This window comes from Luteibacter sp. P1_D3 (genome assembly GCF_056406135.1).
Map to the genome: position 1 here is coordinate 57,672 of NZ_JBFUAT010000004.1, position 55,672 is coordinate 113,343.

Genomic DNA, 55,672 nt, shown 5'->3' on the forward strand with positions numbered 1-55,672 from the left:
GTCGGGCTGGTCCTGATTGGTCTGATCGTGCTCAACGTGTTCCTGATCCGCTTCGTGCCGTCGACGTTCTTCCCGGAACAGGACAACGGCATCCTGCAGGGGCAGATCATCGCGGACCAGAGCATCTCCTTCCAGGCGATGGAGAAGAAACTCGCCCAGCTGCAGGCGATCGTGCAGAAGGATCCGGCGGTGGCATCCGTCGCCGGTTTCACCGGTGGCCGTGCGCTGAATACCGCCAACGTCTTCATCGAACTGAAACCGTTGGCGGAGCGCAAGATATCCGCGGCGCAGGTCGTCGACCGGTTACGGCCGAAGCTCAATGCGGTATCGGGCGCCAGGCTGCTGCTGCAGGCCGCGCAGGACCTGCGCATCGGTGGCCGTCAGTCGGCCGCGGAATACCAGTACACGCTCACCAGCGACGATCCCGATACCTTGTTCACCTGGGTGCCCAAGTTGGTCGCTGCCCTGAGCAAGGAGCGGCTTTCCGACGTCAATTCGGACCTGCAACAGCATGGCCTGCAGATCTACGTGAACTTCGACCGTGCGACGGCGGCACGCTACGGCTTCGCCCCCAACCAGATCGATACCGGGTTGTACGACGCCTTCGGGCAACGCACCGTGTCGACGGTCTATAACGAGCTCAACCAGTACTACGTCGTGATGGAAGTCGCGCCGTCGTACTGGCAATACCCGCAGATGCTCGAGCGCATGCGTTTCAGCACGTCGGCAGGCAATGCCAGCGGAACACAGCAGACGCAGATGTCGAGCTCGCTGGTGAAGGGTGTCACGGCGACGACCGTGTCCAGTACGACATCAGGCACCTCGACGTCGACCAATGCGAAGAACGCCGATGCCGAGGCGAACCTGCTGACCAACGCGATTTCCAACGCCAAGGGCGGCGGTTCCAGCGGCAGCGCGGACAGCACGGCGGCCGAGACCCTGGTGCCATTCCCCGCGATCGCCAGTTACGTAAGCAACCACACGGCCACCCAGGTCAGCCACCAGGACGGGCTGGTCGCCGCGACGATCTCGTTCAACCTGCCGCCGGGCGGTTCGCTCAGCCAGGCGTCGGGCATCATCGCCCAGGTATCGCAGCAGATCGGCCTGCCAGCGTCCGTGCACGGCAGCTTCGCCGGCGCGGCACAGGTCTACGGCCAGTCGATGTCGACGATGCCCTTGCTGATCATTGCCGCGCTGGTCGCGGTGTATATCGTGCTGGGCATCCTCTACGAAAACACCGTGCACCCGCTGACGATCCTGTCGACCCTGCCATCGGCGGGCATCGGCGCGACGCTCGCGCTGCTGATCTTCGGCACGCCGTTCTCGGTCATCGCCATGATCGGCATCATCCTGCTGATCGGCATCGTGAAGAAGAACGCGATCATGATGATCGATGTGGCGATCCATCTGCAGCGCGACGAAGGGCTCGATGCGCGTGAAGCGATCCACAACGCGGCGGTGATACGCCTGCGCCCGATCATGATGACCACGGCGGCTGCCGTGCTCGGCGCCGTGCCCCTGGCCATCGGTATCGGGCAGGGCGCGTCGTTGCGCCAGCCACTCGGCATCACCGTGATGGGCGGGCTGATCCTCAGCCAGGTCGTCACGCTGTACACCACGCCGGTGATCTATCTCTACCTGGACGGTTTCCGCGCCAGGCTGGCACGGTGGAACGACCGCCTGCCATGGAACCACATCGACGCGAGCACTCCCCTATGAAGACTACCCGAACCTTACTCGTCGCCTCGATCGCGTGGTTGCTGCACGGTTGCATGGTCGGCCCCGATTACAAGAAGCCGGAGGTGACGTTGCCGGTCGCCTATAAGGAAACGCCGGGCTGGCTCAAGGCGCAACCGGACGATGCGGCGCCGAAGGGCGACTGGTGGGCCGTGTTCCACGATCCGCTGCTCGACCAGCTCGAACCGATGGTGTCGGTCTCCAACCAGACTGTGCGCCAGAGCTACGCGAATTACCAGGAAGCCCTGGCCGAGGTGCAGATCGCGCGTAGCGCCTTGTTCCCGACCATCGGCATCACCGGGTCCGCGACCAAGCAGCGTAGTGCGAGCAACGGGACTGGCAATACCGTGTCGGTCAACCCAGGCATACGTACCGCGGGTTCGCTCGAAGGCAGCGTGAGCTGGGCGCCGGACTTCTGGGGCAAGACGCGCCGTACCGTCGAAGAGAACAAGGCCACCGCCGAGGCCAGTGCGGCCACACTCGCCAACGCGACATTGACCGAACAGGTAGCCCTGGCCACGGCGGTGATTGACCTGCGCGTGACCGATGCCAATATCGATCTGCTCTCTCGCACGGTCGATGCGTACAAGGAATTCCTGCGCGTGGTCGGCAACCAGGGCAAGGCCGGGATCACACCGCCGTCGGACGTCATCACGGCGCGCACGCAGCTGGAGAACGCGCAGTCGAGCCTGATCGCGCTGGGCGTGTCGCGGGCCCGGTATGCGCATGCGATCGCTGTCCTGGTTGGCAAGACACCGGAGGAACTGGATATCCCGCATAGCACTGCTTTGCCGACCTTGCCGTCCGTCCCGGCCGGCATGCCCGCTACGCTGTTGCAGCGGCGTCCGGACATCGCCGTGGCCGAGCGCGAGATGGCTGCGCAGAACGCCGCGATCGGCGTCGCGATAGCGGCCTACTATCCGGACATCACGCTGTCCGGTGCGGACGGGTTTTCGCAGTCACCGCTTGCCGGGCTGCTGCACGTGGCCAACCACGTCTGGTCGCTGGGTGCCGACGTGAGTGAGACGATCTTCGATGCCGGCGCGCGCCATGGCCAGGTGGCAGCGGCACAGGCTTCCTACGAATCCGCCGTGGCGAACTACCGCGGCACGGTGCTCACCGCGCTGCAGAACGTCGAGGACGACCTCGCCGGCATCCGGATCCTCGCCCAGCAGGCCGAGGTCCTGGACGCCGCCGTGAGCGACGCGACGCGGGGTTCGGAGATCGCGTTCAATGAGTACAAGGCCGGCACGGTCGACTACACCACGGCCGTTACGGCGCAGACCACGCTGTACAGCACCCAGCAGAACGCGCTCGATGTTCGCGAGCAGCGCCTGCTCGATGCCGTGTCGCTGATCGGCGACACGGGTGGCCCTATCGCAGGCAGCACGCCGGCAGCACGCTGAGGCTCGTCACCGGTTCAGCGAGGTTTCGGTGTCACGTCGATCGCGACGGCTTCCACATACGTGATACGGACCAGGTCGCCGACCCGTAGCTTCGTCATGCGGGCCTGGCGTTCCGGGTCCTTCACTTCGATCAGGCGCTGCTTGCCGTCGGGACCCTGCAACGTCACCGTGTGCTTTTTCAGGTCGATCGCAGTGAGCTTGCTGGTGATCGAGATCGATTGTTGCGCGGCAGCGCCCGGCAGCGTGCCCTTGGGTGCCCGGGCCGCGTCGCTGCTCGTCACGACGCCGGTCGAGGCGCTTCCCGCCGGGAGCAGCTCCAGCGCGGCGGCCGCCTGGTAAGTGGCGATCACCACGTCGCCGACCTTCAGCTGGTCGAAGTTACGTACTTCAGGGCCTGCCTCGATGGTGAACTCGTGCTTGTCGCCCTTGCCCTCACGCAGGGTGACGAAGCGGCTCTGCTTGTCGATGGCGACCACGGTGGCGGTCTGGACTTCCTGCTCGCGCACCAGCTCGAGTGCTCCCGCCGGGGCGCTGGACGCGCGTGCCGGTGTCTGTGGCTGCGCATGGACAGCAAGCGGCATGGCCAGTGCGAGGCCGAGGGCCGGGATCAGGAAGAAGGTCGGCTTGCGCATGGGAAGGCTCCTGTCGGAGCTAGCATCGTCGTCCAGACGGCGTGCGCCCGGCGAGCGTAGGACCACTATCCGCGGCTAGGTAGTTCTACTGGGCGTGCTTGCCAACCGGCGCGACGTCGGGCACGGTTAGGGCAGGGTCCGCCTGCCGTCCTTCGTGGAGCATGCATGAGCACACCAGTCGCGTTTGCGCGAAAGGAGTGGTTCCTGGTCGTCACCGTGGCGACCTGCGCCGTGTTCCTCGGCATGCACGACACGCTCCTCGCCGGTCTCGAGTCACGATCCTGGCTGATCGTGGTCTTCATCTGGCTGTTCGTCGTCATCCTGGGCTCCGCGCTCGCCGTGCTGAGGCATGCGGAGCGTCTCGCCCACTATCTGGGTGAACCGATCGGCACGCTCGTGCTGACCATCGCGGTGACGTCGATCGAGATCATGAGCATCTCGGCGGTCATGCTGCACGGCGCGAACAATCCGACGCTGGCCCGAGACACCTTGTTCTCGGTGACCATGATCGTGCTTAACGGTATGGTCGGCCTGTCACTGCTATGGGGTGGCTGGAAGCACCGCGAGCAGGCTTACAACCTGCAGGGCGCGAACGCCTATCTTGGGCTGATCATCCCGCTGGGTGTGCTCGGCCTCGTGCTGCCGAGGTTCACCCATGTGGCGGAGGGTGCGCCGTTACCGTTCGCCCACCAGATGTTTCTCGTGGTAGTCATGCTCACCCTGTACGCCACCTTCCTTGGCCTGCAGACGAAGCGCCTGAAGGGCTACTTCACCACGGATGCGTCCACGGCCCGTCATGGCGACCCGGCAAAGCCGGCTCGCCATGGGCCCGTTGCCTCCGCGGTGCTGCTGATCGCGTACATGATTCCCGTGGTGTTTCTTGTCGACCAGCTCGCCATCCCTGTCGATTACGTGGTCGAGACGCTGAATGCGCCGGCCGCCATGGGCGGTCTCGCGATGGCGATCCTGGTTGCCCTGCCCGAAGGCATGGGCGCGATTCGCGCGGCAAGCCGTAACGACCTGCAGCGCGCGGTGAACATCTTCCTCGGTTCGGTGCTTTCCACGATCGGGCTGACCATCCCGGCCATCCTGTTGATCGGCCAGATGACCCATCATCCGGTCATCCTCGGGCTCGAACACACCGACCTGATCCTCTTTGTGCTGACGCTGGTGCTTTCCCTGTTGACGTTTTCGAGCGCCAGGACGCACCTGTTGCAAGGTGCGGTGCATCTGACGGTCTTCGTCTGCTTCGTCTACTTCCTGTTCTCGCCCTGAGTGGCGACCATCGTCGGCAACGATGACGCCACGCGCGTGGGGTCGATGCCCTTGCGTGCCAGGGCGTCGAATTCGTCGACGGTGCATTCGCCGATGGTCCGGCAGCCCTGTACGCGAACGGGCTTCGCGATGACCTTATCGAAGCGATTGGTGCGGAGAGACGCCATCGACGGCATCAGGCTGCGAATACGGATGACATAGGTGTCGCCACGCTGCACCAGGCTGAAGACGAGCGCTCCGCCGGGCGGATAATCGTCGGGGACTTGCGAATCATGCCAGTCCAGGCCGAGCACGCCGGCCACGTTGGCGAGATTGGTGTCGTGCCCGACCAGCACGACGGCGCCGCGAGGGGAGGTCGAGAGTGGCGCAACGTCCGGTGTCGCACCGCGCGCGGCGTCCAGGCTGGCAACGATGTGCGCGACGAGGTTGGAACCGGCGTTGGCCGCCGCGGGCATGGCTTTCTTCGTCGCCGCGAACTGCGCGTTGTGCAGCGTGATCAGGCGACCAAGCACGCCGGCATCCGCGCGACCGAAGGCGACGGCCTTCATCGGCATGCCTTCCACGTAGGCAAGCATGAGGTTCTCGCTGAAGGTGCCGGCGAGCTTCATGGCTTTCGCCACGTGGGCAGGATCATCGAGAAGCAGCTTCTTTTGCTCCCGGCCTGCCATCCCTTCGCACGTCGTGGGCGTGCATCCGAGCAAGACCTCCTGCAGCTCGGCCAGCGCCGCGGGCGCCGGCGGGGCCGGGGCGCTGCTGTCGTTGTCCTCGTCGTCCGGCTTGCCAGTGACGGCATCCTTCATGAAATGGAACAGCGGATTGTTCGCGTCGCCCTCGGTGGAAAGGAACGACCCGGCACAGCCCGGGGTGACCCCCTCGAGTAGTGCGCCTGCGCTTTCGCGATTCCGTGGCGTGGTGTCCCCGATCACCACGAGTGTGTCGGACCCGGGGCAGGCCGTGGTCACCACGCCATCGTCGAGCAGCAGGCGTCGGAGACGGCCGCCCATGGCCGTCATGCCCGCATGACCATGCGTTGTGAGCATCCCCGGTTCGACCGGCCACGTCGGCCAGTCGCCGATGGCGTAGGCGGCGTACGCGGTCGCGGGTTTGGTCGGCGAGCGCACGCCGTGACGCATCAGCACGATGTCGAGTGTCGTCACGGTCGGGGCGGCCGTCGCGCTCGGCGCGGCAACCGCTGGGAACGGTGCTGCCGCTGTCGCGACCAGCGAGGCGAGCAGGGCGATCGCGGTTTTCATAGCTTCACCGAGAGGTCGAGGAAGATGCCGCGGCCGGGCAGGCCGAAGTAGAGCGGATCGCCGCTCACCGCCTGGGTGCCCGCGTAGCCGGTGAACTTGTGCACGTTGAAGACGTTGTTCACGTCGACGCTGATCGAGTAGCCCTTCGTTCCCGCCGGGCCTTTGTCGGTACGGTAGCCGGCGGCGGCGTCGACGCTCATGTAGCCGGCGATGCGCTGGTCGTTGAGGAACTGGACGTTGCCGGCGGCGTCGGTCGTGTTGTCGAGGCCGTACTGGTGGCCGAGGAACTTGCCCATCAGCGAGCCGAAGTAGCCGTTGGTATTGCTATACAGCAAGCCCAGGGCTGCCGTGACCTTGGGCGTACCCGCCACCTGCACGCTGCTGTTCTTGTAGGTCGCCTTGTTGTAGCTGGCATTGCCGTACACGCTCAACGCGCGTGTCAGGGCGAACGTCGCCTCGACTTCGGCACCCTTGTAGATGGCACCGCCGCCGTTGACGAAGGTGTCCTCGTTACCGTTGTCCGTGGCGACCTGGGTCTCGGTGATGAAGTTCGAGAAGTCGATGTAGTAGACGTCGGCGCCGAAGGTGAGCTTGCTCGAGGCGAACGCCGTGCCCAACTGGAAGTTCCTGGTCTTTTCCGGCTGCAGGCTGTGCGAACCATTGACCTGGATCACGTCGATGGGCGGGGCGAGGAATCCCTCAGCCGCCTGGGCATAGGCGCTCCACGTGTCACTGAGACGGTCGTGCACGCTGATCGAGGGCAGGGCGGCATGGTAGGTGGCCTCGGCGCTGAGCGGCACCGGCGGCGAGACCTTGTTGAGCGGCGCGTCGATGCTGCGCGTGACTTCCGAATAGCGCACACCCGGGCTCACGGTGATGGCGTCCGTGACCTTCCAGTCGTACTGCAGGTAGGGCTGTACCGTGTCGGTGCGATCGTCGAGCTGGTAGTTGTCGACCGGTCCGTACTTCGTGCCCGTCTTCGCCCCGGTCGTCAGGTCGACCGGATACTGGTAGCGCGCATCCAGGCTGCGCTCGAGCCAGATGCCGGTAAGCAGGGTACCATCGCCGAGATCGCGACCGAGCCGAAGCACATTGCCGAAGGCGTGGAAGCCGGAGTCCGAGAGCTTGCCCGGCAGGTCGGTCTTCGCGGTCGAGACCTTCTTGCCCTTGTCGTTGTAGAACGTGACGCCGTTATCGGCCGGGTCGATGTCCGAGGCGTCCGAGGTCTTGCGCGCCCAATGGTCGAACGTATTGAGGTAGACCTTGTCGTCGACGTCCCAGCCGGCGACCTGGCTGGTCAATCCGACATACGTGAAGCTGGAATAGTAGGCCGCGTTGTTGGCGCCCTTGTAGTTCTGCAGGGTCGGATCGTCGCCCAGCCCGAAACGCCAGCCGTAGCGATCGATCTCGTCCTTGGTCGCGCCCTGCACGGTGTTCTGGTGTTCCCGGTTGTAGCTGGTCACGAAGGTGAGGCTGGTGACGTCGCCCAGCTGGCTGATCGTCTTGATGAAGACGTGATCGCGTTTGTCGTCGGTACCCTGCAGGTAGGTATCGCTCGACTCCTTGGAGACATCGGCGAAGATGCGCGTGTTGCCGACCGTCTCATCGGCGGTCACGCCGCCGGCGCGCGTGTTCCAGCTACCCAGCGTGAGGTAGGGCGTGATGCCGGGCTCGTCCGAAGGCTCGCGCGAACGCAGCGCCACCGTACCGCCGAACGTGGCATTACCCAGCGTGCTGCCGCCGCCCGGGCCGCGATCGATTTCCGCCTGGCCGAGCACGTGGTTGTTGAAGTACGCCGAGGTCGTGTGGTGTAAGTCGCTGGCGTCGCCGAACGGAATACCGTCGAAGGTGATGTTGAACTGACCATCCTGGAAGCCGCGGATGCTGATGCCTTCGTTCTTGCCCAGGCCGGGACCTTCGGGCGAGGTCACCGTCACGCTGGGTGCGTATTTGATGATGTCGTCGAAGTTGGCGTTGAAGCGCAGGCCGTCGCGAATGAAACGCTCATCGATCACCGAGGTGGGCTGGGTCGCGTCGAGCGGCGCGGCGCTCGGTGCCAGCGTATCCACGGCATTCGCATGGACGCTCACCGGAGCCAGTTTCTGTGCCTCGTCACGGGTGTCGATCGACGGGAGTGGCGCGGCTGCCGGCGTCGGGCCGGCCCCGACGTTTCCCGGCACGATCGTCACCGTGGTGGGCGTCACGAAGCGGTAGGTCATGCCCGTGCCGGCCAGCAAGGCGGTCAGCTGCGCGGCCGCCGGCATGCCGCCGGGCGCGGCGTGGCTACGCAGGCCGTCAGGCACGTCGGTGCCGTAGACCACCTGCCAGCCGGCATCGTGCGCGAAGCGGTCGAGCGCCTGTGCCAGCGGCATGGCCTCGATGGGCTGTGTAGTGGCGTGGGCATCCGTGGGCACGACGGTGATGCCCGCGATGGCGAGGGCGATGCAGAGGGCGAGCGAAGATCGCATGGCGTCACATACCTTGGAGGGGGGATCACGGAGGACAGTCATCGCTGTCCGACCCCATCTAAGAGTCCCGGCGCGGCCGGTCGGGTACCGCTCATTCGATGAATTTTTTCTTACAGCCGGGACGCGTTGCCCGTGGTGACAAAACGAACGTGATCGGCACGACGGTCGATGCGCACATGGGGCAGGCTGCCGATATAGGCGATGAAGGCCTCCGAATCGCGCGCATGGAACACGCCGCTGATACGCTTGCTCGCGAGTTCCGGATCGTCGACGACCAGCGGTCGCGTCGCATACGCATTGAAGCGACGAGCCACCTCGGCCACCGTAGCGTCGTGGAAGCGGATATCGGCAGGGAGCCACTGCGTCGCGGCCGCAACGCTCGCCTGGCCGCGGGCGGTGAGACGGCCGTCCTCGTCCACGCGGGCCGATTCGCCGCCGCGAAGATCGACGATGCGGTCACGTGGTGCGGTCGTGCCGGTGAGGCGTGCACGGGCTTTCGCAAGCCATGGCGAGGGTAGGTTCCATACCGACACCTGCCCGCTGACGACGGTGACCTGTGCGGCCTCGTCGCTGCGTTCCACGTCGAACACGGTGCCGATGTCGTCGATCTGCTGACGACCCACCGTGACCTTCATGGGGCGCGCAGGGTCCTTGCCGATATCGAAGGAGGCATGGCCTTGCAGCAGCTCGATATGACGTGCATCGGCGTCGAAACGAACGAGCATGGCGCTCTGCGGTGAAAGCTGCACCACGGTGTCGTCGTCGAGCGTGACCTCGCGGACATCGATGCCGGCGGCGTAGCGGATGCCCGGAGCTTCCGGGGATGGCCAGGCTGCAGTGATGCCACCGGATACCAGGAGGACCATCGCCGCGGCGGCTGCCCAGCGCCAGGTGCTGGCCCGGGGGTGTCGCGGCCTGGGATCGCCGATGAATCGGCTCCTACCGAAAGCCTCCGCCTCCATGGGCCACGATGCTTCCATTGGCGAGGGATCGCCGATACATCGGCTCCTGCCGGAGCTGGCTGCGGCTGCCGTCGCTGCTTCTGGCAGGAGCCGATTCATCGGCGATGCCCCTCGTGGGAGCCGATTAATCGGCGAAGGGTGCTCGCCACCCACTCCCCCCCGCAGCAGCACCACCGAACTCTCACTCGCCGCAAGCGCCTGCAACTCCCCCAGCGACATCGTCTCCGCCACCGTCGCTGCGCGCAGGTCGCCATGCATCTGGGCCATCGCCATGTATTCGGCCACGTGCTGCGGCGAATGCCGGAGCCAGTCCAGGAACCGTGCCCGCGTGCGATCGTCGGGCGACTCCTGCATGTCGAGATACCAGCTCGCCGCTTCTTCGATGAGGCGCAGGTCATTCATAACGTGCCATTCCTTGCCGACACGCGGCCAATCCCTTGACGATGTATTTCTTGACCATGTTCGGCGAGATCGAAAGCTGTTCGCCGATCTCCTTGTAGGAGAGGTCGTCGCGATAGTGCATCACCAGCACGGCGCGGCACTTGGGTGAAAGGCGGCCGATCAGCGTGGCCAGCCGCTGGCGGCGCAGCGCGCGATCGACATCGGCACCGGCATGGCACGGCGTGGCAAGCCGCTCGATGACTTCCTCGAGGCCCTCGCTGCTGATCGGAGCGCGCTGCTGCATCTGCGCGTGCTCCTTGACCAGGTTGGCGGCCACGGTGAACAGGTACGCCTCGGGGTTGCGCACCGCGCCGGCGCCTGCATTGCCGGATCGTAGCAGGCGAAGGTAGACCTCCTGCACGAGGTCCTGCGCATCCCAGCGATGGGCGACGCGGCGGAGGAAATAGTTGGCGAGGGTAGGCCCCTTGTCGGCCAGCAGCCGCGCCCAGCTCGGTGGGGTCTCGGCAGACACGTCGGCTCCTGGGTGATGCCGGGAGCCTAGGGGCCGAATGTTGCAACTTCAGGTCAGGGCCGCCCGATGGCCGGGCGGTCCTGCCGAACGTGCGGGGTGGAAGCGATCAGCTATCGGCCGCGCACTTGTCGTTCTCGCAGGCGAAGTCGATCTCCGCGCCCTTGCCGACCGTCAGCGGAATGTTCTTGCGGGTATCGAGGACCTTGCCGTCTTTCTCGAGGGTGACGGTATAGGTGCCCACGGGGACCGGGTTGATCCTGTAACGGCCGTTGTCGCCAATGGTGGCGTGGCGCTGTGCGCCCGTGGTGCTCTTGGCGGTCACCAGGCCACCGGCCGGACCCTGGCCGAACATGCTCGCCGTGGTGCCTTGAGCGTGCGCAGGCGTGACGGCATTGCCGAACAGGGTTGCGGCGGCGGAGACGGCGATGCCGAACAGGAATGTGCGATACCCGATGCTCTTCATGGAACTCCCTTCTGCGGACGGTGGATGACCTTCGACGTTTTATTTCAAGCGACGCGCGCAAGAAAGTGCCGCTGACGGAATGACTGTGTTGCCTGCCTGGAATCAATGGATGAAACCTGGGTGGTCGGCGCCGGCCGAATGAATCTATGCGAGACTCCCGGCACTAGCCCGGCCCCGGCCAGGCGCGTTCGTCCACCTGCCTCGAGGAACGATACGTGAAGAAACTCATCAACGATCCGCTCCAGGTCGTCAGCGAGATGGTCGAAGGCCTCGTGCTCGCCGACGACCGTCTCACTCGCATCGCCGGTCATAACGTCGTGCTGCGCCGCGACCATGCGCAGCATGCGGCCTCGGGCAAGGTGGCCCTCATCTCCGGCGGCGGCGCCGGTCATGAGCCCGCGCATGCGGGCTACATCGGACAGGGCATGCTCACCGCCGCCGTGGTGGGTGAAGTCTTCACCTCGCCCAGCGTCGACGCCGTCCTCGCGACCATCCTCGCCGTGGCCGGTCCGGGCGGCGTCCTGCTCATCGTCAAGAACTACACCGGCGACCGGCTCAACTTCGGCCTGGCCGCGGAACTCGCGCGCGCCGCCGGCGTGACCGTGGACCTGGTGGTGGTGGGCGACGATGTCGCGCTGGATACCGACGATGGCGCGGTCGGCCGGCGCGGTATCGCCGGTACGGTGCTCGTGCACAAAGTGGCCGGCGCCGCCGCCGAGGCGGGCCTTTCGCTGGCCGAGGTCAAGCGGGAAGCGCAGGGCGCCATCGATGCCGTCTTCAGCATGGGCCTGGGACTGGGCGCGTGCATCGTGCCCGCCGCCGGCACACCCGGCTTCGAACTCTCCGACACCGAAGTCGAGTACGGCCTGGGCATCCACGGCGAGCGCGGCGCAAAGCGCGGTCCGATCGCCACGGCCGATGCGATGCTCGATACCTTGCTCGATCGGTTGCTGGAACGCGGCAAGCTCCAGGCCGGCGAACGCGTCGCGCTGCTGGTCAACAACCTCGGCGGCACCGCCGTGCAGGAACTGGCCATCGTCGCCCGTCACGCGCTCATGCGGCTGGCCGCGGCGAAGGTCGAGGTGGCGATGGTGCAGGTTGGCACCTTCCTCACCGCGCTGGAAATGCCGGGCTGTTCGCTGAGCGTGATGCGCCTGGACGCCGGCCGCAGCGAGCGGCTGCTCGCGCCCGCGACTGCCGGTGCCTGGAGCGCTCCGACGCATCCGGTCACGACGGCACCGAGCGTCGAGGCACGCACGGCCACGCAGGCCGCGTTGCCGGCGGGGCCGGCCTGGAAGCTGTCCGAGCGCCCGGCGCGCTTCATCGCGTCGCTCCGCGCCGTGTCCGCTGCGTTGCAGAAGGCGGAACACACCTTGACCGAACTGGATTCCGTCGTCGGCGATGGCGACATCGGCCTGAGCCTGACGCGTGGTGCGCGAGCGGTCGACGCGGCGCTTCCCGACCTCGACACCGCGCATCCCGCCGCTGCGTTGCATGCGCTCGCCTCGATCCTGCGTCGTGAACTCGGGGGCACGTCGGGGCCGCTGTACGCCGCCTTCGTGGTGCGTGGCGCAAGCCATCTCGCCGAGCGCGACGAGGTCGACTCGCCGGCCGCCTGGGCGGCGGCCTTCCGCGCGGGCATCGAAGGCGTGCAGACCCTGGGTGGCGGCAAGGCGGGTGACCGCACCATGCTCGATGCCATGATCCCCGCGGCCGACGCGATGGATGCCGCGATCGCGCGCGGCGACGCAGCGCCTGCCATCCTTCGGGCGGCGATCGACGCGGCGCAGGCCGGCGTCGAAGCGACCCGGCAGATGCGGCCACGACTGGGCCGCTCGTCCTATCTCGGCGATCGCACGCTGGGTCACGCGGATCCCGGCGCTTTCGCCGTGGCGCTGTGGCTCGAAGCGATCGGCTCGGCATCGTAAAGGAGTGGCATCCATGACATCGCAGCCCGTCATCGTCCAGCCCACCGGGCAGGGTGACTTCCAGGTGCGGGTGAACGCACAGGGTCCTTCGTTCTTCGTCGACGAGCCGCTGGCGATGGGCGGCCTTGCCTCGGGGCCGACACCGTATGACCTGCTCAGTGCCGCCCTGGGCGCCTGCACGGCGATGACCCTGGGCCTGTATGCGCGGCGCAAGGGTCTTGCCCTGACCGATGTCCAGGTGTCGGTGACGCATCGACGGGACGCGATCACCGGGCGCGATACCTTCGAGCGCGCGCTTTACATCGAAGGCTCGCTCGACGAGGCACAAGCGGCGCGCCTGCTCGACATGGCGGACCGCTGTCCCGTCGGCAAGACCTTGAGTGCCGGCGCGGACATCGTCACCCGCCTGGCACCGAAGACCGAGCCGGTGATTCCCAACCGGCCCTGCGACCAGACGCATCCTGGTGCCATGCTCCAGGCGTGCGAGGAAATGGATGGCTGACTCGGCTTACTTACCGCCTTCCTTGACCAGGCGCGTAAGCAGGTCGATCTGGGCCTGCTGCTGGGCCAGTAGCTGCATGACCTGCTCGTTGCGCAACGCATCGAGCTTTTCGTGCAGGGCCAGGATCTCTACCTCGGCCTTGAGGTTCACTTCGTAATCGTAAGCGGCCATCTCGCGGTCCTTCGAGGACTGGCGGTTCTGGCTCATCATGATCACGGGGGCCTGGAAGGCGGCGAGCATGGACAGCATCAGGTTGAGGAAGATGTATGGGTAGGGGTCGACGGCCGAGCGACCGAGCAGCAGGCTGTTCAAGACCACCCACGCCACCAGGATGGCGACGAAGACGATGATGAAGGTCCACGAGCCGCCGAAGGCCGCGACCTTGTCCGCCAGGCGTTGACCGTACGTGGTCTTGGCATCGATGCGCTGGTTGATGTCTTCGGTGACAGCGGTCCGCCGGGTCGCGTGTTCGAGCACGCGTCGTGCGGTCTGGTTGAGCTTCGCGCCTTCCGTGCCGAACCAGCGTGCGGACGAGGTCAGGTAATCGAAGGGCGGCAGGTGACTCATGGGTATGCTCCGGGGAAGAAGGAAGTGACGGACTTTGGTCGAAACTACCCTGCTGCCGGCGCAAAGTCTTGTCTGTCGGTACGAGCTAGGACGAGAATGACGGCCTTATGCCCTTCCGTGGAAAGGAGCCCTTCGTGGCTACCGTCGTTGCGCAACCCGTCGTCGCCACGCTTACGCGCTCGGCCATCTTCCTCGTCCTCAAGGTCAATCCGGGCAGTAGCGCCGAAGAAGCCGTCCGCTCGCTCTGCGGCGACCTGGCCGGGCTGCTTCGCGCGGTCGGTTTTCGCGACCTCGACGGCCGGCTGAGCTGCGTCCTGGGCTTCGGCTCGGAAGCCTGGGATCGCCTGTTTGCCGGTCCACGTCCCGTGGAACTGCACACCTTCAGGGAAATCAACGGCGTGCACCGTGCGGTGTCGACGCCGGGCGACATCCTGCTGCACATCCGTGCCACCCGTGAGGATCTCTGCTTCGAGTTCGCCACGCAGGTGATGTCGCGTCTTGGCGATGCAGTTATCGCGCTCGACGAGGTGCACGGGTTCAAGTATTTCGACGACCGCGACCTGATCGGCTTCGTCGACGGCACGGAGAATCCACAGGATGCCGACGCCATCGAGGCGGCCGTCATCGGTGACGAAGATGCCGACTTCATCGGCGGTAGCTACGTGATCGTGCAGAAGTACCTGCACGACCTCAAGCGCTGGAACGCCGTGCCCGTCGAGGCGCAGGAACGCATCATCGGCCGGCAGAAGCAGACCAACATCGAGCTGGACGATGCGGTCAAGCCGTCCTACGCGCACAACGTGCTCACCTCCATCGTCGAAGACGGTGTCGAACTGGACATCGTGCGCGACAATATGCCGTTCGGCGAAGTGGGCAAGGGCGAGTTCGGTACCTATTTCATCGGTTACGCACGATCGCCGGCGCGCACGGAACAGATGCTCACCAACATGTTCGTCGGCAAGCCGCCCGGCAACTACGATCGCCTGCTCGACTTCAGCACGGCAGTCACCGGCAGCCTGTTCTTCGTACCCTCGGCGACCTTCCTCGACGGTATCCCGGATGCACCGGTCGCGCAGGCCGCCGGACAACGCGACGCGAACGGACAAGACAACAAGCCACGCGCATCGGATGGTTCACTCGGTATCGGTTCGCTAAAGACGGAGAACACGCATGAATAATCTTTTTCGCGAACTCGCACCCATCAGCGGCGGCGCCTGGGAGCAGATCGAAGACGAAGCGACACGTACGCTGAAGGAATACATGGCGGCGCGACGCATCGTCGATGTCGTCGGTCCCCGGGGCTACGACTATGCCGGCGTCGGCACGGGTCACACGCGCACGATCGACACGCCCCACGACGGCATCCAGGCGCGGCAGCGCCAGGTCGCCGCGATGGTCGAACTGCGTGTGCCGTTTGCACTGTCGCGCCAGGATCTGGACGACGTGGCACGCGGCTCGAACGATCCGGATCTTCAGCCGTTGAAGGATGCCGCCAGGCAGCTGGCCTTCGCCGAAGATCGCGCTGTCTTCGATGGCTATGCCGCCGCCGGCATCGCCGGTATCCGCAACACCTCCAGCAACGCGTCGATTGCCCTGCCAGCGGACCTGACGGCCTATCCGGTGGCGGTCGCGCAGGCCCTCAATGCACTGCGCCTCGCCGGCGTGAACGGCCCCTACCGGCTGGCGATCGGCGCCAAGGCGTACGCCGACCTCAACGGGGCCACCGATGAAGGCTACCCCGTTTTCCGCGAGCTGCACGCGATGCTCGACGGCGGCATCGTCTGGGCACCTGCGATCGAGGGTGGCGTGCTGACCACGACGCGCGGTGGCGACTTCGAGATGCACCTCGGCCAGGACGTTTCCATCGGCTACGACTCGCACGACGCGAAGGAAGTCCGCCTGTACCTGCAGGAGACCTTTACCTTCCTGTCGCTGACGACGGAAGCGTCCGTCAGCCTCACGGCCTGACCCTCGCGCAGTCAGGCTTTCTGCAACGTGGCCATCAAGGCGAGCAGCGCCTTGGCGGTCACGGTCGACGAGGCCGGGTTCTGCCCGGTGATCAGGTGGCCGTCGGTGATCGTGAAGGGCTCCCAGTTGGCGACCTTCTCGAACTTGCCACCCAGCCGCTGTAATTCGTCTTCGACCAGGAAGGGGACGACCTTGATCAGGCCCACCGCCTCTTCCTCGTCGTTGGTAAAGCCGGTCACCCGCTTTCCCTTGACGATGGATTCGCCCTTGTACTTCACGTGGTGCAATACGCCGGGTGCGTGACATACCGTGGCGACCGGCTTGTCCGCGTTGTAGAAGGCTTCGATCAGCGCGATGGATACCGGGTCTTCGGCGAGATCCCACATCGGCCCGTGGCCGCCCGAATAGAAAATCGTATCGAAGTCCTTCTCGGCGACGCTGTCCAGCTTCACCGTGTCGGCGAGAACCTTGAGTGCGGCGGGATCGGCCTTGAAGCGCGTCTGCGCCGGCGTCTGGTTGTCCGGCTCGTCGCTCTTCGGATCGATGGGCGGCTGGCCGCCCTTGGGCGATGCGACCGTGACCGACACGCCGGCATCCGTGAACACGTAATAAGGCGCGGCGAATTCCTCGAGCCAGAAGCCGGTCTTGCGTCCCGTGTTTCCCAACGTGTCGTGCGACGTGAGCACCATCAGAATCTTCATGGGATACCTCCACAGCGGCCCCCCGCTCTCCACTCTAGCGCCGTTTTTTTCGTCGCGACAATCATCCGCAGGTATGAGTGGGCGTCGCAAGATCGTCACGTTCAAACCGACGGGGGCGCTTCCAAGACGGTGATTTGCCTATCGGGGACGCTGCCTGAACGTTTCAACGGCCGATGGGTTCGTCAACGAAGGGGTATGGTCATGGCGTCACAATTCATGCGCTCCACGCGTTTGCAGTTCCTGACCGCCGCGGTCATCGCCGGCGCCATGTGTACCGTCCTGCCGACACCCAGCCACGCTGCCGGTGTGTCACCTGTTCAGGCGGCACCGCAGGCCGACGATACGTCGATTCGCCCCTTTCCGAAGATCCACTTCTCCGACGAGGCGCTCCAGGACCTGCGCCGGCGTATCGCTGCCACCAGCTGGCCGAGCCCGGAGCTTGTGCCGGATGCGACGCAAGGCGTGCAGATCGCCACGTTACGCAAACTGGCCGACTACTGGCAGTCCGGTTACGACTGGCGAAAGGTCGAGGATCGCCTTAACGCGCTTCCGCAATTCGTGACCACGATCGATGGCGTGGACATCCACTTCATCCACGTGCGCTCGAAGAACAAGAACGCCTTGCCGATCATCATCACGCACGGCTGGCCGGGCTCGATCATCGAGCAGATGAAGGTCATCGATCCGCTGGCGAACCCAACAGCCCACGGCGGCAAGGCGTCGGACGCCTTCGACGTGGTCGTACCATCGCTGCCGGGCTACGGCTTCTCGGGCAAACCGACCGTCGTGGGCTGGGATCCCCAGCACATCGCACGCGCCTGGACCATCCTGATGAAGCGTCTCGGCTACAAGCACTTCGTGGCGCAGGGCGGCGACTGGGGTGATGCGGTGACCGAACAGATGGCCGTGCAGGCACCGCCGGAGCTGCTCGCGATCCACACCAACATGCCCGCGACCGTGCCCGACGATATCGCCAAGGATCTTGCGGCCGGCGCTCCCGCGCCCGCGGGCCTGGCACCCGACGAAAAGAACGCGTACGAGATGCTCGACACGTTCTACAAGCATGGCCTGGGTTACGCCCAGGAGATGACGAATCGGCCACAAACGCTTTATGGACTCGAAGACTCGCCGGTCGGCCTGGCGGCCTGGATGCTCGATCACGATGCGCGAAGCTATGCCTTGATCACCCGCGTGTTCGACGGCACGCCCGAAGGTCTCTCGCGCGACGACATTCTCGACAACGTCACGCTGTACTGGCTGACGCATACGGCAGTGTCCTCGGCCCGGCTGTATTGGGAGAACAAGCTGGCGTTCTTCGAACCCAAGCACGTCACCATTCCGGTGGCGGTGAGCGTGTTCCCGGATGAAATCTATGCGGCACCAAAGAGCTGGGCGGTGAAGGCGTTCCCCAAGCTCATCCACTTCAACACCTTGCCCAAGGGCGGCCACTTCGCCGCCTGGGAGCAGCCGGACGAGTTCGTTTCCGAGATCCGGACGTCGTTCAAGACGGTTCGTCCGAAGTAGTAGCCCTGCAAAACGTGCATAGCTGATATGGCTAAACGAAGAAGGCGATGGGCCGATAGCCCATCACCTTTTCTCGGAAGAAACGCACGATGCGATTTACGGTAGGACGCAAGATTTTCGCCGCCATGAGTGTCGGCTTTGTCATCGCATTGGCGCTGGGCGGTGTGGGCCTGATGGCCCTGAACGCCACCTTCGGGGATCTGGACACCACCTTCCACCGCAACCTGCTGCCCGTGGCGCAGGTGGGGCATATTCGCGCGGCGATTGCGACCCAGCGCGGTGCCGTCAGTCGTGCGCTGCTGTTCGCGACCACGGATGCCGCTGAAGGCGCATCGCGCCTCATTGGCACGCTGGACCACGATATCGACACGCGTTGGCAGTCCTATCGCGGCGAAAGCCTGCGTTCGGCCGATGAGGAAAGCGCGGCGCACGAGTTCGAGGACGCGCGGCGCGCCGTGAGTCCGCTGATGACCCAGTCGCTTGGCTTGCTCCGTGATGGCAAGCACAAGGAAGCGAGCGAGCTTGCCCTGCACGACCTCGCCGCGGCGTTCGACCGCGAGAGCGCCGCCATCCTGCGTAACGTGACGCTGAACGAGAAGGCCGCGGGCGACCAGTTCGCCGCTGCCCAGGGCCGTCATAACCGCGCCATCGTGACCAGCCTGCTGATCACCGCAGCGGGGCTCATCGTGTTGTGCATCGCCGGCTGGCTGCTGCTCCGTTCGGTCATGGCACCGCTGCGGGTGGCGAGCAGACTCGCCTCCGAGATCAGCCAGGGTGCGTTGAATCATCGCCTGGAAGTCAGCGGCGACGACGAGCTGAGCGATACGTTGCGCTCCCTCGGCGCCATGGACAGGACGCTGGCCTCGGTGGTCGATCAGGTCCGCCAGGGGGCGAGAAGTGTGTCGCAGGCGGCCGCGGAGATCTCGCAGGGCGTCGACGACCTGTCGCAACGCACCCAGTCGCAGGCGGCCTCACTCGAGGAAACCGCCGCGTCCATGGAGCAGATGGCGGCGTCGGTCCGGCAGAATTCCGAAGGCGCTCGCGTCGCGTCGACGATGACCCGCGATCTTCATACGGATGCCAGGCGCGCGGCTGAGGTGGCGCGGTCGGCGGAGGAGGGCATGCAACGCATCCAGGCGGCGACGGGCAGCATTTCGGATATCGCCGGACTGATCGACGAAATCGCCTTCCAGACCAATCTCCTTGCCTTGAACGCCGCCGTGGAAGCGGCACGCGCAGGCGATCACGGGTTGGGTTTCGCCGTCGTTGCGGCCGAGGTCCGGCGCCTTGCGCAGCGTAGTGCGACGTCCTCGCGCGACATTCGCAAGCTCGCCGCGGAGACGGGTGAAAGCGTGACAGCCGGTGCGGACCTGGTGCGCTCCACAGGGCGTTCGCTGGAGGACATTCACCTGGGCACCGCACGTGTCGCGACCATCATCGGCGAGATCGCCGCGGCCTCGAACGAGCAGGCCTCCGGTGTCGATCAGGTCGTGCAAGCGGTCTCCGCGCTGGACGACGCCACCCAGCGGAACGCGGCGCTCGCGGAAGAGGCGAGCGCCGCGAGTCGCACTTCGCTGGAGCTGGCGCAGGGCCTGTCCGAACAGATGGCGTTTTTCCGTCTCATCCCGTGACGAAGCGATCTCCGGCCGCTGATCGCCCGGCGCGTCGCCTCAGTCACTCAGCTCGATGGGCTCGACCAGTTCGGGGCCGTTGTTTTTCGGCGAGCTGACGGCCTTGGTCACCGGGTAGTAGACGAGGTCCGGCTCGTTCGCCGCGTCGATCGCTGCCACGGCCTTGTCGACATCGGCGAACAGCCAGTCTTCCCAGGATGCCGGTGCGAGAATGACCGGTTGACGGTCATGGATGTCACCGCCCACCTTGCCGGGCTCGCCGGTGATGATGGCGTACGTGCGCAGCGGTTTGTCGTCCGCATCGCGCCAGGTTTCCCACAACCCCGCGAAGACCATGAGGCTGCCGTCGGGTGGCCGCACGAAGTACGGCTGCTTGTGGCCTTTCTCGCCCTGCCACTCGTAGTATCCGGACGCGGGAACCAGGCAGCGGCGCCGACGCATGGCGGCGCGGAAGGCGGGTTTCGCAGCAATGCCCTCGCGGCGGGCGTTGATCAGCTTCGCGCCGATGCCGGCGTCTTTCGCCCAGGAAGGTATCAGACCCCATCGATACGCCCCCACGTGCAATGCGGCATCTTCATGCGTCACCACGAGGGCGCGTTGCGTCGGCGCGATATTGAAGTGATCGTCGCGCTGGTTGATCTCGCTGATGAGGTCCAGCTCGAGGCGTTCGAGCACCTCGCGGGCTTCGCGAGACACACTGACCGGGCCGTAGGTTGCGTAGCGTCCGCACATGATGGCGAGACTAAGGCGGCGATCATGCCGACGGCGTGTACGCGCCGGTCAGGACACCGGTCGCGACTGACGTGCCCGCTCGACCGCATCGAGCAGCTGTTCGCGATCGAAGGGCTTGACCAGGAACACGGCCGAGCGCGGCGCCGGCTCGAGATCCTCCGGCAGGCGGCTGGATACGATCACGATGGCCGTGTCCGGGCGATCGCGAAGCGCGGCGTTGAGCAGTTCCCGGCCGCGCCGCTCGCCGGGAATGTCGGCATGCACCACCATCAGGACGAGTTCGTCCATCTCCTGGAAAGCCTTACGGGCATCGCGGTAGGTCACCGTCGCCCGGGTCTCGTAGCCGGCGTCTTCGAGCACCATTGCCACCGTCTCGGCAACCATGCTCGCCCGGTCGAAGACCAGGGCGGACGGCGCGGATGACGGCTTGGGGTTCATGGGAGGGAGTCTATCCCTCCCGGGCTTTCTTTGGGGTGTCGGCGTGTCAGCCGGCCGGCTCCTGCGGCGGCCACTCGGCGTTGATGGTCTTGACCCGGGTCATCAGCTCGCGGACTTCCTGGTTCCGGTCCGCGATACGCTGCTCTTCGGCGGCCCGCTGCGCGGCGAAGTCCTGGTTGGTGCCCTGGACCGCCTCGTGGACGAGCCGGCAGGTTTCCTCGACGTTGGTCGCGCGGGTGTGGAAGCCGAGCCGATCGGCCAGGATTTCCATTTTCAGGCCCGGGTGGGTCTGCTCGAGCCCGCGGGCGCGGACGATGAAGAATTGCTGCCAGTCGCGCTCGGGGGCGCCACTGAGTACCGCTTCCACGCGCGGGATGTCCGGCCGGTCGAACTGCTCGGTGTCGTCGATCGCCTCGAACGATTCGATGTCGATCCAGTCGCGGCTGGCCATGGGCGCTTCCTTGGGTAGGGTTGAAGGGGTGGGCGCGGGATTGTTGGCGCGCGGATGTCTACGCGACGTGGGGACGCGGCGGAGCCCGTGCTTTCACAGATCGTGCACGGTCGGAAACCAATGCTCTTCACATTCCCCGTGGAGCCATCCCCATGCGTTATCTCGCCTTTGCCGGTGTCGTGCTGCTCGCCGGCTGCGCTACCCAGAACCAGCGTCACGTCGGCATCCACGACGTGCTCTCGAGCACCACGTTCTCCAACCAGGACGCGGCCGACGGCGATGCCACGCTCAATGTGGTGCGTGAGCAGGGTCTCTGGGGCGCGGGTTGCTCCAGTGCCATCTATCTGGACGACAAGATGGTCGCGGATATGGAAATTGGGCAACAGCTGGTGCTCCACGTCCCGTCGGGCACGCGCAAGCTCAGCGTCTACACGCATGGCGCTTGCAACGGCGAACGACTCGATGCCGATGCCACCGTGGGCCAGGGCGAGACGAAAACCTTCTCCATCCCCGCCAGCGGCGACGGCCTGGCAGCGCAGGCACCGCCCAAAGCGTGACGCGACTTGTCTTCCTGGTCGCGAGGGCGTAAGAATCGAGGCACACCGCCCAGGTTGGAGCTGCATCGTGCATCGTCGAACCGTTGGCCAGTATTCGGTGGAAGTACGCACGCTGCGGGCACCCTCGGGCGTCTGGAAAGCTGCCTACATCGTCGAGCCCGCCCTGCATGCGGGCCCGCGTGATTTCGTCATGATCACGCTACTCGAGGAATTCGACGACGAACGCGTGGCGGTCGACGCCGCGATGGAGCGAGGCATGAGCCACGCCGACTGGCTCGATGTGGCGCGCCGAACGTATACTGGTTGACGTGACCAGGGCGCCGACCTCGTCGTAACGCCTCCGCGACGACCTCCCACCTAGCTTCGCCTGCATGAGGGCCGCCGGTCTTCTTCCGGCGGAGTGTCATCCTTGCAGCGCACGATCCTCTACGTTCCCTTCAACGCGTCGGCACACGGTCAATGGACCCTGCGCCGCAATGCCGAGCTGGTCGGTCAGTTTCCTACCCGCGACGAGGCCGTACGCCACGCGCTCGCGCTCACGGCGTCGATCCAGAACCTGCCCGGGCACGAAGCGGCGATCAAGGTGGAAGACGAGGCAGGCGTCTGGCGCGTGGCCGATAGCGCGACGCTCTAGGCCTTTTCGGCAGGCGTCGCAGGATGTGAGACCGCCGGGCGCGATAACAGGCGCCCCTGTCTCCCGGATGCCGCCATGGCTGCCTACCTCAAAGCCCGCCTCACCGATGAGGCGGATTCCGCCCTGGCGGTCAGCCATGACGGCAGCACGCTGGCCCGGCGACTCAGCGTCAAGTACAGCGATCGTGTCGCGACGGCATTTACCGTCTTCGGCCGGGAAGGCCAGTTCGTCCCGCTCCCCGACGACCTGCCTGCCGGCCTGTCCAAAGCGCTGACCGCGCACGGCATCGAGCGCCTCTACAGCCATCAGCAGGAAGCCTGGGAGGCTGCCCGCTCGGGCCGGAACGTCCTGGTCTCGACACCGACGGCCTCGGGCAAGACGCTCTGCTACACCTTGCCGGTGATCGCGTCGGTGCTGGAGGCCGGGGCCAAGGCCCTGTACCTGTTTCCGACCAAGGCGCTGGCGCAGGATCAGGTCGCCGAACTGCTCGAGCTCAACCGGGCCGGTGACCTCGGCGTGAAAGCCTTCACCTTCGACGGCGACACGCCCGGCGACGCCCGTCAGGCCATCCGGCTACACGGCGACGTGGTGGTCAGCAATCCCGACATGCTCCATCAGGCGATCCTTCCCCATCACACGAAGTGGGCGCAGTTCTTCGAGAACCTGCGTTACGTGGTGATCGACGAAATCCATACCTATCGCGGGGTGTTCGGCTCGCACTTGGCCAACGTGCTGCGGAGGCTCAGGCGGATCTGTGCCTTCTACGGCGTCACCCCGCAGTTCATCCTCTGCTCGGCCACCATCGGCAATGCCACCGAGCATGCGCAGGCGCTGATCGAGGACGAGGTCGTCACCATCACGCACAGTGGCGCGCCCAGTGGCGACAAGCACATCCTGCTGTGGAATCCACCGGTCATCAATCCGGATCTCGGGCTGCGCGCGTCGGCACGCTCACAGACCAACCTGATCGCACGCGTGGCGATCAAGGCGAAGATGAAAACGCTGGTCTTCGCGCAGTCGCGACTGATGGTCGAGGTCCTGACCAAGTACCTCAAGGATGTTTTCGATCACGATACGCGGCTGCCGGCCCGTATCCGTGCGTACCGTGGCGGTTACCTGCCCACCGAGCGACGCGAGGTGGAGCGCGCCATGCGTGCCGGCGCCGTCGACGGCATCGTCTCCACCTCGGCGCTCGAACTGGGTGTCGACATCGGCAGCCTCGACGCGGTGGTGCTCAATGGCTATCCGGGATCGATCGCCGCCACCTGGCAGCGTTTCGGCCGGGCAGGGCGACGGCAGCAGCCCTCGCTCGGCGTGCTCGTCGCCACCAGCGCGCCGCTCGACCAGTACCTGATGCGCCACCCGGCCTTCCTCACCGAGGCAACGCCTGAGCAGGCCCGCATCCAGCCCGACCAGCCCCTGATCCTGCTCGACCACATCCGTTGTGCGGCCTTCGAACTGCCCTTCATCGCCGGCGATGCCTTCGGCCCCGACGACGCTGGCCCGTATTTGCAGGTGCTCGCCGAGGCCGAAGTGCTGCACCAGGAGGGCGACCGTTGGGAGTGGATCGCCGACAGCTACCCGGCCAATGCCGTGAGCCTGCGCTCCGTGGCCGATGGCAACTTCGTCGTCGTCGATCGCACCGACGGACGGCAGGCGATCATCGCCGAAGTGGATTACTCAGCCGCGGCGTTGACGCTGTACGAAGGCGCGATCCACATGATCCAGTCGGTGCCCTACCAGGTCGAGAAACTCGATTGGGAAGGGCGCAAGGCGTRTTGCACGCGCACCCGCGTCGACTACTACACGGATGCCATCGACTACACCAAGCTGAAGGAACTGGAGTGCTTCGACGGCAGCACCTCGGGCGAGGGAAGCGCCCGCCACGGCGAGGTACACGTGGTGCGTCGTGTGTCCGGCTACAAGAAGATCCGGTATTACACGCACGAAAACATCGGCTACGGACCGGTCAACCTGCCTGACCAGGAACTGCATTCCACCGCGGTGTGGTGGCAGTTGCCGCAGAGCGTGCTCGACGAGGCCTTCCGTTCGCGCCAGCACGCGCTCGATGGATTCCTCGGTGCGGCGTATGCCCTGCACACGGCGGCCGTCGTCGCGGTGATGGCCGAGCCGCGCGATCTGCAGAAGGCGGTGGGCTCGGGCGACGGCGGCTGGTCGGCCCAGGTGGACGCCACGGGGCGCGGTCAGATTCGCGCACCGGATGGCGGTCTGGCGTTGGCCGATGCACTCGACCGCTTCCTGCCGACGGTTTACCTCTACGACAACTTCCCAGGAGGCGTCGGTCTCAGCGAGCCGCTGTTCCTGCGCGCCACCGAACTGCTCACCCATGCACTCGCCACCGTCGAAAGCTGCGAGTGCAAGGCCGGCTGCCCCGCCTGCGTCGGTCCCGTCCTCGCCGCCGACGAGCATCGCGACGTCACACCCCGCGCACTCGCGGCCCGCGTCCTCCGCCTGCTCGGTGCTGGCGCGTGACTGACCTCGCCTCACGCCTGGCCGCCCTCCGCCGCCAAGCCGGCGGAAAACCCGCTCAGACAGGCGGAACGCAGGCTGTCGTAGGAGCCGATTCATCGGCGAAAGGGGCTGGCCTCGCTCCGCAGGGATCGCCGATAAATCGGCTCCTACCGAGCGCCAGGGGCGTCTCTGGCGAACCGTCCTCCAACAAACTCGCCGTCGACCTCGCTGCGCTCCGCCGCATGGCCGGTGTACGCGAACGGCTCGGCCAGCCGCGCCTGCCGCCGCGCACCTTCAGCCGTGACGTTCCGGGCGAAGAGATCGCTCCGGGCCTGCGCTACCTCGAACAACGCTACGCGTGGCCGGACGCCCCCGCGGAACTCGATCTCACCTTCGCACGCCTGACCAGCGCCCGTCGCGAACACCTGCTGCATTTCGATACCGAAACGACCGGCCTCGCCGGCGGGACCGGCACGCGTGCTTTCATGATCGGCGCAGCGGATTGGCATGACGGTGGGCTGCGCGTGCGTCAGGTCTATATCACCACCATGGCGGCCGAAAGCGACATGTTGAAGGCGTTCGCCGGGTGGGTCGACGCGGATACCGTGCTCGTCAGCTACAACGGAAAATCCTACGACGCGCCGTTATTGGCGACGCGCTATCGACTCGCACGCATGAACAACCCGCTCGCCGGGTTGATGCACGTCGACCTGTTGCATCCCATGCGTCGGCGCTACCGCCAGGTGTGGGAGAACTGCAAGATGCAGACGGCGGAACGACACCTGCTGCGGATCGTGCGCGAGGACGACCTGCCGGGTTCGGAGGCGCCTCGTGCGTGGCTGACCTATCTTCGTGGCGGTTCGTCGGGCGATCTCGTGCGTGTCGCCGCGCACAATCTGCAGGACGTGCGAAGTCTCAGTGGCCTGCTGGTCGAGGCCCACGGCTGGGCAGGGCAAGACGCAGCACCCGATTCGCCGCGCGGTAACGAAAAATAGACGGCGACCCGCGCACGCTCACCTGACTTCTTTCAAGCGCGAGGAGACGAGACATGAGCGAGGCGACCAAACCCTGCGACCACGACGGGTGTAATTGCCAGATTCCCGTGTCGCGTGACTTCTGCAGCGAGAGCTGCCGCATGGCGGCCGAAAGCCAGAACGTCGGAGGCGCCTGCGAGTGTGGCCACGCGGCCTGCCAGCAACGGCAATGACAAGACGCAGGAGAGCAAGATGACTGACGACAAGAAAGACCAGCCGACATCCGGCTATCGCGAAGAAAACCTGAAGCCTTCGCAGGGCAAGCCCAAGGTTCCCGGGGAAGGACACCCGAAGGAATCACAGAACAACCCCGATCAGAAGCCCGGCAAGCAGGGCTCCTGATCAGGGTCTCAATCATGACGCTCTCTGTAGGAGCCGATTCATCGGCGATCAGGTGCTTGCCTCACCCTTGCCCGCTGCCGCGGGATCGCCGATGAATCAGAGCAAAGCAATCAGGCTGCCTTGCGGATGACGGCACCGATCGAAGCGATCGCGCCACCGACGGCCTTGGCCTTGTGGTCGTCGCTCATGGCGACGCCCTCGGCGCGGACGAATTCGATGTCGGTGACACCGAGGAAGCCGAAGATGGCACGCAGGTAGGGTTCCTGGAAGTCCATGCCGGCGGCGGGTGCGCCCTGGCTGTAGACGCCACCACGCGACGATGCGATGACCACGCGCTTGCCGCCTGCCAGGCCTTCCGGGCCGTTCGCGGTGTACTGGAAGGTCTTGCCGGCGACCGTAATGCGGTCGATCCAGGCCTTCAGCGAGCTGGTGATGCTGAAGTTGTACATCGGCGCGCCGATGACGACCACGTCGGCGGCAAGAAACTCCTCAAGCACAGCGGCGCTTTCGGCGGCGGCCGGATCGTTTTCGCCGGCCGGCAGGCCCCAGTGACCAAGCGGGGCGGCATGGAGATCACGGTAGGTGACTTCGACGCCCGGATGGTTCTGGACGAACTCCGCCACGATCGCTGCCGTCAGGCCGCGGGAAACGGAGTAGGCGCCGAGCGCGCTGGCATCGAGATGCAGGAGTTTCATGGGTGTTCCTCAGTCGTAAACCGCAGGTCGCGGCACGGGGGAAACGATACGCCGGCGACAATCGCCTGATTAGCCCGCCTGGAGTAGACTCATTGTTTCGAATCAGAAACGACGGATGCCCGATGGACGGCGCGCTGCAAGACCTTAACGATCTCTACTTCTTCGCCTCGGTGGTCGAGCACGGCGGGTTCTCGGCGGCCGGCCGCGCCCTGGGTATCCCCAAGTCCCGCCTGAGCAAGCGTATCGCCCAGCTCGAGGATCGCCTCGGGGTCCGGCTGCTCCAGCGGACAACGCGCCGTTTCGTCGTCACTGAGATCGGCGAACGCTTCTACGCCCATTGCCGGGCCGTGCTGGAAGAGGCGCGCGCCGCCCAGGACGCCGTGGACGAGCTGCGCACCGAGCCCCGCGGCATCGTCCGCGTGAGCTGTCCCGTCTCGCTGGCGCAGAACGTGCTCGGTCCGATGCTGCCGGCCTTCCTGCTCGAACATCCCAAGGTCCAGGTGCGTGTCACCGCGACGAACCGCCGTGTCGACGTCATCGGCGAGGCCTTCGACGTCGCGATCCGCGTCCGCGAGAAGCTCGACACGGACGCCACGCTCGTTCTGCGCAGCATCGGCTACGCGCGCAACCTGCTGGTCGCAAGCCCGAAGTTCCTCGACAGCAACGGACGCCCGAAGACGCTCGACGAACTGGCGGCGCTGCCCGCCCTGTCGATGTACGAGCACGAAGGCGCCCAGGTGTGGGAACTGGTCGATTCCAACGGCAAGAAGGCGGCGGTCGAGGTCAAGCCGCGGCTGGTCAGCGGCGATTTCACGGTGCTGATCGCCGCTGCCGTGCAGTGTTGCGGTGTCGCGCTGTTGCCGGAGGATTATTGCGGCCCGCTGATCTCCAGCGGTCAGCTGGAGTGGGTCCTGCCCGAGTACACCACGGCCCAGGGTACCCTCCACTTCGTCTACCCGAGCCGCCGGGGCCTGTTGCCGGCCATCCGTAGCTTCGTCGACTTCCTTGCCGACCGCCTGCCCAAGGCGCAGGCGGAGTTCCACAAGGACTGCGACAAGGTCGCCGCCGACCCCAGCAAGGCGGCAGCGATCACCATGGCCCGCATGTTAGGATCGAGCCCTTCGGCCACGTTTGGCCGTCCAAACGAGTAAGGATGTTCGATGCAGCTCGAAACCAAGCTTCCCAAGGTCGGCACGACTATCTTCAGCGTCATGAGCCAGCTCGCGCTGGAACACAAGGCGGTCAATCTGGGCCAGGGTTTTCCTGATTTCGAGCCGCCGGCGCCGTTGCGCGAGGCGATCACGCGGGCCATGGCCGAGGGCAAGAACCAATACGCCCCGGGCATCGGCATCCCCAAGCTGCGCGAGCAGATCGCCGCGAAAACCGAGCGCCTGTACGGCCATCGGGTGAGTCCGGACACCGAGGTGACGGTCACCTCGGGTGCGACCGAAGCCTTGTTCTCCGCCATCGCCGCCGTGGTGAGGGCAGGGGAGGAAGTCATCGTTTTCGACCCATGCTACGACAGCTACGAGCCGGCGATTGAGCTGCAGGGCGCCACCGCGGTGCATATCCCGCTGACGCTGCCCACCTTTGCGATCGACTGGCAGCGCGTGCGCGACGCCGTGACGCCGAAGACGCGCATGATCCTGATCAATTCGCCGCACAATCCGTCGGGCGCCGTGCTGTCGCGCGCGGACCTGGACGAACTCGCCGCCATCGTGCGTGACACCAGCATCGTGGTGCTGTCCGACGAGGTCTACGAGCACATCGTGTTCGACGGTGCGGAGCACCAGAGCGTGCTGCGTCACGAGGAACTGGCTACCCGCAGCATCGTGGTTTCGTCGTTCGGCAAAACCTACCACTGCACCGGCTGGAAAGTCGGTTACGCCATCGCGCCCAAAGCGCTCACGGCCGAGTTCCGCAAGGTGCACCAGTACCTGACGTTCTGCACGTTCAATCCCGCGCAGTGGGCGTTCGCCGAATTCCTCGAATCGACGCCGGAGCATTACCTCGATCTGCCCGCGTTCTATCAGGCCAAGCGTGATCGCTTCCGCCAGCTGATCGCGCCGTCGCGGTTGAAACTGCTCGACGTTCCGGGCGGCTACTTCCAGCTCGTCGACTACAGTGCGATCCGCGATCTGGACGATATCAACTTCAGCGAGTGGCTCGTCCGCGAAGGCGGCGTCGCCGCGATTCCGCTGAGCCCGTTCTACGAAAGCGCACCGGACACGCGGCTGGTCCGGCTGTGCTTCGCCAAGAACGACGCCACGATGGAAGCCGCCGCGGAGCTCCTGTGCAAACTCTGACCGTTTCGCTCATCCAGGGCGCGACGCGCTGGCATGACGCTGCCGGCAATCGCGAGTACTACGGCAACCTGGTGCGCAGTGCCGCACCCAGCGACCTCATCGTGCTGCCGGAAACCTTCCTCTCGGGCTTCACCAACGACACGCTGGCCAACGCCGAAACCATGGACGGTACCAGCGTGGCGTGGATGCGTGCGCTGGCCACCGAAGTGAACACCACGCTCACCGGCAGCCTCGTCATTCGCGAAGGCGATACGGTATTCAACCGGTTGCTGTGGGCCTCGCCGGACGGTTCGCTGGCCTACTACGACAAGCGCCACCTGTTCCGCATGGCCGGCGAGCACACCCGCTACGGCGGTGGCAACGAGCGGCTCATCGTCGAGCTGAAGGGTTGGCGCATCCTGCCGCAGGTCTGCTACGACCTGCGCTTCCCGGTGTGGCTTCGCAACGGTCGCCGCGAGGAAGCCGCCGGCGGCATGGACTACGACCTGGCCCTGTTCGTGGCCAACTGGCCGGCGCCGCGACGCCACCCGTGGCGCACCTTGCTGCGTGCCCGTGCGATCGAGAACCTCGCTTACGTCATCGGTGTGAACCGCGTCGGCGTGGATGGCAACGACCTTCCTTACGCGGGCGACAGCGCGGTGATCGATCCGGTGGGCGAAGCCCTGGTGGAACTGGGTACGCAGGAGCAGGTCGTCACCGTGTTGCTGGATCCCGCACCGCTGAAGGCCCATCGCGACCGCTTCCCGGCATGGATGGACGCCGATCGCTTCGCCCTGGACACCACCGCCTGACCCCCGCCGTTGTAGGAGCCGATTCATCGGCGATCCCGCGGCAGCGGGCCAGGGTGTGGCCAGCACCCATTCGCCGATGAATCGGCTCCTACCGAAGCATGTGTTACCTCGCTGGCTCGAAGGGAACCGCAGGGCCGGCTTTCACGCTGTTGCGCCACGCGGCCAGCTTGCCCTCGATCCCGTCGCCGATGGCGATCTGCGGCTCCGAGGCTTGCAGCGAATCCTTGGTTTCCCACGCGGCGATCTCGGCCTTCGCCTTGCCGAAAGCCTCGATGAAATCCGGCGTCGCATTCAGCCCATCGACGAGCCACGCCCGACCGAAATACGTGATGTCCGAATCCACGCCGCAGCCGAACGACGTGCGGTCCGCGCGGGCCGAGGTCATGACCAGGCTTCCCGGTCCACTCAGCTTCGGGATGAACCCACCCGAATAGCAGGCGTTCACCACGACCACCTTCCAGCGGAAGGCATGCTTGGACAGGATCTGGGCCAGGCCGTCCGGGTCGAGCTGGTCGAGCGGGATCGGGTCCATGTCCACCAGCAGCGTGTGATCGCTGCCGCCGTGCGTGGCGACGTAGACGACGAGGATGTCCTCGCGTGGATCCATGACCTTCGCGAGCCCGTCGACGGCGCCTTCGAGGTTGGTCCAGCTGGCGAGCGGCCGCGTCGTCAAGGTCGCCGGATTGTTCTCCAGCACCAGCGTGTGGCCCGGACTGGCGAACCGCTTGCTGATCAGGCTGTCGACGTACTCCGCCTCGTTGCGGAAGACGTCTTCGGAGCCATCGCCGCCGAACGCCAGCGCGTACACGTTGGTTTTGCCCGGTGTCCGAGGCGCCAGGGCGCCGACTGCCTTGCGCAAGGCCTCCGGCTGGGCCGTGAAGATCTGCTCGGGCGTGGGCGCGTCGTTCGGCCAGTCGCTCGCTTCGAGCTCGGCCGACTCGTCGTCGCTGGCCGTGCTCGTGGCGACCGCGGGATCGACAGCGGCGCCGCCGTTAGCCGGAGCGATGCTGCCGGCTGACGCCGGCACCACGGCAGTGGTCGTCGCGGCAACCTCGCGGCGCGATGTCGAGGGCCAGTAGCCCGAGCGCAGCACACCGACGGTAAGCAGCGCGCCGGCAATGAACGCGGCAAACACATAGATCGGCGTCCGCCGACCCGAATCAGGGCGTGATGGCATCGAAGTCCGCCACGGTAGGATGGCCGGCATCCGTCAGCGCCTGCGGCGGCCGTACCAGTTGGATGGTCCGCATGCCCGCCTCGCGTGCGGCGTCCAGTTCCTCTTTGATGTCGGAGAGGAACAACACCTGGCCAGGCGGCAAACCGATGGCGTCGGCGATCTTCCGGTACGAAGCCGTCTCGCGCTTGTGCCCGGTCTGGGTGTCGAAGTAGTCGGTGAAGAGGGGCGTAAGGTCGCCCACCTCGGTGAAGCCGAACAGCAGCTTCTGCGCAGCGATCGAGCCCGAGGAATAAACGTAGAGCTTGAGGCCCCCGTCGTGCCAGGCGCGCAGACGCGCGGGCACCTCGGCATACATGTGCGAGGTGAAGACGCCGGACTCGTAGCCCTCGCGCCAGATCAGCCCTTGCAAGGCCTTCAGTGCCGTCGACTTGCGGTCTTCGTCGATCCAGCGGATCAGCAGGTCGATGATCTCGCCACGCGAGGCTTCCACGATACCCGCCTCCTTGGCCGCCTCGTGAAGCCAGTGCTGTACCTCGGCTTCGTCGGTATGCGTCTCGACGTAGGCGGGCAGATGCTTGCGGGCGTACGGAAACAGCACGTCCTTGACGAAGTCGATCGAGCTGGTGGTGCCCTCGATGTCGGTGAGGACGGCGCGGATATCGGACATGAGGGACAGCCTGGGGAGCGGGGAGACTCCGCAGGATAAACGACGGCGCCGGCAGACGAAACGGCCGGGCGTCAGCGCAGGGATCGTACGGTGAACAACTCACTGGCGATCTTCCAGCCATCGGGTGTCTTCACCAGCTGCAGCACCTTCCAGCCGGCGCTGCCGCCGTGACCGCTGCGGGTGACGAAGTCCAGCGATGCCTGTGCGAGCGGCCCGTCCTGGGCGATGCGCACGTTGTGGAAGCTCTGCTGGAAACGTTGCCCGCTACGGAACACCGCGTCGCGGAAACCGGCGTAGCGGCGCAGGTTCACCGTCGTCATGTCCCCGATGGAGCGACCCGGCGGAATCGCCGAGAACGGGATGTCATCGTCGAGCAGGAGCGCCCTGAAGCCCGTTTCGTCGCCTGCCGTCACACATTGGGTGTAGCGGTCGAGCACGGCGGCGATCGCCGCCAGGTCCGCTGCCGTCGAGGCGTGCTGACCGAGGCCATCCGGCCGCGCTGTCGCCTCGGCGGGCGCAGTGACGGCAGCGGCTGACAGGCCGAAGGTGAGGCCGAAGCCAACGACAACGCCGAGGGTAACGCCGAGAGCAAAGCGCTTCATCGACGCGTCGCCAGGTAGGGGACGTGCCAGGTGTCGACGCCCGCCGCCGGTTCGGGGAGCGCGTGCCAGAGCAGCACGCGCGTGACCCGCCAGCCTTGCGGATCGATGGCGACGATCGACGAGTGAAGTCCGTCGCGCGGATAGGCGGCGGCCAGCGCCAGCTCGCGGAGTGTCCGGCGACTCGCGCCGGGCGGAATGGGCGTCGTTTCCTGGGTCGCGTAGGCCGGCGGCTGGCTCGTGTCGAGCTGGCGAGCCCGCAGCAGGGTCCATGTGACGACCTCGGGCCTCCCGAACGCGTCGCACACCGCGGCGAAAGCATCGGAAAGCAGGAACTCGCGCATGCCGGTGGCCGAGCGCCAGAGGTAGAACGGCGCGTAGCGGTTCGGCTCTCCGAGCGCGGCGTCCGATACGAGAAAGGCCTTCTGCTCCAGGCCAGCCAGCCCATCGAACCCCGGTCCTTTTTCAACGACGCGTCGGTGGATGGCGGCCATGTCCATCGATCCAGGAAAGTCGAAGCGGTACTGCATCGCGATCATCGGCTGAGCCATCACAAGGATGGCTAGCAGCTTAGGCAGATCCATACCGCGCTAATATCGAAACATTCCAAACGAAAGCATTAGCAAGGTTAACGTATGCTCCTCGACCTTTCCGCCCTGCGAGCCCTGGCGATGGCTGTGGACCTCGGCGGCTTCGGCAAGGCGGCGCAGTACCTGCATCGGACGCCCGGCGCCATCAGCCTGCAGCTTCGCGGCCTGGAGGAGCGGATCGGCAAACCTTTGTTCCGCAAGACCGGCAGGACCCTGGCGCTGACGGAAGAAGGCGAATTGTTGTTGGGCTATGCGCGGCGACTGCTCGCGCTCAACGACGAGGCGGTCCTTGCCGTTGGCGCCTCCGGGCTCGAGGGCGCGGTGCGCTTCGGCATGCCCCAGGACTTCGCGCAAGGCGGCCTGACCCAGGCCCTCGCACGCTTCGGCCGCGCGCACACGTTGCTGCGCGTCGAACTTCGGGTCGACCGCAGTGAGCGGCTGGCGCGTGCCGTGATGGCCGACGAGCTGGACCTCGCCCTGACCTTTGGTGCCTTGCCGGGACATGTCACCCCGCCGCTCGCGGCCATGCCGGTGAGCTGGTTTGCGCATCCCTCGCTGGAGCTCGCGCCAAGCGACCCGGTTCCACTGCTCGTCCTCGACCCACCGTGTGGCTTCCGCAAGATCGCCATCGACGCCCTGGACCGCGCAGGCCGCGCGTGGCGACTCGTGCTGACCAGCGGGAGTGTCTCGGCGTTGTGGGCCGCTGCCGAGGCGGGATTGGGCGTGGTACCGCGGACGTCGCTGCATGTGCCGGCGTCACTGAAGACGGCCAGCGCGTCATGGGATCTGCCGGCGCTGCCCTGGGCGGATATTCATCTGATTGATCGCGGCGCGGGTGCGCCGGAGGCCGTCGGCCACCTCGCGCAGGTCATCCGCGACGTGGTAGGCGAGCTGGTTTGGGCCTGAGCGCTCGCCTCGCTCGAGTCAGGACGTCGCGGTTTCCGCCGCCGACGGGTGCGGGTTCATGCGCGGGAAACGCTCGGCGATGTCCTCGCCGGTGAAGCTCGCGACCCAGCCCTCGGTGTTGGTAAACAGGCGAATGGCCACAAAGTAGGGCGATTCGCTCATGTCGAACCAGTGCGGCGTGCCATCGGGGACGCCGATGAGGTCGCCTTTTTCGCACAGCACCTCGTAGACCCGGCCGTCGATGTGCAGGGTGAACTGACCGGCACCGGCGACGAAGAAGCGCACTTCGTCCTCGCTGTGCGTGTGCTCGTTGAGGAACTTCTGGCGGAAGGTTGCCCGATCCGGGTTGTCCGGCTTGAGGCTGATCACGTCGACCGACCGGTAGCCGTTCTCGGCCATCAGGCGATCGATGTCCGCACGATAGGCCTCGATGACCTCGTCCTGCGTGGCGCCCGGCGCGATCGGCTGGTTGGCCTCCCACTGTTCGAAGCGAACACCTACCGCGTTGAGGGCGGTGGCGATGGCAGCGTGGTCGGTATGCACGGCGACAGGGGCGTCGTGCTGGTTGTCGTCATAGATACGCAGACGGCTCATGGGGAAAGCCTCCTCAGGTCGAGTTCGCAGCCCAGCAGGAACTCCAGTGCCTCGAGATGGCGGCGGGTTTCCGCCATGTCGCGACCCCAGGTGTAGATGCCGTGGCCATTGATCAGATAGGCGTACAGCGGTTTGCCGCTGTCGATCCAGGCGTCGACCTGGGCCTCCAGTTCGGGCATGTGCTGTGTATTGGGGAAGACGGGAATATCGAGCACGCTTTCGTGCGTGGTGTAACCGGAAATCGCCTTCTGCAGCTCCCAGCCCTCCAGGTGCACGCGACCTTCCGCGGCGAACAGCCGCGAGGCGACGCTCTGCGTTCGCGAGTGGGTGTGCAGTACCGCGTTGGCCTGCGGAAATCGGCGATAAATCTGGGTGTGGAGGCCGGTTTCGGCGGACGGGCGGTTGTCCGAGCCGACCGCCTTACCGTCCATGTCCACGACCATGATGTCGTCGCGGCCGAGACGGCCCTTGTCACGCCCCGAAATCGTGATGGCGGCCAGGTCGTTGTCGAGGCGCATCGAGAAATTGCTGCTTGTCGCCGGCGTCCAGCCAAAAGCAGCCAGCTCGCGTGYGGCGTCGGCAATGGCGTCGGCACGCTCGGCCAGCAGGGTGGGATCGATGTGGGACAAGGTCTTCGACATGGGATTTGGACGTCCAAACAGGGGGCGAATATACCACGGGGGCAAACCGGCTCCCGCGATAATGGGAACCACTCCATTTTCCCCGACCGGGTACGATTTCGGTCAGCACCGGCCAAGATACGCGCCGGATCACCATCGACGGAGGTTTTACCCATGTCGGAACACGATAAGAATGTTGAGGGGCGTCGCCGGTTCCTCAAGGTCGCCGCCGGCGGCGTTGCTGTTGCCAGCGTGCTCGGCACCTTGCCGCGCATGGCCCAGGCCCAGGATCTGCCGCACCTCTCGCCCTCCGATCCGACGGCCTCGGCCCTCAAGTACACCGAGGACGGTGCCAAGGCAGCCGGCAAGAAGGCGCCCGGCGACGCCTGCATGAACTGCAACTTCTACCAGGGCAAGGCCGCGGCCGCCTGGGGCCCCTGCCAGCTGTTCCCGGGCAAGGCGGTGGCCAGCAAGGGCTGGTGTATTTCCCACGCTGTAATGATCTGAACAAAAAAAAGCCAGCCCGAGGGCTGGCTTTTATCTCGCGAGACGCAAAATGCAGCTCAGGCGCGCCAGGCCGAGGAGCTGACTCGCCTGGCGCGCTGAGCGGCAATCCGGGGCCCACTGCCAAGTGATTTACCCACGGAACCGGGATCATACTCCCCTCTGAGGGCGACCGGCCAATGGCAGTTAAATGACACCCGTCTTTCTGCGCATTATTTCGCAAAAACAATCATTTAACGAAAAAACCTCGCGTATTTAGCGAGGTTTTAACGTGCCTTTCGAAGCCGCCTAAGAGGCCCGGCGAAGGCGGCTATGGCGATAGCCGTAAGCGGCGTAAAGCGCCATGCCGACGACCGTCCAGATGCCCATCAATGCCCAGTTGTACCAGTTCATGAAACAGAGCAGGCCGATGCAGCTGACGATGCCTGCGATGCACGTGAACCACACCCAGGGCACGCGGAACGTGCGCGGAAGTTCCGGCGCGGTAAAGCGCAGGATCAACACGCCGCCGCACACCGCGCAGAACGCGACCAGCGTCCCCATCGATACGAGATCGCCGAGGACGTTGAGCGGGAACACGGCAGCGAGGATCGCGATGCCGACGCCGGTGATCACCGTATTGAGGTGAGGCGTGCGGTACTTCGGGTGGATCGTGGTGAAGACTTTCGGCAGCAGGCCATCGCGACCCATGATCATGAAGATGCGCGGCTGCGCGATGATCATGACGAGCACGACGGACGACAGGCCGATCAGCGCGCCGATTTCGACGACGCCGCGCAACCAGCCGAGTTCCGGATGGCTGCGGATCGCGGTGACTACCGGCTCGTCGGTGCCGAGCTGGGCGAACGGTACGAGACCCGTCAGCACGGCTGCCATGGCGATGTAGAGCACGGTGCAGATGGCGAGAGACGCCAGCGTGCCGATGGGCATGTCGCGTTGGGGGTTCTTCGATTCCTGCGCCGCTGTCGAAGTCGCTTCGAAACCGATGTAGGCGAAGAACACCAGCGCGGCACCACGAAGTACACCGGACCAGCCGTACTTGAAACCACCCTGGTTTTCCGGAATGAACGGATGCCAGTTGGCCGTGTCGACGTGCTGCGCGCCGACGATGATCACGATCAGGATCAGTGCGACCTTCAGCGCCACCATGGCCATGTTGATGCCGGTGGATTCCTTGATCCCGACGTAGCAGAGCCAGGTCAGCGCCAGCGTGATGCCGACAGCGGGCAGGTTGAACAGCGCGCCCGTGGCGACCAGGTGGCCGTCGACATAGTCGAGCGGCGCGTTGGTCAGCGCAGGTGGAATATGGATGCCGACGTGATCCAGCAGGCTGACGAAGTAGCCGGTCCAGCTGACGGCAACCGCGGAGGCGGAGACACCGTACTCGAGGACCAGGTTCCAGCCGATGAACCAGGCAGCCCCTTCACCCAGCGTGGCATAGGCGTAGGAATACGCACTGCCCGAGATCGGGATCATCGAGGCGAATTCGGCGTAGCACAGCGCGGTGAACAGGCTGCAGATCGCGGCGAGGATGAACGACAGGATGATGGCCGGACCGGCGTGGTCGGCGGCGGCGACACCGGTGATGACGAAGATGCCGCCACCGATCACCGCGCCGATGCCCAGTGCCGTCAGGCCCCACGGCCCGAGGGTCCGGCGCAGGGCGGGGCCGTGCGCGTCGTCAGGTTCGGCCTGGGGAGCTTTCTTGGCGAGTAACTGCTTGAGCATGGACGGCCCGGGAAGAAGTGACGTGGAGAGAATAGTCGCAAAAGGAAAGGCCGGCGGGTGACCGCCGGCCTTTCCCCGTTCGTTTCTATCAGCCTAGCGACTTGCGCAGCTTGCTGTGGCCGTAGCCGTACAGGAAGTAGATCAGCTGGCCGATGACGATCCAGCCGAGCATCAGGCGCCAATGCTCTTCGAAGGCCTGCCAGAACAGGTAGATGCAGGAGACCGCGCCGATGATGGTGATCGGCCACACGAACGGTACGCGGAAGCTGCGCTTCAGGTCCGGACGGGTGTAGCGCAGGATCAGGACGCCGATGCAAACCGTGGCGAAGGCGAGCAGGGTGCCCATCGAGACCAGCTCACCGAGCACGCTGACCGGGAACAGGCCGGCCATGGCGGCCGCGGCGACACCGACGATGATCGTGCCGAGGTAGGGCGTGCGGAACTTCGGATGCACCTTGGCCATGGTCTGCGGGAGCAGGCCGTCCTTCGCCATCGAGAAGAAGATGCGCGGCAGGCCCATCAGCATCACCAGGATGACCGAGGACAGGCCGGTGATCGCACCGAGGATGACCAGGGCCTTCAGCCAGGCCAGCTGCGGGTACAGGCCCAGCGCGGTGGCGACCGGCTCAGGCGTATTGAGCATGCGGAACGGTGCGATACCGGTGAGGACAAGGGCAACGGCGATGTACAGCACGGTGCAGACGGCGAGCGAGCCGAGGATGCCGATCGGCATGTCGCGCTGCGGGTTCTTTGCTTCACCGGCGGCGGTGGACACCGCATCGAAGCCGACGTAGGAGAAGAACACGATGGTCGCGGCGCGGAAGATACCGCCCCAGCCGAACGTGCCCGGGCCTTCGGATTCCGGAATGAACGGGTGCCAGTTCGCCGGATTGATCACCTGGATGGCGAAGGCCAGGAACAGCAGGATCACGGTGACCTTGATCGTCACGATGATCGAGTTGACGAAGGCGGACTGCGTGATGCCCACGTAGCACAGGCCCGACAGCGCGGCGATGATGACCACGGCCGGCAGGTTGATCAGGGTGCCGGTGGCCTGGATGTGGCCTTCGACGAACTTGAACGGCGCCGAGGCGAGCTGGGCCGGGAGTTCGAGGTTGGTCCCGACCAGATGGCCGATCATCCCGAGCATCTCGTTGAAGTAACCCGACCAGCCCGCGGCGACGGTCGCGGCCGCAAAGAGGTACTCGAGGACGAGGTTCCAGCCGACGAACCAGGCGACGTACTCACCGAGCGTGGCATAGGAATAGGAGTAGGCGCTGCCGGAGACCGGAAGCATGGCCGCGAATTCGGCGTAGCACAGGCCTGCGAGGGCGCAGGCAAAACCGGCGATCAGAAAGCTGATGACCAGGGCCGGACCGGCGTGCAGTGCCGCGGCCTGACCGGTAATGACGAAGATACCTGCGCCGATGACGGCGCCGACGCCGAGCAGAACCAGGTGCTTCGCGGTGAGTACCCGCTTGAGCTCGCCATTGTTGGCGTGAGCGCCGGTTTCAATGTGTTCACCAGCGTCTACGTGCGGCGCGGCCTCGATCGGATGCGTCGCGAACAGGTGTTTCAACATGTGTCTCCCCTACTGCCGGAATGTAGCCTTTTATTATTGGGACCGCCGCGTGAGTTACGGTGGACACGCAGCTGCCCTGAAGCGCTGGCACGGCACCATAGCCCAGCGGGGCAAGGCCGTACAAGTTGCAATGCGAGGCAAGTCAACGCATTGCATACAGGAGTTGCAGATGTCGACCATGACTTGCGGCGGTTGTGCTTGGACAAGGCGCGGTGCTCAGAAGACCATGTTCAGCGCGACCTGCGGTGCGACGTAGTCGGTGGCGTTGCGGCCGCCGACGGTGAACTGGACGCCGGCGATCAGACCCACTTTCGGGTTGAAGTGGTATTCCAGCGCTGGTGCGAGGCTCAGCGCGTGGTTCGACGGGGAGGTGTAGGCCCAGTGGCCCCCGGCCGCGCCCTTGAGGCGGGTGCCGCTTTCGCGGTTCCAGACGGCCTCGCCAACCAGCACCCAGTGCCGATCAAGCACGTATTCGGCGGCAAGCGAGGCGCTCCAGGCCTGACCCGGGGCGGCGTAGCCGCGGAATCCCTTCGGCGTGCCGTAGACATTCTGGCCGCGCAGACGGACGCGGGCGGGCGCCGGGCTCCAGGCGAGCTGGCCGCGCCAGCGCAGTGCATGACCGTTGTCCAGCCAGTTGAGCTGTTGCGCGCCAAAGGCGAATGTCGTGCGCATGGCACCGGTGCCCATGCCGTTGAGGGGATTATTGTCGAGATGGTGATATTCGCCGGTCGCCAGTCGCTGCGCCGCCGAGACGGCGAGTACCAGTCCGGTCCCATCGGCATGGGGAGCGGTGAGACGGCTCTGCACGCGAAGGGTGGAATCGCCCATGCGCATGCCGTCGCTGTGCCTTCCGTCGACCGAGGTGCGCGCGGCATTCAGTGTCAGCTGTACCGAAATGGTGTCGGTGAGGCCGTAGGTCATCGGCAGGGCAACCTGCCATTGGCGTAGCGTCGGCTTCTCCGCATGGCGGTCGCCGTCCCCGTCGAACCAGCCGCGTGCGTTGGTGTGGATGAGGTAAGGCTCGACATTGAACATGCCGGCCGGCAGGGTGTTGACCGCCGGGGTGACGAGTGGTCCGGTGAAGTTGGCTTCGCCGCCTGTCGGTACGGCCGCTGTCGGAGCGGCAACCACCGCGATGGGGATGGCCGCGGCGGCGATGAGGCCTGCGGTCAGGAGGTGGGAAGAAGGCATGCGCGTCTCCTTGCGGTGGGCAGCGATGGCTGCGGGCTGCGACGCGCTTCGTGCGCGTCGGAGACCATCCTAGACAGGTGGTCCCTATTGCCGACATCGGATTAGTCTGAAAAAGACGTGCGAGAATTCCGGCTCGTTTCATCGAGCGTTCGCCATGGACCATCCGTATCCGGCCTTGTCAGGGGCCTTCGCGCGTTATGCGCTTCGCTTTCCCGGGGAGCCGGATCTCGCGCGCTTCGACGACTGGCTGCGTGAGCAGCCGCAACCGTTTCATCGGGAAACCCGCGCGGGGCATTTCACCGGATCGGCCTGGCTGGTCAGTGCCGATGGGGAGCGGGTTCTGCTGATGCACCACCGCAAGTTGCAACGCTGGCTGCAGTTGGGTGGCCACGCCGACGGCGATGCGGACCTGCCGAGCGTGGCGCTGCGCGAGGCGGAAGAGGAGTCGGGGCTTACCGACCTCCACGTGCTGCCGGAGATCTTCGACATGGACCTTCATGTGATCCCCGCCCGGCGCGACGAGCCGGAACACTGGCATTACGACGTGCGCTACGTGGTCGTCGCCCGCGGCAGCGAAGCGTTCACGGTCAACGAAGAATCGCTGGACCTGGCATGGCGTCCCATCGCGGAACTGGTGGCCGATCCGGCGACGGATCCGTCGCTTCGGCGCATGGCCGCCAAATGGCTAGTCAGGGATCAACCCGCGCCGCTGTAGGAGCCGATGCATCGGCGATCCCGCGGCAGCGGGCCAGGTTGGCGCTAGCACCCATTCGCCGATGAATCGGCTCCTGCCAGACACAGGCAACGCGCAGGTTGCCCTCAGTCGGCGTACTTCGCCGGGGCCGGGTGCACCGTGCCGCACTGCTTGCAGGTGCGCGCATCGAGCGAGCGGTAGAATTTTTCGAAAACCGGCGGAAAATCGGATTCGATGCTGTCGAGGACGAAGTATTCCTCATAGAGCTTGTGGTTGCAGTTCTCGCAGAACCAGAGCAATCCGTCGCGTTCACCGGCAATACGGCGACGCTCCACCACCAGGCCGATCGAGTCGGGCATGCGCTGGGGAGAATGCGGCGTGCGCGCGGGCAGGTAGAAAATCTCGCCGGCGCGAATCGGGATATCGCGGGCCACGCCGTCATCCTGGACCTTGAGCACCATCTCGCCTTCGAGCTGATAGAAGAACTCGGGACCTTCGTCGTAGTGGTAGTCGGTGCGTGCGTTCGGGCCGCCGACGATCATGATGATGAAGTCGCCATCGACGATGCATTTGTTTCCCACCGGCGGCTTGAGCAGCGCACGGTTGTCGTCGATCCAGCGTTTCAGGTCGATAGGGGGCAGCAAACTCATGGCAAGTCACCATCAGACAGATGCGGCATCTTAAGACATGTGTGAGCCGATCCATCGGCGATCAGGACATGTAGGAGCCGATTCATCGGCGAAAAGCCAACAAGGCGGTGAAGCCGCACGCCGTCACCGCCCCCAGCCCCCACTGTGCAAAACTCCCCCTCCCAGCCAATGGACCAGGCCCCATGCTGTCGTGGTACCACGATCGTGCCCCCGCACCGCCGCTTCGCCCGCCGCCGGAAGGCCAGCGCGAAGCCTCGGTCGTGATCGTGGGTGGTGGTTTCGCCGGGTTGAACACAGCGCTCGGCCTCGCCGCACGAGGCGTGCGCGACATCGTCTTGCTCGAATCGAAGTCCATCGGCTTCGGCGCCTCGGGTCGCAACGGCGGCTTCGTGTTCGCCGGTTACTCGCTGGGCGAGAAGGCCTTGCTCGAACGGGCCGGGCCTGAGCGGGCCAGGGCCCTCTATGGCCGCACGGTCGATGCGGTGAACCTGATCCGCGAACGCATCACGGCCTTGTCGATCGACTGCGATGCGGTCGATGCCGGCGTGGTCTGGGCGAACTGGTTCCGTGACGCCGGCGTCCTCCGTTCGCGCCAGCAACTGCTCGCCGAACGCTACGGGGCCGACTGGCAATGGATTCCCTCCGATGCCATGCACGAGTTCGTGCACAGCGAGCGCTATCACGACGGCCTCTACGAGCGGAACGCGCTGCACATCGATCCGCTTGCCTACGCACGCGGCTTGGCACGTGCGGCGGAGGCGGCCGGCGTGTCGATCCATGAAGGCTCGCGGGTGCGCATGCTCGAGCGCCACGGTCCGCGCTGGATCCTCCGGGTAGGTGACGCCGAGATCGAGACGTCGCAGGTCGTCCTCGCGTGCGGCGGCTATCTCGCCGGCCTCGACCGTCGCATCGATCGCGCCGTCCTGCCTATCGCTACCTACGTCATGGTGACCGAGCCACTCGGCGATCGGCTGGCGGCCTGTCTGCGCACGCGCGCGGCGGTTTACGACACGCGTTTCGCTTTCGACTACTACCGTCCCCTTCAGGATACTCGTCTGCTCTGGGGCGGCCGGATATCGATTCGCGATCGCTCGCCGGCCGCGGTCAAGCGCCTGCTCAAGCGCGATCTCGAGCGGGTCTTTCCGTCGCTCCAAGGCGTGCGGATCGAGCAGGCGTGGTCCGGTCTGATGAGCTACGCGCGCCACGAAATGCCTCAGGTGGGAACGCATGGAAACGGCCTGTGGTACGCCCAGGCATTTGGTGGTCATGGCCTGGCTCCCACTTGCGCGGCGGGCGAGGCACTGGCGGATGCTATCGCCGCCGGCGACTCGACACTGGAGGCTTACTCGGGCTTCGGACTGGATCCGGTGCATCGGCCGTTCGGATACCTGGCGGCGCAGGGAACCTACTGGAAAGCCGAACTGACCGATTGGTTCAAGTCGCGGCTGGAAGGCTGAGCCGCCAAGGGGTCTTCACGTGCCGCATCCGTGTTCAACGACGAGGTAGGTGGCGTCGAACGTCGGACGGCCGAAGCCGGTGTCGATGGTGTGGATGCCGTGCATCGCGCAAGCATAAGACAAATGTAGGAGCCGATTCATCGGCGAAAAGCCAACGGAGCGGTGTAGCCAGATCACCCATTCCCCGAGAATGATCTGGCCCACTGCCGCGGGATCGCCGATGAATCGGCTCCTACAGGGTTTTTACAAGGCTTCGAAGATGCCTGCCGCGCCCATGCCGGTGCCGATGCACATGGTCACCATGCCGTACTTCTGCTTGCGACGGCGCAGGCCGTGGATCAGCGTGGCGGCACGGATGGCACCGGTGGCACCGAGCGGGTGGCCGAGGGCGATGGCGCCGCCGAGCGGGTTCACCTTGGACGGGTCGAGGCCGAGGTCACGGATGACCGCCAGCGCCTGCGCGGCGAAGGCTTCGTTGAGCTCGATCCAGTCCAGCTGGTCCTGGGTGATGCCGGTCTGCTTGAGAGCCTTCGGAATCGCTTCCTTCGGGCCGATGCCCATGATCTCCGGCGCCACGCCAGCCACCGAGAAACCGACGAAGCGGGCCAGCGGCGTGAGGCCATGGTCCTTGATCGCCTTTTCGCTGGCGATCAGCAAGGCACCGGCACCGTCGGACATCTGCGAAGAGTTGCCGGCCGTGACCGAACCGCCGAACTGGCCGTTGCGGAACACCGGGCGCAGCTTGCTCAGCACCTCGAAGGTGGTGTCCTTGCGCGGACCTTCGTCAGTATCGATGACGCGGCGGTCTTCGCGGACGCTGTGGTTGAGCAGGTCCGGGTAGCGGTCGTCGAGCTGGAACGGCGTGATCTCGTCCTTGAATTCGCCCGCGGCGATGGCCGCAAAGGCGCGCTCGTGCGACTGCAGGGCAAAGCGGTCCTGGTCCTCGCGGCTGACCTTCCAGCGCTCGGCGACCTTCTCGGCCGTGATGCCCATGCCGAAGGCGATGGCACGGTTCTCGTCGTTCTCGAAGATCGCCGGGTTCATGGCGATCTTGTGGCCCATCATCGGGACCATGCTCATCGACTCGGTACCGCCAGCGAGCATGAGGTCGGCCTCACCCAGGCGGATGCGGTCGGCGGCCATGGCGATGGCCTGCACGCCGGACGAGCAGAAACGGTTGATGGTCACGCCGGGCACCTGCTCCGGCAGGCCGGCCAGCAGCACACCGATGCGTGCGACGTTCATGCCTTGCTCGGCTTCCGGCATCGCGCAGCCGATGACGGCGTCGGCGATCAGGGTCGGGTCGATACCCGGGGCCTGTTCGATCACGGCGCGAATGACGTGAGCGAGGAGATCGTCGGGACGGGTGTTGCGGAACACGCCGCGCGGCGCCTTGCCCACCGGGGTGCGGGTGGCGGCGACGATGTAGGCGTCTTGCACTTGCTTGCTCATGGGGTGGTTCCTTTAAGGGGGAAAGTCGATTGCGTCAGAGCGCGTGGCGCGTCAGTTACGCAGTGGCTTTCCCGTCGTCATCGTGTGCGCGATACGGGCCTGGGTCTTTTCGGTCTGCGCCAGTTCGACGAAGTGGCGACGCTCGAGGGCGAGCAGCCAGGTTTCGTCGACCGGCGAACCGCGTTCGATCCGGCCGCCCGAAAGCGTGTCGGCAATGCGGCTGGCGATGTTGATGTCGTGCGGCGAGGCGAAGTAACCCTCGGCCATGTTCGCCAGCGACGCCTTGAAGGTTGCCGTCGAGGTGTCGCCAGCGGCCGTGATCGCGCGCGCCGGCATCGGCGGACGATAACCCGACTCGGCCAGGGCGATCGCCTGGGCTTTGGCGACATGCAGCACTTCATACGTGTTGAAAACGATGACGTCGTCCTTACGCAGCAGGCCGAGCGACTTGGCCTCGATGGCGCTGGTCGACACCTTCGCCATCGCGACGGTCTCGAAGATCTTCTTGAGGTACTCGAACGGATCTTCCGGGTTCGCCTGCCAGGCGCGCACGGCGAATTCCTTCAGGCCGCCACCGGCGGGCAGCAGGCCGACCCCGGCCTCGACCAGGCCGATGTAGCTCTCCAGCGCTGCGACCGTGCGCGCCGAATGCATCTGGAATTCGCAGCCGCCGCCGAGGGCGAGGCCACGCACCGCGGCCACGACCGGCACCAGCGAGTACTTGATGCGCATGCTGGTGGCCTGGAAGTTCGCCACCATGGCTTCGAACTCGGCCAGCTTGCCGGCCTGAAGAAGACCGAGTGCGCCCTTGAGGTCCGCGCCGGCCGAGAACGGCTCGGACGGCTGCCACAACACGACGCCGCGGAACTGCTGCTCGGCCAGGCCGATCGCATGCTGGATGCCGTCGAGCACGTGGTCGTTGACCGTGTTCATCTTGGTCTTGAACGAAATGACGCCGATGTCGTCGCCGCTGGTCCACAGGCGGACGCCGTCGTTTTCCCAGACGGTGGTGCCCTTGTCGAAGGTCTCGCCCAGGATCGGATCCGGGAAGGCCTGACGCGCGTAGACCGGATGCGAGGATCGCGGCTTCTCGGCGTTGGCGCTGGCCGAGTACGAGCCGGTCTTGCCGTGCACGCCGCTGCGACCGTCGGTGACCCAGGCGGGCAGGGGCGCACTGCTCATGGTCTTGCCGGCGGCGATGTCCTCGGCGATGAAGCCGGCGATCTGCTGCCAGCCGGCCGACTGCCAGATCTCGAAGGGACCGAGCTTCCAGCCGTAACCCCAGCGAATCGCGAAGTCGACGTCACGCGCCGTCTCGGCGACGTCGGCCAGGTGATAGGCGGTGTAATGGAACAGGTCGCGGAACACGGCCCAGAGGAACTGTGCCTGCGGGTCCGACGAAGCACGCAGCTTGGCGAACTTCTCGGCCGGATCCTTGATGGCGAGGATCGCGGAAACCTCGTCCGATGCCTTCTGTTCGGAGACGCGGTAATCCTGCTTCTGCAGGTCGAGCACCACGATGTCCTTGCCGGCCTTGCGGTAGAAGCCCGCGCCGGTCTTCTGGCCGAGCGCGCCCTTGTCGATCAGGCCCTTGAGCCACACCGGCGGCTGGAAGTACTTGTGCCACGGGTCATCGGGCAGGGTGTCGCCCATGGTCTTGACCACGTGCGCGAGCGTGTCCAGGCCGACGACATCCGCCGTGCGGAAGGTCGCGCTCTTCGGACGGCCGATGGCCGGGCCGGTCAGTGCGTCGACGGTGTCGAAACCCAGGCCGAACTGCTCGGTGTGGTGCATCGTCGACAGCATCGAGAACACGCCGATGCGGTTGCCGATGAAATTGGGGGTGTCCTTGGCGTAGACGACGCCCTTGCCCAGGGTGGTGGTCAGGAAGGCTTCGAGGCCTTCCAGGACACCCTTGTCGGTCAGGCGGGTCGGGATCAGCTCGACCAGGTGCATGTAGCGCGGCGGATTGAAGAAGTGCACGCCGGTGAAGCGATGGCGCATTTCTTCGGGCAGCGCTTCGGCCAGGCCGTTGATCGACAGGCCGGAGGTGTTGCTCGCCAGCACGGCCGTCGCGGACACGTGCGGGGCGATCTTCTGGTAGAGATCGAGTTTCCAGTCCATGCGCTCGGCGATCGCTTCGATCACCAGGTCCACGTCGGCCAGCAGCGCGAGGTCGTCTTCGTAATTGGCCGGGATGATCGCGGCGGCCAGGCCCTTATCGGCCAGCGGTGCGGGCGAGAGCTTGGCCAGGTTGGCGATCGCCTTCAGGGCGATGCCGCTCTTCGGACCTTCCTTGGACGGAAGGTCGAAAAGCACGGTTTCCACGTTGGCGTTCGTCAGGTGCGCGGCAATCTGCGCGCCCATGACGCCGGCGCCGAGTACCGCGGCCTTGCGAATGCGTAACGGTGTTGCGGTCATGGTGATCTCCATTGGTGCGAAGGATCGTCCGCGGTCAGCGCGTGGCCGGGGAGTTCGAAACGGAAGGGTTGCGCAGGCCAGCGGCTGCGAAGCGGATCAGGTGGTCGGCGGCGGTTTCGCGGTGATCGCGCTCGTCCACGTCGCTCTTGCGCTGGATGACACCGAAGTCGGCCATGGCATAGGTCAGGGCGCCGGTGACGATGTCCAGGCGCCAGTAGATCTCTTCCTTGGCCAGGCCCGGCAGCAGGCGACCGAATTCCCCGGCGAACTGGCGCAGCACATGGCCGTAGTTCTCGGAGAGGAACTTGCGAAGGGTCTCGTTGTGCTCGGCGTAGGCCCGAGCCAGGACGCGGACGAAGGCGGCGCCACCGCCGTCGTTGCGGGACAGGTCGAGCGCCGGCCGGATATACGCGTCCAGCACGTCCTCCAGAGAGGTGCCTGCCTGCCCGGCGACCTTCGCCAGGGCGGCCAGGCGCCGGGTGTTCAGCTCGTCCAGGCGGCGCCGGAACACCTCCTCGATCAGCTTGTCCTTGGAGCCGAAGTGGTAGTTCACCGCCGCGAGGTTGACCCGGGCGGCCGCCGTGACCTGGCGGAGCGAGGCCCCGGCGAAGCCGTGGGTGGCAAAAAGGGCCTCGGCGGCGCCCAGGATCCGCTCCTTGGTGCTGCGTTCGCGGGACGCATAGGGTGCGCTCGTCATGTCGGCGGACTCCGGAGGCGGGTGGTTTGAATCAAACGATCGTTTGAGAATACGCCCGGCCCCTTCCGCTGGTCAATCTGCGACCGCACATCCCTGCAAACGGCTTGCGATTGAGCTAGAATCTGTCAAGATTTCGTGAGCTAAGTCCGTCATTCGTGACGGCTTTGGCCCCAGACTTTCACCAGGCGTCCCCAGAGGCGCTGGCAGCCTTATTCATCTTTTTCCACTTTCTTCCATTTCCCGGAGCATCCGTATGGCGCTGGAGCGCACCCTTTCGATCATCAAGCCCGACGCCGTCAAGAAGAACGTCATCGGTGAAATCCTCTCCCGCTTCGAGAAGGCCGGTCTCAAGATCGTCGCCGCCAAGATGAAGCAGCTGACCAAGGAAGAGGCCGAGGGCTTCTATGCCGTTCATAAGGAACGCGGTTTCTTCAATGACCTCGTCGCCTTCATGATCTCCGGTCCGGTGATGATCCAGGCCCTCGAAGGCGAAGGCGCCGTTCTCAAGAACCGTGACCTGATGGGTGCCACCAATCCGAAGGACGCCGCGCCGGGCACGATCCGCGCCGACTTCGCCGACTCGATCGACGCCAATGCCGTGCATGGCTCGGACTCGCTCGAGAACGCCGCCAACGAGATCAAGTACTTCTTCAACGACTCGGACGTCGTTTCGCACTGAGACATGCCGTGAACACGCCTGCTGACAAGGTCAACCTGCTCGATTTCGATCGCAAGGGGCTGCGCGATTTCTTCGCGGAGCTCGGCGAGAAGCCGTATCGTGCCGAGCAGGTCATGAAGTGGATCTACCACCGTCTCGAAAGCGATTTCGAGAACATGACCGATGTCGGCAAGGCGTTGCGCGAAAAGCTCAGTGCCAGCTGCTACGTCGGCCCGCCGAAGACCGCGTTCGAAAAGACCGCGATCGACGGTACGCAGAAGTGGCTGCTCGGCATGGATGGCGGCAACGCCATCGAAACCGTGTATATCCCGGAGCCGACCCGCGGCACGCTTTGCGTGTCGTCCCAGGTCGGCTGCGCCCTGAACTGCCAGTTCTGCTCCACGGCGACCCAGGGCTTTTCCCGCAACCTGTCCACGGCCGAAATCATCGGTCAGGTATGGGTCGCGGCCAAACATCTCGGCAACGTGCCGCACCAGCAGCGCCGTATCACCAACGTSGTSATGATGGGCATGGGCGAGCCSCTGCWGAACTTCGACAATGTGGTCAAGGCGATGAGCCTGATGCGCGACGATCTTGGCTTCGGCCTGGCCGGCAAGCGCGTCACGCTGTCCACCGCCGGCCTCGTGCCGATGATCGACAAGCTGTCGGTCGAGAGCGACGTGTCCCTCGCCGTGTCGCTGCATGCGGCCAACGACGAGCTGCGCACCGAGCTGGTGCCGCTGAACAAGCGCTACCCGCTGGCTGAGCTGGCGGCGGCCTGCGAGCGTTACATCAACCGTGCGCCGCGCACGTCGATCACCTTCGAGTACACGCTCATGAAGGGGATCAATGACAAGCCCGAGCACGCGCGCCAGCTGATCAAGTTCATGCGCCGACTGCCGGGCGTGAACAAGGTCAACCTGATTCCGTTCAACCCGTTCCCGGGGACGCGATTCGAGCGCTCGGGTCCGGACGAGATCCGAAACTTCCAGACCCAGTTGCTCAATGCCGGCGTTCTCACCATGCTGCGTCGCACGCGCGGTGACGACATCGATGCCGCGTGTGGCCAGCTGAAGGGACAGGTGGTCGATCGCACCCGCCGACAGGCGGAATTCCGCAAGAAACTCGAAGAGGGAGTGGTGAATGCGGCTTGAGCGGTGGGGGATGGTGGCTGCGCTCGCGTTTGCGTGCGCAGGCTGTGTGGGTGGTGAGTCGGGGCTGAAACCCACGACTGCCGCCGACGAGAAGGCCAAGGGGGCTGAGGTTCACGCCGAGCTCGGGCAGCGTTACATGCAGCAGGGCGACCTCAAGGGCGCTATGGAGAAACTGCAGCAGGCCATCCAGTTCGATCCCAACTACGCGCCGGCCCGCACGGTGCTGGGCGTGCTCTACGAAAAGATCAACGATCCGGCCAACGCCGAGCTGAACTACCGCAGGGCGGTTGAGCTGGACCCGAAGAAGGGCTCGGTCAATAACAATCTGGCGGTTTTCCTCTGCAAGCAGGGGCGGGCCGGTGAGTCCAGGGTCTATTTCGATCGGGCGCTGGCCGACCCGTTTTACGAGACCCCCGATCTTGCCATGACCAATGCGGGCACCTGCCTGCTGGGTTCGAAGGACTACGAGGGCGCCGAGGTTTATTTCCGGAAAGCGCTCGACCGTAATCCGAACAATGCCGATGCGCTGTATCAGATGGCGAACGTGTTGTACCTTAAGAACGATGCTTTCAGGGCCCGTGCCTTCCTGCAGCGCTTAGAGGCGCAGGGTCAGCCGAGTCCTAATGCTTTGAAGCTCGGTCACGATATCGAGCTCCGTCTGGGCGACGGGGAGGCCGCCCGGGATTACGCCAAACGCTTGCGCGAAAAGTTCCCGGATTCGGAACCCGCGCGTGCACTCGAAGCCGCCGCACGTCAATGACTCCTGTATCTTCGAATTCATCCGGTCGGGACGGTCGCGAGCAGGACTTGTTCGCAGGCATCGAGCCACATGCACCCAGGGAGGAAGCCATGGACCCGCAGACCGAGGCAAGCGCCGACGAAGCCAGTCGCGTGCTCATCAATCATGTGTCGGCTGACCCGGGTTTCGGGGCGCGCCTTCGTGCGGCCCGCGAAGCACGGGGCTACACCGTCGAGGCCTGCGGCCAGGCGCTTCGCCTGCCGACGCGCCTGATTCGCCAGCTCGAAGCGGGTGAATACGGTGGCATCGACTACCAGGTCTACCTGGCCGGTTACCTGACCAAGTACGGCCGTTATGTCGGCGTCGACGAGGACGCGATCCAGGTCGAGCTCGCCCGCATGACGCCGCGCCAGCCCGATCTGGTGGTCACCGGCGGCGTGTCGCACTCGCGCTACCTGCTCGAGCGTTACGTGACCGCGGCGACCTATGTCGTGCTGACCGCCGTCATCGTGGTTCCCATGGTGTGGCTGGGCGTGCGCGGCACGCTCGACCGCGACATGGCGCGCCTCGCCCCGCTGGATGCCGCCCCGGTGGCCCAGCAGGATGCGCCGGCACCGGCCTCGTCGAGCGCCCTCGTCGCCACGACGGAGAGCAAGCCGGCACCGGTCGCCGAGACGCGTGCCGAGGACCAGCAGCCCCTGCTGGCCTCCATGGCGATGTTCCCGCCGTTGGACCACAGTGCCTCCAAGGCGCCTCTGGCGACCGCGGCGGCGCCTTCGCCGGCAGCGGAAGCGGCCAATGGCGTCGGCGCCCACGGCCTCACGCTCAGCCTGCCGTCGGCCAGCTGGGTCGAGGTCACCGCGTCTGACGGTTCGCGCCTGGAATACGGCATCCTGCCGGCCGGCACGCAGAAGTCCTATCGCAGCGATAAGACACTCGACGTCCGCATCGGCAACGCCGCGGGTGCCCAGGCCACGATCGATGGCCAGCCGGTGGAGATCGACACCTTCCGCCGTGCCAATGTGGCGCGCTTCCGCGTCGATATCCACGACGGCAAGGCGGCACCGGTCTCCTACTGACCGGTTCCCCTGGCTCTGACGTGTTCGCGCGGGCCCGCCGGCCCGCGCTTTCGGTTATCCTTACCTATTGATCCATGCCGCTCCATCGCCGATGGCCGGTGTGGGCTCGTTCCCTCCAAAGTTTGGCTGCGCGGAGCGCAGTGGGTGATTGCATGTCTTTCGACGTATACGACGATTACGAGCAGGGCGAACGGGTCCAGCAGTGGCTTCGCAAGAATGGCGTGTCCATCCTCGTGGGCATCGTGCTTGGCCTGGTGCTGATCTTCGGCTGGCAGCAGTGGAAATCGCACCGCGCCGGTCACGAGCAGGCCGCCGCAGGCGAGTATTCGTTACTGCAGGCTGCCGTTGCCCAGAACAAGACCAACGAGATCGACGTGCGTACCGAGAGCCTGTTGAAGGATTACTCGGACACCGCATGGGCGGTTTTCGCTGCCGGCGAACGCGCCCAGCGCAACCTGCTCGCAGGCCAGCTGGACAAGGTCGGTGGTGACCTGGAATGGGCCAAGGCCCATGCCAAGGACGAAACGCTTCAATCCCTGGTCGATCTGCGCATCGCGCAGTTGAAGTTCGCCCAGGGCAAGGCAGAAGAAGCCATCGCGACGGTCGACGCCATGAAGGGCAAGTCGTTCGCTGCGATCGCACAGGAACTCCGTGGCGATGCGCTGGTCAAGCTTGGACGCCACGACGACGCACGCAAAGCCTATCAGGCGGCGATCGCCGCGATGGGCGACAGCGCACCGCAGCGCGGTGTGGTTCAAACGAAGCTCGATGATCTGGCAGTGGCCGGGAAGCAGGGTGCATGAAACGTTTTTGGGCAATCGCGTTGACTTCGTCGCTGGCCGTACTGGCCGGCTGCCATTCGTTCAAGAAGGAAAACGTCGAACCGCCGACCCCGCTCGACAAGAAGTTCGTGCCGACCGTCAAGGTCGAGCGCCTGTGGAAGTCCAGCATCGGTGATGGTGCGGCCGAATCCGGCGTGCGCATGCGCCCGGTGGTAGCGGACGGCGTGCTGTACGCCGCGAGCACCGACGGCAAGATCGCGGCCTTCGAGGCCACGACCGGCAAGAGGCTGTGGTCCAAGAGCATCCGTCAGCACGGCTGGTTCGGCTGGGGCGACGACAAGCGCGAAGACGCCCGTTTCTCGGGTGGTCCCGGCGCGTCGGGTGACCTCGTCGCCATCGGCACGCTCGATGGCCATCTGTACGGCATCAACGCGAAGGACGGCGAGCGCCGTTGGGCGGCCGAGGTATCCTCGGAAGTCATCACCGCGCCGGTCATCGTCGGCGACATCGTCGTGGTTCGCTGCAACGACGGCCGTGTCTACGGTATCGATGCCGCTTCCGGCGAGCGTCGCTGGGCCTACGATCAGGCCGTGGTGCCGCTCCTGAGCCTGCGTGGCAACGGTCGCCTGCTCGTCGCCAACGGCGTCGTGTTCATGGGTACCGATGCCGGCAAGCTGACTGCCATCCGCCTGGACAACGGCGAGAAGCTCTGGGAACAGACCCTCGCCACCGGCGAAGGCCGTACCGAGATCGATCGCCTGAGCGATGCCGACGGTGCGCTCGTCCTCGACGGTGCCACGCTGTACGGTGCTGCCTATCACGGTCAGCTGACCGCGATCGACGGCCCCAGCGGCCGCCCGCTGTGGAACCACGGCTTCTCGACGTTCACCTCGCTGGACGTGCACGAGAACGCGATCTACGGCGTGGACGACGAGTCCCAGGTATTCGCCTTCGACAAGTCGAGCGGTGCCAGCATCTGGAAGCTCAGCGACCTCAAGTACCGCTGGCTCACCGGTCCTGCGGCGCAGGGCAAGTACGCGGTCGTCGGGGACCTTGACGGTCACATTCACTGGATCGACGGCAGCGACGGCAAGATCGTCGCCCGCGAGCGCCTGTCCAGCAAAGCCATTCGTGCCCAGCCCGTCGTGGTGGGTGACACCGTTTATGTCGAAGATGTCGAGGGCCACATCGGCGCCTACCGCATCCCGACGAACTGATCCACAGGAATACTGCCCCTCCCATGTTGCCCGTCGTCGCCCTGGTCGGCCGCCCCAATGTCGGTAAGTCGACCCTCTATAACGCGCTGACGCGTAGCAGGGACGCCCTCGTCGCCGATATGCCCGGCGTTACTCGTGACAGACACTACGGTGTCTGTCGTCTTGGTCCGCGTCCCTTTGTGGTCGTGGACACGGGTGGCCTGTCGGGCAGCGATGAGGGTATTGAAGGTCTTACGGCTACCCAGGTTCGCCTCGCCATCGAGGAAGCCCACTTGCTGGTCTTCGTCGTCGATGCGCGTGACGGCGTGCTGCCGCAGGACGCGACCATCCTCACCGAGCTGCGTCGCAGCGGCAAGCCGGTCATCGTCGTGGTCAACAAGACCGACGGCGTCGACGAGCCGACGGCACTCGGCGAGTTCGCCTCCTTTGGCATCGCTGAAACCCTGCCGATGTCGGCAGCGCACAACCGCGGTGTCGACGTCCTGGTCGAGCGTGCGCTAACGCATCTGCCCGACGAGCGCGACGACGATCCCGGTCTGGCCGACCAGGGCATCCGTGTCGCCATCGTGGGCCGCCCGAACGCGGGCAAGTCCACCCTGATCAATCGCCTGCTCGGTGAGGAACGCCTCATCGTGTCAGACGTCGCCGGCACGACGCGCGATCCCATCCGCGTGCCGCTCGAGCGTGACGGCAAGCGCTTCACCCTGATCGATACGGCGGGCGTCCGTCGCCGTGCCCGTGTCGAAGAGGCCGTCGAAAAGTTCAGTGTTATCAAGACGCTGCAGTCCATTGCCGCGTCACAGGTGACGGTGGTGATGATCGATGCGCGCGAGAATCTCGCCGATCAGGATCTCACCCTCATCGGTGGTGCCATGGAAGAAGGGCGCGCGCTGGTCATTGCCGTCAACAAGTGGGACGGCATGGACAAGTACGCCCGCGACCAGTGCATGGCCGCGCTCGGTCGCCGCCTGGCCTTCGTTGAGTGGGCAAAGACCGTGTTCATTTCCGCACTGCACGGCTCCGGCCTCAGTGAGCTGATGAAGGCGGTGGTTCGCGCGCACGCTGCCGCGACCAAGGTCATCACCTCCAGTGACCTGACCCGCACGCTCGAGAAGGCCTATGAGGCCTATCAGCCGCCGCTGGTTCGTGGCCATGCGCCGAAGCTCCGTTACGCGCATCCCGGTGGCAACAATCCGCCGACGATCATCATTCACGGCAGCCGTACCAAGCACATCGCGCCGGCGTATCGTCGTTACCTGGAAGGCTTCTTCCGCAAGCGGTACAAGCTGGAAGGCACGCCGATCCGCATCGATTTCCGCGACGGCGAGAACCCGTACGCTGGCAAGAAGAATGTCCTCTCGGACAGCCAGCAGCAGAAACGCCAGCGCATGATTCGTAACGCGAAACGACGCGAGAAATAAGCGTCGCCCTCGTCGGGGAGCCTCGCATGTCTGAAGGTCTGGATCGGGAAGGCTGGCTGGCTGACTTGCGCCTGCGCGTTCCTGAAGTTGCCGCCGCCGAGGCGTTCGTCCGGCAGGCCGGTGGTGCCTTGCTCATCGATGTGCGCGAGGACAATGAGCGCGCCAGTGGCATGCCCGTCGGGGCGCTTGGCCTTTCCCGCGGCTTCCTTGAGCTTCGGATCGAGCAGGTCGAACCTGATCGCGATCGCCGCATCCTCCTCCTCTGTGGGAGTGGCCAGCGTTCGCTCCTGGCTGCGGAAACCCTTCAGCGCATGGGCTATCGGGATGTCGCGTCCGTAACGGGTGGCATGGCTGCCTGGAAGGTCGCCGGTCTGCCTGTTGTCGCCGGCTCGCTGGATGCCGATGCCGCCGAGCGCTATGCCCGCCAGGTCTTGCTGCCTCAGGTAGGCGAAGCCGGGCAGGGCAAGCTGACCCAGGCGCGCGTGGTGGTGATCGGGGCCGGTGGGCTGGGTGCGCCGGCCTTGCTCTACCTTGCGGCCGCCGGTGTCGGTCACCTCACGGTGATCGACGACGATCGCGTCGAGCGCTCCAATCTCCATCGCCAGGTGGTGCATGCCGATGCGCGCGTCGGCATGAGCAAGGCCGAATCCGCGCGGATGACGCTCTCTGCCCTGAATCCGCGGATCCGCGTGCACACGGTGGTCGACCGTC

At 65.5% G+C, this 55,672-nt stretch carries 55 protein-coding genes and 1 pseudogene (2 of these 56 only partly in view); 30 read left to right on the top strand and 26 right to left on the bottom strand.

The window, feature by feature from the left end:
* On the top strand, nt 1-1,719 hold the 3' portion of the coding sequence (locus AC1DYM_RS04455) for an efflux RND transporter permease subunit (protein ID WP_477336333.1). It extends 1,590 nt beyond the left edge of the window; the window shows 1,719 of its 3,309 coding nt (coding positions 1,591-3,309); its start codon lies off the left edge, out of view; it ends in the stop codon at nt 1,717-1,719.
* A complete protein-coding gene (locus AC1DYM_RS04460; protein WP_477336335.1) occupies nt 1,716-3,143 on the top strand; it encodes an efflux transporter outer membrane subunit in 1,428 nt (475 codons plus the stop codon). Before AC1DYM_RS04455 ends, AC1DYM_RS04460 begins: the two co-directional genes overlap by 4 nt.
* A 14-nt stretch (nt 3,144-3,157) precedes the next feature.
* On the opposite strand, the gene AC1DYM_RS04465 is transcribed toward AC1DYM_RS04460, so the two are convergent.
* The gene (locus AC1DYM_RS04465; protein WP_477336337.1) at nt 3,158-3,775 is read right to left on the bottom strand and encodes a hypothetical protein; all 618 of its coding nucleotides are present in this window, start codon (nt 3,773-3,775) and stop codon (nt 3,158-3,160) included.
* 165 nt (nt 3,776-3,940) lie between these two features.
* Here AC1DYM_RS04465 and AC1DYM_RS04470 point away from each other — a divergent pair, with 165 nt between their 5' ends.
* Nucleotides 3,941-5,050, top strand: a complete 1,110-nt coding sequence (locus tag AC1DYM_RS04470) for a calcium:cation antiporter (RefSeq protein ID WP_477336339.1) — start codon at nt 3,941-3,943, stop codon at nt 5,048-5,050.
* On the opposite strand, the gene AC1DYM_RS04475 is transcribed toward AC1DYM_RS04470, so the two are convergent.
* From AC1DYM_RS04475 to AC1DYM_RS04495, 5 genes are all read right to left on the bottom strand, one after another.
* Entirely contained in the window at nt 5,029-6,303 is a 1,275-nt protein-coding gene (locus AC1DYM_RS04475; RefSeq protein WP_477336341.1) for a histidine phosphatase family protein, read from the bottom strand. The genes AC1DYM_RS04470 and AC1DYM_RS04475 overlap by 22 nt on opposite strands.
* Nucleotides 6,300-8,771 carry a TonB-dependent receptor gene (locus tag AC1DYM_RS04480; RefSeq protein ID WP_477336343.1) on the bottom strand — a complete coding sequence of 824 codons (2,472 nt, stop codon included), beginning with the start codon at nt 8,769-8,771 and terminating at the stop codon, nt 6,300-6,302. The genes AC1DYM_RS04475 and AC1DYM_RS04480 overlap by 4 nt, the downstream gene beginning before the upstream one ends.
* 110 nt (nt 8,772-8,881) lie before the next feature.
* Nucleotides 8,882-10,135 (bottom strand): FecR family protein, encoded by a 1,254-nt coding sequence (locus AC1DYM_RS04485; protein WP_477336345.1) that lies wholly within the window; start codon nt 10,133-10,135, stop codon nt 8,882-8,884.
* A complete protein-coding gene (locus AC1DYM_RS04490) occupies nt 10,128-10,646 on the bottom strand; it encodes an RNA polymerase sigma factor (protein ID WP_477336347.1) in 519 nt (172 codons plus the stop codon). Before AC1DYM_RS04490 ends, AC1DYM_RS04485 begins: the two co-directional genes overlap by 8 nt.
* 106 nt (nt 10,647-10,752) lie before the next feature.
* The gene (locus AC1DYM_RS04495) at nt 10,753-11,109 is read right to left on the bottom strand and encodes a carboxypeptidase-like regulatory domain-containing protein (RefSeq protein WP_477336349.1); all 357 of its coding nucleotides are present in this window, start codon (nt 11,107-11,109) and stop codon (nt 10,753-10,755) included.
* 215 nt (nt 11,110-11,324) lie between these two features.
* Between AC1DYM_RS04495 and dhaL the strand changes: the two genes are divergently transcribed.
* Nucleotides 11,325-13,037 (top strand): dihydroxyacetone kinase subunit DhaL, encoded by a 1,713-nt coding sequence (gene dhaL / locus AC1DYM_RS04500; RefSeq protein ID WP_477336351.1) that lies wholly within the window; start codon nt 11,325-11,327, stop codon nt 13,035-13,037.
* Nucleotides 13,038-13,050: 13 nt separating this feature from the next.
* Complete coding sequence (locus AC1DYM_RS04505; protein WP_477336353.1) at nt 13,051-13,539, top strand: OsmC family protein; 489 nt, start codon at nt 13,051-13,053, stop codon at nt 13,537-13,539.
* A gap of 6 nt (nt 13,540-13,545) precedes the next feature.
* Here the strand turns inward: AC1DYM_RS04505 and AC1DYM_RS04510 are convergent, their stop codons facing one another.
* Complete coding sequence (locus AC1DYM_RS04510; protein ID WP_477336355.1) at nt 13,546-14,106, bottom strand: DUF1003 domain-containing protein; 561 nt, start codon at nt 14,104-14,106, stop codon at nt 13,546-13,548.
* Between the two features lie 134 nt (nt 14,107-14,240).
* Between AC1DYM_RS04510 and AC1DYM_RS04515 the strand changes: the two genes are divergently transcribed.
* Both AC1DYM_RS04515 and AC1DYM_RS04520 read left to right on the top strand, forming a co-directional pair.
* Nucleotides 14,241-15,284 carry a Dyp-type peroxidase gene (locus AC1DYM_RS04515; protein ID WP_477336357.1) on the top strand — a complete coding sequence of 348 codons (1,044 nt, stop codon included), beginning with the start codon at nt 14,241-14,243 and terminating at the stop codon, nt 15,282-15,284.
* Nucleotides 15,277-16,074, top strand: a complete 798-nt coding sequence (locus AC1DYM_RS04520; protein WP_477336359.1) for a family 1 encapsulin nanocompartment shell protein — start codon at nt 15,277-15,279, stop codon at nt 16,072-16,074. The genes AC1DYM_RS04515 and AC1DYM_RS04520 overlap by 8 nt, the downstream gene beginning before the upstream one ends.
* Nucleotides 16,075-16,085: 11 nt before the next feature.
* Here AC1DYM_RS04520 and AC1DYM_RS04525 read toward each other — a convergent pair whose 3' ends face one another.
* A complete protein-coding gene (locus AC1DYM_RS04525) occupies nt 16,086-16,775 on the bottom strand; it encodes a type 1 glutamine amidotransferase domain-containing protein (protein ID WP_477336361.1) in 690 nt (229 codons plus the stop codon).
* Between the two features lie 201 nt (nt 16,776-16,976).
* On the opposite strand from AC1DYM_RS04525, the gene AC1DYM_RS04530 reads away from it, so the two are divergent.
* Both AC1DYM_RS04530 and AC1DYM_RS04535 read left to right on the top strand, forming a co-directional pair.
* Entirely contained in the window at nt 16,977-18,299 is a 1,323-nt protein-coding gene (locus AC1DYM_RS04530; protein ID WP_477336363.1) for an epoxide hydrolase family protein, read from the top strand.
* Between the two features lie 89 nt (nt 18,300-18,388).
* Nucleotides 18,389-19,930 carry a methyl-accepting chemotaxis protein gene (locus tag AC1DYM_RS04535; RefSeq protein ID WP_477336365.1) on the top strand — a complete coding sequence of 514 codons (1,542 nt, stop codon included), beginning with the start codon at nt 18,389-18,391 and terminating at the stop codon, nt 19,928-19,930.
* Between the two features lie 39 nt (nt 19,931-19,969).
* On the opposite strand, the gene AC1DYM_RS04540 is transcribed toward AC1DYM_RS04535, so the two are convergent.
* From AC1DYM_RS04540 to AC1DYM_RS04550, 3 genes are read right to left on the bottom strand one after another with little or no spacing between them, the layout of a single operon-like run.
* Entirely contained in the window at nt 19,970-20,662 is a 693-nt protein-coding gene (locus AC1DYM_RS04540) for an SOS response-associated peptidase (RefSeq protein ID WP_477336367.1), read from the bottom strand.
* Nucleotides 20,663-20,710: 48 nt separating this feature from the next.
* Complete coding sequence (locus AC1DYM_RS04545; protein ID WP_477336369.1) at nt 20,711-21,100, bottom strand: hypothetical protein; 390 nt, start codon at nt 21,098-21,100, stop codon at nt 20,711-20,713.
* A 46-nt stretch (nt 21,101-21,146) separates the two neighbouring features.
* Nucleotides 21,147-21,551, bottom strand: a complete 405-nt coding sequence (locus tag AC1DYM_RS04550) for a hypothetical protein (protein WP_477336371.1) — start codon at nt 21,549-21,551, stop codon at nt 21,147-21,149.
* Nucleotides 21,552-21,703: 152 nt separating this feature from the next.
* Here AC1DYM_RS04550 and AC1DYM_RS04555 point away from each other — a divergent pair, with 152 nt between their 5' ends.
* The 6 genes and pseudogenes from AC1DYM_RS04555 to AC1DYM_RS04580 all read left to right on the top strand — a co-directional run bounded on the left by AC1DYM_RS04555 (nt 21,704) and on the right by AC1DYM_RS04580 (nt 26,590).
* Complete coding sequence (locus tag AC1DYM_RS04555) at nt 21,704-22,108, top strand: hypothetical protein (protein WP_477336373.1); 405 nt, start codon at nt 21,704-21,706, stop codon at nt 22,106-22,108.
* Between the two features lie 67 nt (nt 22,109-22,175).
* Entirely contained in the window at nt 22,176-22,415 is a 240-nt protein-coding gene (locus AC1DYM_RS04560) for a hypothetical protein (protein WP_477336375.1), read from the top strand.
* A gap of 102 nt (nt 22,416-22,517) precedes the next feature.
* Nucleotides 22,518-22,742: a hypothetical protein gene (locus AC1DYM_RS04565; RefSeq protein WP_477336377.1), complete on the top strand. Its 225-nt coding sequence runs from the start codon at nt 22,518-22,520 to the stop codon at nt 22,740-22,742.
* A 75-nt stretch (nt 22,743-22,817) separates the two neighbouring features.
* Nucleotides 22,818-25,220: pseudogene (locus tag AC1DYM_RS04570) on the top strand (DEAD/DEAH box helicase); the annotation flags it as partial.
* Nucleotides 25,221-25,456: 236 nt separating this feature from the next.
* Entirely contained in the window at nt 25,457-26,209 is a 753-nt protein-coding gene (locus AC1DYM_RS04575; RefSeq protein ID WP_477336379.1) for a ribonuclease H-like domain-containing protein, read from the top strand.
* A 231-nt stretch (nt 26,210-26,440) separates the two neighbouring features.
* Nucleotides 26,441-26,590: a hypothetical protein gene (locus tag AC1DYM_RS04580; protein WP_477336381.1), complete on the top strand. Its 150-nt coding sequence runs from the start codon at nt 26,441-26,443 to the stop codon at nt 26,588-26,590.
* Nucleotides 26,591-26,700: 110 nt separating this feature from the next.
* On the opposite strand, the gene AC1DYM_RS04585 is transcribed toward AC1DYM_RS04580, so the two are convergent.
* Nucleotides 26,701-27,285: an FMN-dependent NADH-azoreductase gene (locus AC1DYM_RS04585; protein ID WP_477336383.1), complete on the bottom strand. Its 585-nt coding sequence runs from the start codon at nt 27,283-27,285 to the stop codon at nt 26,701-26,703.
* A gap of 122 nt (nt 27,286-27,407) precedes the next feature.
* On the opposite strand from AC1DYM_RS04585, the gene AC1DYM_RS04590 reads away from it, so the two are divergent.
* From AC1DYM_RS04590 to AC1DYM_RS04600, 3 genes are read left to right on the top strand one after another with little or no spacing between them, the layout of a single operon-like run.
* Nucleotides 27,408-28,436 (top strand): LysR substrate-binding domain-containing protein, encoded by a 1,029-nt coding sequence (locus AC1DYM_RS04590; RefSeq protein ID WP_477336385.1) that lies wholly within the window; start codon nt 27,408-27,410, stop codon nt 28,434-28,436.
* Nucleotides 28,437-28,445: 9 nt separating this feature from the next.
* On the top strand, nt 28,446-29,591 hold the full coding sequence (locus AC1DYM_RS04595) for a pyridoxal phosphate-dependent aminotransferase (protein ID WP_477336387.1): 1,146 nt from the start codon (nt 28,446-28,448) through the stop codon (nt 29,589-29,591).
* Entirely contained in the window at nt 29,579-30,382 is an 804-nt protein-coding gene (locus tag AC1DYM_RS04600; RefSeq protein WP_477336389.1) for an amidohydrolase, read from the top strand. Before AC1DYM_RS04595 ends, AC1DYM_RS04600 begins: the two co-directional genes overlap by 13 nt.
* Before the next feature lie 103 nt (nt 30,383-30,485).
* On the opposite strand, the gene AC1DYM_RS04605 is transcribed toward AC1DYM_RS04600, so the two are convergent.
* The 4 genes from AC1DYM_RS04605 to AC1DYM_RS04620 form a co-directional block, all read right to left on the bottom strand.
* A complete protein-coding gene (locus AC1DYM_RS04605; protein ID WP_477336391.1) occupies nt 30,486-31,559 on the bottom strand; it encodes a C13 family peptidase in 1,074 nt (357 codons plus the stop codon).
* Complete coding sequence (mtnC, locus tag AC1DYM_RS04610) at nt 31,543-32,226, bottom strand: acireductone synthase (protein WP_477336393.1); 684 nt, start codon at nt 32,224-32,226, stop codon at nt 31,543-31,545. Before mtnC ends, AC1DYM_RS04605 begins: the two co-directional genes overlap by 17 nt.
* A 71-nt stretch (nt 32,227-32,297) precedes the next feature.
* Nucleotides 32,298-32,828, bottom strand: coding sequence for a nuclear transport factor 2 family protein (locus AC1DYM_RS04615; protein WP_477336395.1), 531 nt, complete (start codon nt 32,826-32,828; stop codon nt 32,298-32,300).
* Complete coding sequence (locus AC1DYM_RS04620) at nt 32,825-33,409, bottom strand: DUF4865 family protein (protein WP_477336397.1); 585 nt, start codon at nt 33,407-33,409, stop codon at nt 32,825-32,827. The genes AC1DYM_RS04615 and AC1DYM_RS04620 overlap by 4 nt, the downstream gene beginning before the upstream one ends.
* Before the next feature lie 51 nt (nt 33,410-33,460).
* Between AC1DYM_RS04620 and AC1DYM_RS04625 the strand changes: the two genes are divergently transcribed.
* Complete coding sequence (locus AC1DYM_RS04625) at nt 33,461-34,321, top strand: LysR substrate-binding domain-containing protein (RefSeq protein WP_477336399.1); 861 nt, start codon at nt 33,461-33,463, stop codon at nt 34,319-34,321.
* Between the two features lie 18 nt (nt 34,322-34,339).
* Here the strand turns inward: AC1DYM_RS04625 and AC1DYM_RS04630 are convergent, their stop codons facing one another.
* Nucleotides 34,340-34,915 (bottom strand): 1,2-dihydroxy-3-keto-5-methylthiopentene dioxygenase, encoded by a 576-nt coding sequence (locus AC1DYM_RS04630; RefSeq protein WP_477336401.1) that lies wholly within the window; start codon nt 34,913-34,915, stop codon nt 34,340-34,342.
* Entirely contained in the window at nt 34,912-35,556 is a 645-nt protein-coding gene (locus AC1DYM_RS04635) for a methylthioribulose 1-phosphate dehydratase (RefSeq protein WP_477336403.1), read from the bottom strand. The genes AC1DYM_RS04630 and AC1DYM_RS04635 overlap by 4 nt, the downstream gene beginning before the upstream one ends.
* A 153-nt stretch (nt 35,557-35,709) precedes the next feature.
* Between AC1DYM_RS04635 and AC1DYM_RS04640 the strand changes: the two genes are divergently transcribed.
* On the top strand, nt 35,710-36,042 hold the full coding sequence (locus AC1DYM_RS04640; protein ID WP_477336405.1) for a high-potential iron-sulfur protein: 333 nt from the start codon (nt 35,710-35,712) through the stop codon (nt 36,040-36,042).
* Nucleotides 36,043-36,327: 285 nt separating this feature from the next.
* On the opposite strand, the gene AC1DYM_RS04645 is transcribed toward AC1DYM_RS04640, so the two are convergent.
* The 3 genes from AC1DYM_RS04645 to AC1DYM_RS04655 all read right to left on the bottom strand — a co-directional run bounded on the left by AC1DYM_RS04645 (nt 36,328) and on the right by AC1DYM_RS04655 (nt 40,540).
* Nucleotides 36,328-37,767: an amino acid permease gene (locus AC1DYM_RS04645; RefSeq protein ID WP_477336407.1), complete on the bottom strand. Its 1,440-nt coding sequence runs from the start codon at nt 37,765-37,767 to the stop codon at nt 36,328-36,330.
* 88 nt (nt 37,768-37,855) lie between these two features.
* Entirely contained in the window at nt 37,856-39,349 is a 1,494-nt protein-coding gene (locus AC1DYM_RS04650) for an amino acid permease (protein WP_477336409.1), read from the bottom strand.
* A 216-nt stretch (nt 39,350-39,565) separates the two neighbouring features.
* Nucleotides 39,566-40,540: a hypothetical protein gene (locus AC1DYM_RS04655; protein WP_477336411.1), complete on the bottom strand. Its 975-nt coding sequence runs from the start codon at nt 40,538-40,540 to the stop codon at nt 39,566-39,568.
* A 154-nt stretch (nt 40,541-40,694) separates the two neighbouring features.
* On the opposite strand from AC1DYM_RS04655, the gene AC1DYM_RS04660 reads away from it, so the two are divergent.
* Nucleotides 40,695-41,255: an NUDIX hydrolase gene (locus AC1DYM_RS04660; protein ID WP_477336413.1), complete on the top strand. Its 561-nt coding sequence runs from the start codon at nt 40,695-40,697 to the stop codon at nt 41,253-41,255.
* A 104-nt stretch (nt 41,256-41,359) separates the two neighbouring features.
* Here the strand turns inward: AC1DYM_RS04660 and AC1DYM_RS04665 are convergent, their stop codons facing one another.
* Nucleotides 41,360-41,884, bottom strand: a complete 525-nt coding sequence (locus AC1DYM_RS04665) for a 3-hydroxyanthranilate 3,4-dioxygenase (RefSeq protein ID WP_477336415.1) — start codon at nt 41,882-41,884, stop codon at nt 41,360-41,362.
* Nucleotides 41,885-42,066: 182 nt separating this feature from the next.
* Between AC1DYM_RS04665 and AC1DYM_RS04670 the strand changes: the two genes are divergently transcribed.
* Nucleotides 42,067-43,341: an NAD(P)/FAD-dependent oxidoreductase gene (locus tag AC1DYM_RS04670; RefSeq protein WP_477336417.1), complete on the top strand. Its 1,275-nt coding sequence runs from the start codon at nt 42,067-42,069 to the stop codon at nt 43,339-43,341.
* 15 nt (nt 43,342-43,356) lie between these two features.
* On the opposite strand, the gene AC1DYM_RS04675 is transcribed toward AC1DYM_RS04670, so the two are convergent.
* The 4 genes from AC1DYM_RS04675 to AC1DYM_RS04690 are packed head-to-tail and all read right to left on the bottom strand — an operon-like array spanning nt 43,357 to nt 47,911.
* The gene (locus AC1DYM_RS04675) at nt 43,357-43,545 is read right to left on the bottom strand and encodes a hypothetical protein (RefSeq protein ID WP_477336578.1); all 189 of its coding nucleotides are present in this window, start codon (nt 43,543-43,545) and stop codon (nt 43,357-43,359) included.
* A gap of 39 nt (nt 43,546-43,584) precedes the next feature.
* Nucleotides 43,585-44,793 carry an acetyl-CoA C-acyltransferase gene (locus AC1DYM_RS04680; RefSeq protein ID WP_477336419.1) on the bottom strand — a complete coding sequence of 403 codons (1,209 nt, stop codon included), beginning with the start codon at nt 44,791-44,793 and terminating at the stop codon, nt 43,585-43,587.
* A 51-nt stretch (nt 44,794-44,844) separates the two neighbouring features.
* Nucleotides 44,845-47,214, bottom strand: coding sequence for a 3-hydroxyacyl-CoA dehydrogenase/enoyl-CoA hydratase family protein (locus AC1DYM_RS04685; protein ID WP_477336421.1), 2,370 nt, complete (start codon nt 47,212-47,214; stop codon nt 44,845-44,847).
* A gap of 34 nt (nt 47,215-47,248) precedes the next feature.
* Nucleotides 47,249-47,911 carry a TetR/AcrR family transcriptional regulator gene (locus tag AC1DYM_RS04690; protein ID WP_477336423.1) on the bottom strand — a complete coding sequence of 221 codons (663 nt, stop codon included), beginning with the start codon at nt 47,909-47,911 and terminating at the stop codon, nt 47,249-47,251.
* Nucleotides 47,912-48,164: 253 nt separating this feature from the next.
* Here AC1DYM_RS04690 and ndk point away from each other — a divergent pair, with 253 nt between their 5' ends.
* From ndk to moeB, 8 genes are all read left to right on the top strand, one after another.
* Nucleotides 48,165-48,590, top strand: coding sequence for a nucleoside-diphosphate kinase (gene ndk / locus AC1DYM_RS04695; RefSeq protein WP_477336425.1), 426 nt, complete (start codon nt 48,165-48,167; stop codon nt 48,588-48,590).
* A gap of 8 nt (nt 48,591-48,598) precedes the next feature.
* A complete protein-coding gene (gene rlmN, locus AC1DYM_RS04700; RefSeq protein WP_477336427.1) occupies nt 48,599-49,723 on the top strand; it encodes a dual-specificity RNA methyltransferase RlmN in 1,125 nt (374 codons plus the stop codon).
* Nucleotides 49,713-50,483: a type IV pilus biogenesis/stability protein PilW gene (gene pilW / locus AC1DYM_RS04705; RefSeq protein WP_477336429.1), complete on the top strand. Its 771-nt coding sequence runs from the start codon at nt 49,713-49,715 to the stop codon at nt 50,481-50,483. Before rlmN ends, pilW begins: the two co-directional genes overlap by 11 nt.
* An 89-nt stretch (nt 50,484-50,572) precedes the next feature.
* On the top strand, nt 50,573-51,541 hold the full coding sequence (locus AC1DYM_RS04710; protein WP_477336431.1) for a helix-turn-helix domain-containing protein: 969 nt from the start codon (nt 50,573-50,575) through the stop codon (nt 51,539-51,541).
* Nucleotides 51,542-51,693: 152 nt separating this feature from the next.
* Nucleotides 51,694-52,344 (top strand): YfgM family protein, encoded by a 651-nt coding sequence (locus tag AC1DYM_RS04715; protein ID WP_477336433.1) that lies wholly within the window; start codon nt 51,694-51,696, stop codon nt 52,342-52,344.
* Nucleotides 52,341-53,540, top strand: a complete 1,200-nt coding sequence (gene bamB / locus AC1DYM_RS04720) for an outer membrane protein assembly factor BamB (protein ID WP_477336435.1) — start codon at nt 52,341-52,343, stop codon at nt 53,538-53,540. The genes AC1DYM_RS04715 and bamB overlap by 4 nt, the downstream gene beginning before the upstream one ends.
* Before the next feature lie 23 nt (nt 53,541-53,563).
* Nucleotides 53,564-54,961, top strand: coding sequence for a ribosome biogenesis GTPase Der (der, locus tag AC1DYM_RS04725; RefSeq protein ID WP_046969056.1), 1,398 nt, complete (start codon nt 53,564-53,566; stop codon nt 54,959-54,961).
* 26 nt (nt 54,962-54,987) lie between these two features.
* Nucleotides 54,988-55,672 carry the 5' portion of a molybdopterin-synthase adenylyltransferase MoeB gene (gene moeB / locus AC1DYM_RS04730; protein ID WP_477336438.1) on the top strand. 485 nt of this gene lie beyond the right edge of the window, so 685 of the gene's 1,170 nt are visible here — the first part of the coding sequence; its start codon is at nt 54,988-54,990; its stop codon lies beyond the right edge, outside the window.

Coding starts and splice junctions, on each gene's coding strand:
- AC1DYM_RS04630 (WP_477336401.1), bottom strand. CDS start 34,915: ATGAGCCGTCTGCGTATCTATGACGACAACCAGCACGACGCCCCTGTC.
- AC1DYM_RS04470 (WP_477336339.1), top strand. CDS start 3,941: ATGAGCACACCAGTCGCGTTTGCGCGAAAGGAGTGGTTCCTGGTCGTC.
- AC1DYM_RS04605 (WP_477336391.1), bottom strand. CDS start 31,559: ATGCCATCACGCCCTGATTCGGGTCGGCGGACGCCGATCTATGTGTTT.
- AC1DYM_RS04460 (WP_477336335.1), top strand. CDS start 1,716: ATGAAGACTACCCGAACCTTACTCGTCGCCTCGATCGCGTGGTTGCTG.
- der (WP_046969056.1), top strand. CDS start 53,564: ATGTTGCCCGTCGTCGCCCTGGTCGGCCGCCCCAATGTCGGTAAGTCG.
- AC1DYM_RS04520 (WP_477336359.1), top strand. CDS start 15,277: ATGAATAATCTTTTTCGCGAACTCGCACCCATCAGCGGCGGCGCCTGG.
- AC1DYM_RS04545 (WP_477336369.1), bottom strand. CDS start 21,100: ATGAACCCCAAGCCGTCATCCGCGCCGTCCGCCCTGGTCTTCGACCGG.
- AC1DYM_RS04510 (WP_477336355.1), bottom strand. CDS start 14,106: ATGAGTCACCTGCCGCCCTTCGATTACCTGACCTCGTCCGCACGCTGG.
- AC1DYM_RS04585 (WP_477336383.1), bottom strand. CDS start 27,285: ATGAAACTCCTGCATCTCGATGCCAGCGCGCTCGGCGCCTACTCCGTT.
- AC1DYM_RS04530 (WP_477336363.1), top strand. CDS start 16,977: ATGGCGTCACAATTCATGCGCTCCACGCGTTTGCAGTTCCTGACCGCC.
- AC1DYM_RS04540 (WP_477336367.1), bottom strand. CDS start 20,662: ATGTGCGGACGCTACGCAACCTACGGCCCGGTCAGTGTGTCTCGCGAA.
- AC1DYM_RS04615 (WP_477336395.1), bottom strand. CDS start 32,828: ATGAAGCGCTTTGCTCTCGGCGTTACCCTCGGCGTTGTCGTTGGCTTC.
- AC1DYM_RS04690 (WP_477336423.1), bottom strand. CDS start 47,911: ATGACGAGCGCACCCTATGCGTCCCGCGAACGCAGCACCAAGGAGCGG.
- AC1DYM_RS04590 (WP_477336385.1), top strand. CDS start 27,408: ATGGACGGCGCGCTGCAAGACCTTAACGATCTCTACTTCTTCGCCTCG.
- AC1DYM_RS04555 (WP_477336373.1), top strand. CDS start 21,704: ATGCGTTATCTCGCCTTTGCCGGTGTCGTGCTGCTCGCCGGCTGCGCT.
- AC1DYM_RS04465 (WP_477336337.1), bottom strand. CDS start 3,775: ATGCGCAAGCCGACCTTCTTCCTGATCCCGGCCCTCGGCCTCGCACTG.
- AC1DYM_RS04670 (WP_477336417.1), top strand. CDS start 42,067: ATGCTGTCGTGGTACCACGATCGTGCCCCCGCACCGCCGCTTCGCCCG.
- AC1DYM_RS04475 (WP_477336341.1), bottom strand. CDS start 6,303: ATGAAAACCGCGATCGCCCTGCTCGCCTCGCTGGTCGCGACAGCGGCA.
- AC1DYM_RS04625 (WP_477336399.1), top strand. CDS start 33,461: ATGCTCCTCGACCTTTCCGCCCTGCGAGCCCTGGCGATGGCTGTGGAC.
- AC1DYM_RS04505 (WP_477336353.1), top strand. CDS start 13,051: ATGACATCGCAGCCCGTCATCGTCCAGCCCACCGGGCAGGGTGACTTC.
- AC1DYM_RS04480 (WP_477336343.1), bottom strand. CDS start 8,771: ATGCGATCTTCGCTCGCCCTCTGCATCGCCCTCGCCATCGCGGGCATC.
- AC1DYM_RS04580 (WP_477336381.1), top strand. CDS start 26,441: ATGACTGACGACAAGAAAGACCAGCCGACATCCGGCTATCGCGAAGAA.
- AC1DYM_RS04640 (WP_477336405.1), top strand. CDS start 35,710: ATGTCGGAACACGATAAGAATGTTGAGGGGCGTCGCCGGTTCCTCAAG.
- bamB (WP_477336435.1), top strand. CDS start 52,341: ATGAAACGTTTTTGGGCAATCGCGTTGACTTCGTCGCTGGCCGTACTG.
- AC1DYM_RS04650 (WP_477336409.1), bottom strand. CDS start 39,349: ATGTTGAAACACCTGTTCGCGACGCATCCGATCGAGGCCGCGCCGCAC.
- AC1DYM_RS04525 (WP_477336361.1), bottom strand. CDS start 16,775: ATGAAGATTCTGATGGTGCTCACGTCGCACGACACGTTGGGAAACACG.
- AC1DYM_RS04715 (WP_477336433.1), top strand. CDS start 51,694: ATGTCTTTCGACGTATACGACGATTACGAGCAGGGCGAACGGGTCCAG.
- pilW (WP_477336429.1), top strand. CDS start 49,713: ATGCGGCTTGAGCGGTGGGGGATGGTGGCTGCGCTCGCGTTTGCGTGC.
- AC1DYM_RS04495 (WP_477336349.1), bottom strand. CDS start 11,109: ATGAAGAGCATCGGGTATCGCACATTCCTGTTCGGCATCGCCGTCTCC.
- ndk (WP_477336425.1), top strand. CDS start 48,165: ATGGCGCTGGAGCGCACCCTTTCGATCATCAAGCCCGACGCCGTCAAG.
- AC1DYM_RS04665 (WP_477336415.1), bottom strand. CDS start 41,884: ATGAGTTTGCTGCCCCCTATCGACCTGAAACGCTGGATCGACGACAAC.
- AC1DYM_RS04485 (WP_477336345.1), bottom strand. CDS start 10,135: ATGAATGACCTGCGCCTCATCGAAGAAGCGGCGAGCTGGTATCTCGAC.
- AC1DYM_RS04620 (WP_477336397.1), bottom strand. CDS start 33,409: ATGGATCTGCCTAAGCTGCTAGCCATCCTTGTGATGGCTCAGCCGATG.
- AC1DYM_RS04655 (WP_477336411.1), bottom strand. CDS start 40,540: ATGCCTTCTTCCCACCTCCTGACCGCAGGCCTCATCGCCGCCGCGGCC.
- AC1DYM_RS04595 (WP_477336387.1), top strand. CDS start 28,446: ATGCAGCTCGAAACCAAGCTTCCCAAGGTCGGCACGACTATCTTCAGC.
- AC1DYM_RS04535 (WP_477336365.1), top strand. CDS start 18,389: ATGCGATTTACGGTAGGACGCAAGATTTTCGCCGCCATGAGTGTCGGC.
- AC1DYM_RS04680 (WP_477336419.1), bottom strand. CDS start 44,793: ATGAGCAAGCAAGTGCAAGACGCCTACATCGTCGCCGCCACCCGCACC.
- AC1DYM_RS04550 (WP_477336371.1), bottom strand. CDS start 21,551: ATGGCCAGCCGCGACTGGATCGACATCGAATCGTTCGAGGCGATCGAC.
- AC1DYM_RS04685 (WP_477336421.1), bottom strand. CDS start 47,214: ATGACCGCAACACCGTTACGCATTCGCAAGGCCGCGGTACTCGGCGCC.
- mtnC (WP_477336393.1), bottom strand. CDS start 32,226: ATGTCCGATATCCGCGCCGTCCTCACCGACATCGAGGGCACCACCAGC.
- AC1DYM_RS04575 (WP_477336379.1), top strand. CDS start 25,457: ATGGCCGGTGTACGCGAACGGCTCGGCCAGCCGCGCCTGCCGCCGCGC.
- AC1DYM_RS04645 (WP_477336407.1), bottom strand. CDS start 37,767: ATGCTCAAGCAGTTACTCGCCAAGAAAGCTCCCCAGGCCGAACCTGAC.
- AC1DYM_RS04660 (WP_477336413.1), top strand. CDS start 40,695: ATGGACCATCCGTATCCGGCCTTGTCAGGGGCCTTCGCGCGTTATGCG.
- AC1DYM_RS04710 (WP_477336431.1), top strand. CDS start 50,573: ATGGACCCGCAGACCGAGGCAAGCGCCGACGAAGCCAGTCGCGTGCTC.